Genomic DNA, 56,250 nt, shown 5'->3' on the forward strand with positions numbered 1-56,250 from the left:
AGTCCACTGCGGGCACCGGTTACACCTACGTGACCCGTAAGAACAAGCGCAACAATCCGGATCGCATCACCCTGAAGAAGTTCGATCCGATCGTCCGCAAGCACGTCGAATTCCGCGAGGAGCGATAATCTATGGCTAAGAAGTCTAAGATCGCCAAGAACGAGCAGCGCAAGGAAATCGTCGCCCGCTACGCGGAGCGTCGCGCTGAGCTCAAGGCAATCATCAAGAACCCGAACACCCCGGATGAGGAGCGCCTCGAGGCACAGTTCGAGCTGAACCGCCAGCCGCGCGATGCCTCCCGCTCCCGCATCCGTAACCGCGACTCGGCTGATGGCCGCCCGCGCGGTTACCTCCGCAAGTTCGGCCTGTCCCGTGTCCGTATGCGCGGCATGGCTCACCGTGGTGAGCTGCCGGGCGTTCGTAAGTCCAGCTGGTAAAGGGGTAACTGCACAATGGCTACGAAGCGCAATAACCAGAAGAAGTTCCGCATGGAACAGTCTCGCCGCCCGAAGAAGAACCCTTTGAAGGCTGAGGGCATCGAGACCGTTGACTACAAGGAAGTCAAGACCCTGCGTCTGTTCATCTCCGACCGCGGCAAGATCCGCTCTCGCCGCGTGACCGGTCTGACCCCGCAGCAGCAGCGTCAGGTTGCTACCGCCGTCAAGAACGCACGCGAAATGGCTCTCCTGCCGTTCACTTCCCGCTAAACACTAGCCGGGTTTCAACAGCGCACTTTTGCCGCTGGCCTTAGTGACACGGTAAAAGAGCAAACCTGTGCCGCTCTCCCAATTATCGGGAGGGCGGCATTGCTCGTTTTCTACCTCGCATCCCGGACCACACCCCCGCTTCTTTGAAGCGGTACTGCCCCCAGCACGCGGCCGGTGCTACATTGAATCATATTGTTTATCTATCTGGTGAAAGGTTGTTTAACGCATGGCTTTGCACGAGTCGCTGACAGACCTCAGTGAGCTTGCTGCCCACTGCCAGTCCCCCGCCACGGCGCGGGGGCTGTTGGCTGAATCCCAGGATCTCGTTCGCAATGCCTACGCGCACCGCACCAACGAGCTGGAGCTGGCCTCGTGGTTCTCCCGCGTGGTCACTGACATCGTCCGCTCCCACGGCCTGGGCAGCCCTGTGCGCTTAACCGGCGCGGCCGCCCGCGGCGACCTCCTGCCATCCATGCCCATCACCTGGCTGGGCAAGGACCCCGAGCTGGAGGCCCTGCTGGAGGACGTCAACCTGGACGGCCACTCGGTGGCTGAGGATCCGACCACCCGTGCCGACGCTGGTTTAGCCGTCAGCGCAGAAGACACCGCCGCGCTTTTGGAGGCTGCCTTGGCACTGCGCCCGCACACCCTCTCGCTGGTGGACGGTCTGCCTGATCCGCAGGCTGAGGCTGACGTCCACCGCACGCTGCTGGCCCCGATTGCCGCCATCGCCCGCTGGGCCTGCCCGGAGTCCCAGTCCACGGTGGACCGGCTGGCCATTGGCGTGGCCCGCGAGCTGCTCGCCGAGGACGAAGCCGAGGCCCTGCAACTGGCCTGGGCCACCGGGCTTGCCCTGGAGCTGGCGCAGTGGAACGAGGGCATGGCCGCGCAGGCCACCACACTGGGCTCCCTGCCGCCGCTCTACCGCTCCGCCTATGGTTCGGCCTGCCGCTCGGTGTCCGCGGTGTGCGGCGCGCTGGCTGCCCGTCACGCAGCGACCCCAGACACAAACGCCCCAGAGGCAAAGGCCCCAGAATCAAAGTCCCCAGAGGCAAAGAATTAGTCGCGCCGCATGCTAGGAAGTACGATGTTTAGGTTGACTACACTATCTCAGCAAGTACGAACTCTGACTCTTCGAACTCACACCCAAGGAGGCGCGCAGCAATGGCAGGAACCGTAGGAAGGCCCCGCAAGAACAGCCCGCGCCGTCGCGGCAGCACCGCCCGCGAGGAGATCCTCGACGCCTCCTCCGAGCTGTTTACCACCCAGGGTTTCGCGATGACCTCCACGCACCAAATCGCCGACGCCGTGGGCATCCGCCAAGCCTCGCTGTATTACCACTTCCCCTCGAAGACCGAGATCTTCTTAACACTGCTCAACTCCACCATCGAGCCTTCTCTTGAGCTGGCCGAGGAACTGGCGCAGTCCGACGCCACCCCCGAGCAGCGCCTGTGGTCCTTGGTGGCCGCGGAGTCGCGCCTTCTGCTGACCTCCGCCTGGAACGTCGGCCGGCTCTACCAGCTGCCGGTGGCTAACTCTCCGGAGTTCGGCGAGTACCACGAGCAGCGCGATAAGCTTCAGGCCCACTTCCGCAACGCCGGCGCGGAGATCGTGGGCAACTCCGATCCGCGCATCGAGCTGCCCTTCCACATCGCGCTCTCCGTCATCGAGATGCGCCCCAATGACGGCACCCCACCCTTCGATGCCTCCCAGCGCGTCCCGAGCCTGGCCGCCATGCTTGCCGACGCCGCCCTCGCCGTCCTCGGCACCACCCCGCCCGAGAACGCTGAGGAAAACACCCTGGAGCTGCTCAAGAACCGCAACGACTCCATCTCCGCTGCGGCCGCGGCTGCCGCGGACCGCAAGAAGAGCGACGCGAAGAAGGCCAAGGCCGCCACCAAGAAGTAGGGTCCAACAGCCTTAGAACAACACTGGATCCATCAGCACTGTGTACATCAGCACTGTGGGCTGGGCCAGGCCACCTTGGCCGCGGCCAACTCCTGTACGAGTGCCGTGAGCATAGCCTGGGCCTGCCCGTAGCTTCCATCGGCCGCGCTGGCATAGACGGCAAGCGCCACCTCGTGCCCGCCCAGCTGCACCACGCCCATCTGGCGCGCCTCATAGCGACCCGCGGCATCCGGGCCCCAGCCGCCCTTCTTCATCGCACCGTCGAGGCTTCCCAGGCCATAGGCCTGTGCAGGGTCCTGCTGACCCATGGCCTGCACCACCTGCTCGGATCCGCTCAAGCAGCGCAGATTCGAGGCAAAGCGCGCCTGATCCGGAACGGACCACTGTGTTTGCCCGTAAGCGCTAAAGCCCGGGCGGCTGATCTCGGCGGGGACGGTGAGGCTGAGGGAGGCATCGCCAAGCACGGCTTCGGTGGCAGTAGCCGCCGTCTGCCCGCCGCCGAGCGCAGACCACAGGGACTCCGCGGCGGCGTTATCGGAGTAGGTGATGGCCTGGGAGACCAGCGCGGCATCGGCCACGCCCGCGCGCTGGGCGGCGATGGCCACCGGGACCTTGGAGGTGGACCACGCGGTCAACGGCGCGTCCGAGCCCGCGGAATAGACCTGCCCGGCACCTGCCACCGCCACTCCGAGTGTGCCCGAATACTGGGCGCTGACTTTGTCCACTGCCGCCTCGAGCGCCCGCTGAGCCCCGTGAACTGCTCCAGGTGGGGGCACGGCTGCGTCATGAGATTCTTTGCCCGGGGCGCGCACTTCCCCGTCGATGGTGGGCAGCGGCCCCTCGGGGTTGGCCAGGGAGCTCGGCGTGGCCGGCGGGAAGTCTCCGGTCTGCGAGCCGCCTGCGGCATCGTCTGGATTCACATCGCCGATGGTACAAGCGCTGAGTGCAAGTGTTGCGCACGTGGCCACAGCGGCTACAAGGCGTGGGCGAAAAATGCGGTTGTGAGTCATGTCCACCTGCTAAACGATGTAGACAATCGCGTTATTGCCGCCGGTGCAGGTGACGTACTTGCCATTGTCACGGCAGCTCATGGTGTATGTTTGACCGGTCACCGTGCTGAAAACATCGAGGGTCGCGTCTAGTTCCTCGGTGTCCAGGTAGTGGCGCACGTAGGCATCGCGCACGGCGTTGGCGAAGGGTTCCGAGGTCACACTCGAGCCCATGTAGACGTTGTTGAAGTCCCCGCCCGGCTTGTTGGAGCGAGCAGACTCGTTGGCGGCCACCGCGTAGCCGGGCAGCGAGGGATACTCGGGGCGAGACTCCGCCTTGCTGGTGGTGGGCTCACGCTTTGTGGTCGTGTTCTCCGAATCAGAGGAGCCATCCCCTGTGTTGGCCGGAGCCTGCGTGCTCATCGGTGCGGAGGCGTCCTGGGAACCGGAGCTCTTGCCAAAGATGAAGTAAGCCCCCACGCCTCCGCCGATGAGTAGCAGAAGCACCACAACGATTGCCGCGATGATCGGTGCCATCGAGGTCTTCTGCGCGGGCGGCTGTGCGTACTGACCGGCGTACTGGGCCGCGGGCCCTTGGTTCTGATACATGGGCGTGGCACCGAACTGCTCCGGGCCCTCGAAGGGGTTGCGCTGCTGGCCGTTGTCGGGGCCTACCGGCCCGAAGCTGGTGGTCTCCGGGTGGGTGTTGGGCCGCTGCGGCTGCTGCGGGGACGGCTGCTGCCAGGAGTTTGGCCCGGTGGGCCCGCCAAAGCCATTGCCCGAACCGCCGCCTTGATTGTCACCAGCCACCACGGGCCTCCGTTTCCGTGTCACCGACCACGCCGCCTCTTTTCCGGCTGGTCCTGAAGAATCCGGATAATTATCGCACAGCACGCGCTGGCTAGAGGCTGTTTTTGACTTTTCCTCACTACATTAGCCGCGGATCCGGACCTATCTGCGCTCACTGTAGTGAGGAAAAGTAAAAAGCGCGCCTGCACTGCGCACCCCACAGCGCACACGCTATGTTGTGTCATAGTGCGCTTGAGCCCCGCCCGCGCTGTGCTCACCCGGTACCTCTCTTCCTGCACACCTGCTCAACCGTGACGTGAAAGGCCCGTTACCGCCATGACTTTTCCCAGTGGTCCCTCCAATCAGAACCCAGGCTTTGGCAACTCCGCGCCCACTCCCCCGCCCGGGATGCCGCCGATTGGGCAGCAGCCCTCCTATCAGGCGCCGACTCCCCCGAAGGGCTCGGGGCTGTTTAGCGGGGCCATCGCCGCGCAGATCGCCGGGGTGATCGTCGCGGTGGTGCTCGTTGGCTTCGGCAGCTTCTTCGTGCTCAACCGCGAGGAGCCCGCCGGCGCGGGCACCAGCACCTCGGAGTCCGCCTCCCCCAGCGAGGAGGCGCCCGGTGGCAGCAGCGACTAGTGGAAGAAGTGGCGGGTACCGGTCAGGTACATCGTCACGCCTGCCTTCTGCGCGGCAGCAATGACCTCTTCGTCGCGGATGGAACCACCGGGCTGAACCACGGCCTTGACGCCGGCGTCGAGAAGCACCTCCAGGCCATCGGCGAAGGGGAAGAAGGCGTCGGAGGCCGCGAAGGAGCCCTCAGTGCGGTTGGCGCCCTCGGCCAGCGTGTTAGCGCGCTCGACGGCCAGCTTGGCGGAATCAACGCGGTTGACCTGGCCCATGCCCACGCCCACGGTGGCGTTGTCCTTGGCCAGCAGGATGGCGTTGGACTTCACCGCACGCACGGAGCGCCATGCAAACTCCAGCTGCGCCAGATCCTCGGTGGAGAGGGCCTCACCGGCCACCAGCTGCCAGTTCTCCGGCTTGTCGCCCTCGGCCTGGTAGGTGTCCGGCTCCTGCTCCAGCATGCCGCCGGAGATGAACTTCTTCTCGGTAGTGGGTGCCTCGTACTCCGCAACCAGGATGCGCAGGTTCTTCTTGGCCTTGAGGATCTCCACGGCGCCCTCCTCGTAGGACGGAGCCACGATGACCTCGGTGAAGATGTCCTTGACCTGCTCGGCCATCTCAACGCTGACCTCGCGGTTAACGGCGATGACACCGCCGAAGGCGGACATCGGGTCGCAGGCGTGCGCAGCGCGGTGAGCGGCGGCGATGGATTCATCGGACACGGCGATGCCGCAGGGGTTAGCGTGCTTGATGATGGCCACGCAGGGGCGCTCGTGATCCCAGGCGGCGCGCCAGGCGGCGTCGGCGTCCTGGTAGTTGTTGTAAGACATTTCCTTGCCATTGAGCTGCGTGGCGTTGGCCAGGCCCGTGGTGCCGATGCGGGTCAGTGACGCGGACTGGTGGGAGTTCTCACCGTAGCGCAGGGGGCTCGTCGCGCCCTCGCCGCCGAGCTGCTCCACAAACCAGCTGGACACAGCGGCATCGTAGTCAGCGGTGTGCAGGAAGGCGTCGCGGGCCAGCTCGCGGCGCTGCTCGAGGGTGAAACCGCCGTTGCTCACGGCCTCGGCGACGTCACCGTAGCGGGCCGGATCCACCACCACGGCCACGGAGGGGTGGTTCTTAGCGGCGGCGCGCACCATGGAGGGGCCTCCGATGTCGATCTGCTCCACGCAGCCATCGAAGTCCGCGCCGGAGGCCACGGTCTCACGGAAGGGGTACAGGTTCACCACGACCAACTGGAAGGGCTCCACCTCGAGCTCCTTAAGCTGTGCCAGGTGATCCTCCTTGCGTGTGTCAGCAAGGATGCCGGCGTGCACCTTGGGATGCAGGGTCTTCACTCGGCCCTCCAGGCACTCCGGGAAGCCGGTGACCTGGTCAACCGGGGTAACGTTGATGCCTAGGGCTGCGATCTTGGACGCGGTGGAACCGGTCGAGACGATCTCTACGCCGGCGGCGTCGAGAGCACGTGCCAGATCCTCAAGACCAGTCTTGTCATAGACGCTGATGAGCGCACGCTTAATGGATTTACGGTCTTCACTCATGGTGCAGAGATTGCCTTCCTGAAACGGTGTTGAGAGCTATCGGTGATTAGAGCTGAATGCTCAGCGTCGAGCCTTCCACACGGGCGGCGCGCAGAACCTTGACGATGAGTTGACGTTCCACAACCTTGATGCGCTCGTGCAGGCTGGCTTCATCATCGCCGGGTTCAACGGCGACGGCCTCCTGAGCGATGATCGAGCCGGTATCCACGCCGGCATCAACGAAGTGGACGGTGGAGCCTGTGACCTTGACGCCGTAGTCCAGTGCGTCACGCACGCCGTGCGCTCCCTTGAAGGAGGGAAGCAGCGCCGGGTGGGTGTTGATGGTGCGCCCTTCGAAGCGGTCGAGGAAATCCGGGCCGAGAATCTTCATGAACCCGGCAGAAACAACAACGTCTGGTGCCGCAGCATCCACTGCAGCAACCAGACGAGTATTCCATTCGGTGCGGTCGGCACCCATGTCCACAACCTCTACGGGGATCGACGCCGCGCGCGCACGCTCAATGCCCTTGCAGGGCACGTCCGCGACAACCTTGACCACACGATAGTGATCATCCTGGGCATCAAGGATGGCCTGCAGCAGCGAGCCGGTTCCGGATACCAGAACAACAACGTCAAGAGGATTGGCGGTGGGCTTAAGCGGTGAAGTCACGCGCTATAGCCTAGTCCTTAACCCTCCCCCTTGGGCAATTGCTCCTCATCGTTCTCCCCCTCGCCGTCCGCGGCGGCCGCAGATTCGGGCTCAGCATTTGGGTCAGAGTCCGGCTCTTCTTCCGGCTCGGTCTTTGCTGCTGGCTTGGCGACGCCCTCCTCAGCCTCTGACTCCTCAGCATCAGGGTCCTCGGTTTCTTCGTCGACGGTCTCGCCATCGATAATCTCGGCATCAGTTTCAGCGTCTGCTTCTGCTTCGGTTTCGGCATCAGCGTCCGCTACTGCCTCAGCTTGTGCTTCCGCCTCTGCCTGCTTCTCTGCTGCTGCAGCGGCGTTCGCCTCCCGGCCCAGGCGCCACGCGCTCACGAGGTTGGCCACCCAGAAGCCGCCGCCGACCACCAGGCACCACAGCGCCAGCAGGCCGGTGGCTGTCCACAGCGTCGGCCCGGTGCTTCCGTAGAAGCCCAGCTCGCCGCCGGCGAAGAAGGACAGCACAGCCGTACCCACAGCGGCGCTGAGCGTGGCGGTGCCTAGAAAAGCCAGATCCACGCGCTGGCGTTGCTGATAGAAGGCCACGCCGGCGGCCACAGCGGGCAGGGCGAGCAGGACAACCGCCCACGGCGCCACCGAACCCGGCACGGCCGCGGCCAGCGGCAGCGGCGGCAGCGGAACACTGTGCGCGCTAAAGAGGCTGATGCTGCTGTCAGCGCCGATATGAAACTCGGAACCGCCCAGGATCGCGCCGGCGCCCACGGCGGCGTTGGGCAGGTAGAGGATGCTCAGCAAGAAAAGCACGGTCTTGCCCAGTCCATCGATGACGGGGTACTCGGCAAACATCTCAGACTGGCGGCCCAGGCCCACCACCCACATGATGAGCACCAGCACCGCACCCGCAGCAAGAACGCCGCCTAGGTAGAGCAGGCCGGTGCGGGAGGCGTCGACAAGCACGCGTGGCACACCAAAGCGTTTGGCCAGGGCCTTCCACAGGCGCGAGCCCATGCCCAGGATGAGCGCGCAGGCGTGCAGCAGCAGCATGCGCGGCAGGGCGGACCACAGCGGGGCCGGTGAGACGTCGTAGACCTTGCCGGCATCCCAGAGCATGAGCCAGGCAATGACGGTGAGCACCGTGGGCACACCCAGTACGCAGGCGAGGAGCACCAGTAGATCGTTAATGCTTACCTTATGTTTGACCGCGGCGCGCACGCGGGCGGCAACCAAAGCGCCCAAGAGCGCGGCGGGGAGCAGGGGAACGAATCCGATGGTGATGCCGCCGGCAGAAACCGGGGCGAGGTTAAAGACCATCCAGGCCTGGGCCACGATGGTGGGCAGCCAGGCCATCGGCGAGGAGGTCAGCAGCAGGGTTGCCAGGGCGATAACCAGCACACCGAGGATGACCACGGCGTGTGGGACGCCCACGGTGGAAAGCATGCGGCGTATGCGCCCGGCCATGGTGGTGGGGGCGGGTGCGCGGCGTGCCTTGGCCTGGGCACCAGCCCGATGCGCGATGCGCTGAGCCGACGCCGAGGTGGCCGAGCCATTGCGTCCACGCACGTGTGCGCGCTGGCGCGAAGCCGACCGCGATTGAGGACTGGTGTTTTTGTTCATCGCGTCCACTTTGCCACGGCAGCAGGCACTTCTTGGGGCGGCGCGGCCGATACTTTAATTTCTTCCCTCTCGTCACACGCGTTTCCCCACCTCTAGCCCCGCTGACGAGGCGCGACAAAATTTATTTATGCGAGCACAATCACGGTGCTCCTTAGTTATCGCACGACAAAGGCTATTCTGGTGCAGACGATGAAGCAGCCTGCGCCGCGAAGCGATAAAAAACAGTCAATGCGGGTTGCCCTGACTTTTTCGAGACGCTACTGTTACATTCCGTTGGTAACAGGAAGGTCACAATCGCGTAACTAAGCCCGAGAACACGTAACGCTGGCAGAAACGGCGCGATTGTTAAAGAACGGAAGAAGTACGAATGCGAAGCAAGACTCAGCGGAGCGCAGGTCGCCACCGCAAGATCACCTCCTCGCAGACCGCGAAGGGTCGTCTCGCGCTGATGACTGTTGCCGCTGGCGCAGTCTCCTCTGCCGGTGTGGGTGGCGCTGCTGCCGCCAACATTCAGACCGACAACGCCGGTGCCACCAAGACCCAGACTGTGAACTTCGCCCTGAAGGCCGATTCCGATCCGCTGAAGGATGCACAGACTGCCGTCGAGGACGCCGCTGCAGCAGCGCCGCAGATCCTCGCCGTCGCGGAGGACAAGCCGGTTATCGATCTCGCCGCGCAGCTGGACAAGGCCGTGCAGGCTGCCGACGCCCGCGCTGAGGAAGACCGCGCCAACCGCGCCCCCTCCGTCGCACTGCCGGCAGAGGGCACCCTCACCTCCCCCTTCGGCCCGCGCTGGGGCTCCTTCCACTCTGGCATTGACATCGCCAACTCCAATGGCACACCGATCAATGCCGTGATGGACGGCACCGTCATCGACTCCGGCCCGGCCTCCGGCTACGGCCAGTGGATCCGCATCAAGCACGATGACGGCTCCATGAGCGTCTACGGCCACATGGAGACCTTGGACGTCGCCGTGGGCGAGCGCGTGACCGCCGGCCAGAAGATCGCCGGCATGGGCAACATGGGCTTTTCCACCGGCACCCACCTTCACTTCGAGATTCACCCCTCCGGCCAGCGCGCTGTGGACCCGGTTCCGTGGCTGGCAGAGCGCGGTATCAACGTCTAAGCACTGACTTTTTCTTTCCTTCCTGCAGGGCGGTTCAGTTGAAAAGCTGGGCCGCCCTTTGTATTGCTCGCTTTGCGCCGCTCTGCTTGATTCGTTGCATGGCTTGATTCGCTGCATGGCTGATTCGTTGCATGGCCCGGCGCGCTGCGCGAGCGGACTTCCCCACCCCTCAACGGGCATGCATACCTTCAGGGGCTACATCGAACCTTCCCGTTTTCAGCGCGTATTCATCTAGCGCAGCACTCTTGACGCCACAATGCTTACCCAGTAACCTTAGCGCTAGTTACCCGGTATGCACCCGGCCTGCCTGGGCTAACGCCAACCCCTACGTTGTCCACTTCCACGTGCACACCCAGAGCCTTTGCGCCACGTTCTACCTCCAAGGAGGAGGTGACCATGCCAATCAAACATTCGGTGCTAGCCCTGCTCAGCGAGCAGCCCGCCACCGCCAGCCACATTCAGCAGCGCTTCGCTGAGGCCATGGGCGGGGTGTGGCCGCTCAACATCGGGCAGGTAGCCCAGACACTGAGCCGCCTCGAGCGCGACGAGCTCATCACCACCGCAGGCGAGGTCACCGGCCCCACCGGCCGGCGAGCCACCAGTTACGCCATCTCACCCGCGGGAGCCGAGGAGCTTCGCCGCTGGTGGACCTCCGCCACTGAGAAAGCCACCATCGAACGCGATGAGCTCGTTCTCAAGGTCACGCTCGCCGCCCAGCGCAGTGACGTCGACGTCATCGCAGTGCTCGACACCCAACGCTTTGCTACCCTGCGCCAATTGCGCGAGCTCAACCAGCAGGCTTCCCAACTACCGGAGACCCGCTGCGCACAGCGGCTTGCGGTGGAGCGCCAAATCTTTGAGCTGGAGTCACTCAGCCGCTGGCTCGACCGCGCAGAATCACTGTCCCAACCCACCTCATCCGAATCGGAGCCAACATCATGACCTCCCACATGCCTTTCCCCCTCGAGCTAGAGAAGGTCACCTGTGTCTTTGGCCGCGGCTCCCGGCGCGTCACGGCTCTGCACGAGGTCTGCCTGCAGCTCTCCCCCGGCGAGCTCGTCGCCGTCATGGGCCCGTCCGGCGCCGGCAAGTCCACCCTGCTCAACGTGGCCGGGTTGCTGCAGGCGCCTACCTCTGGGCGGGTACTTGTGCGGGGCGCGGATGCCTCGCAGCTCTCCCGCTCCAAGGCCGCCGAGATACGCCGCAAGCACCTGGGCTTTGTCTTTCAGGATTACAACTTGATTGCCGCTCTGACCGTGGGTGAGAACATCACCCTCCCCCTCGAGCTAGACGGCGTCTCCCCTGCCGAGTGTGCAGCCGCCGCCGATACCGCGCTGGAAGAGGTGGGCCTGACCGGCCTTGCGGATCGCTTCCCAGAGGAGATCTCCGGCGGTCAGGCGCAGCGCGTGGCGATTGCCCGCGCACTCATCGGACCGCGCTCGGTGCTGCTGGCGGATGAACCCACCGGCGCTCTCGACACCGCGACTGGCAACACCGTCATGAAGGTCCTGCGTTCACGCATCGATGCCGGCGCCTGCGGACTGCTTGTCACCCACGAACCCCGCTTTGCCGCCTGGGCTGACCGCGTGGTCATGCTCCGTGACGGCATTTTGAGCGGCGAAGGAGCCTAAACCATGTCCCACCTGACTGCACTGGCCGCCGCCACCCGCCCCACCCGGCGGGAGCTGCGTACTTCTCCGAAAAGCCTTTTCTTAATCCTGTTACTCATTGCCATTCCGGCTGCACTTATCGCCGGCGCGGGGCTGTGGTACCACGCCGATAATTACGCCCGGAGTCTGTCCGCCCCACTACGCACCATCACGGTGCAGCAGGAACACAGCACCGAAGGCGCCGCTCGAGACTTTGCTGACGTGCTCCCCGAGGGGCTTTCAGCCACCCCCATCCTCAACGCTACGGGCACGAGCCTCAGCCTGCCCGACGGCACGAGCCGGACGCTTAACTCCGCCACTCAATTCGACGCCCAGCACCCGCCCGCTGAGGCAGAAGAAATCCTGCGCAGCTTCGACCTACACCCTGGTGATGTCCTTCTACCCCGCAAGCTAGCCCGTGAGCTCAACCTGCGCACCGGCGATACGGTCACCGTACATTCGCGTTTTAGCGAGGCCAGCAAGGCCACAATTGCGGGAACAATCCCCGGAGACGTGGTTGTTGCTACCGCACCGGTGATCGCAAGCAGTGATTTTCTCCACGAGAATCCACGTCTGGCCACGTGGTCACTGGTGGGTAATACCGCCCTTGACCAGGCCACCATCGACGCAGCACAGCGCCAGGGAATCGAGATCTGGGATGGGCAGATTGCAGATTCCTCCCTCCCTTCCGACGGCGAAGCGTGGTCCTATGCTTTCGGATTGATCGCCGCCAGCCTTCTGGCTTATTCCGTGATCATCATCCTGGTACTCGCGGTACTTTCCCCCGTCTTTACTCTGGCCGCAGGCCGGCATAGCCGCCTCTATGCGCTCATGGCCAGCCAGGGCGCTCAGCCACGGCACATCATCGCCGCGGTTACCGCCTATGGATTCCTCCTAGGCCTCCTCGGCGCAACCGTGGGCGTGCTCAGCGGTGTGGCGCTGTCCTACCTCGTGTGGCACATCCTGTTCCCCGCAGTCCACCCAGTCATACCGTGGGCCTGGGCGGGATGGTGCTGGCTGGTCATTGTCGTTCTGTCCACCCTGCTCGCCTTCGGCCCTGCCGTGCTCGCTGCACGCCGCGCACTCTCTGCCTCCATGGCTGGTGCGGGCCAGGGGCACATCCTTCGTTGGCGAGCGTGGATGGCCATCGGCCCGCTTTTGCTCATCGTTGTCGCGTGTCTGAGCTTTACGGACGTGGGCTATTCAGCCGCTACCTATGGCGCGCCCTTCTGGCTACTAGCGTTGGCCGCGTCCACCCCAGCGCTCGTGGTGGGCGTCGCTCAGCTCGCAGCACGAGGCCCACTCCCAGTGCGCCTCGCCGGACGCCAGCTTGGCAGGCAGGGCACCAAGAGTGTTTCCCTTGCGTTGGCGTTGCTCATGGGTAGCTTCGCGCTGACCACCTGGTATTCCGTTCTCTCGACGGATAACGCCCGCTGGCGGGCAGAGGAGCTCGCAGTGGGCTCGGACAGCGCTGCGCTGCTGCGCCCCTATTTTGAGGACGAATGGGGCACAGATGTGCACTCGTGGGAGAACGAGGCTAGCCAGGCGGCACTCGGCATCGTAGCGGGCGCTGCCTACCCCCTCGACGCCTTCCCGGATGTCCGCTACTCCCCCGAAGTCCCCGAGAGCACGGAAAGCTATGAGCTCGAGACAGAATTCGATTTCCAGTGCACCCAACAAGGAGATGCGGCCGTCGAACGCGCAGAATTCATCGATATGCACGGGCGCAGCACGAAGGACTCGCCCGAGGCCCGCGCGGAATGCGCGCACGAAATGCTCACTTCCTTTTCCGCTCACCCCCTGCTTTCTGAAAGCCATATGGTGCAGGTCAGCGCCTCGGAGCTTGGGCCGTGGTCCTTCCCCACGGAGGAGGACCGTCAGGCCGCAGCGCGCACTCTGCGCGAGGGCGGCATCGTACTCGCCCACAACAGCCACCTCCACGGCAAGACCTCGGGCTCGGTCACGGCACACCGCTATGTGGGACCGAACGCCACTCCGAAAGGCTCGACCACGAAGACGCTGCCTATCACCGAGGCGATGTCTACGCTTGCCCGCGATACCATCCTCATCAGCCCCGAAGCAGCCCGTGAGCTAGGTATGAAGGCTGAGCACGTGGGCACCATCCTCGATTTTGCACACCGGCCCACTCGCGCTGAGCGAGCCCTGCTCGACGACGCCATCTCGCTACACTCCCAAGCTATGCTCAGCGCCATCTACGCCAGCTATGACGACGGGGACATGGATTTTCTTCCCGGCGTGGGCCTTGGCCTCGTCAGTCTTGCGCTGCTGAGTTTGCTCATGGCCTACCAGGCCCACACCACTCGCCGCGATGAACTCGTACTGTACTCCGTGGGCGCCAATCCATCCCTTCTTCGCTCCGCCGCAGCCTGGCAGACCTGGCTCGTGGGATTTTCCGCGCTTCTGGCTGGTGTGCTCGTTGGGCATGCAGCAGCGTTCCTCCTCACAGCTCCGCCGGTGGAACTCTTCCAGCCCGCGCGGCCCGGGCTGAGCAACCGAGATTATTTCTCCTTTGATTGGTGGCTCTTCGGCGCGGCACTCGTGGCGCCTATTCTTGCCGCGGGGATCTCCTGGCTGACTAGCCCGGCGCGCAAAGAGGACAACATCGCGGATCTTCGCCATGGTGAGAGCCGCGCGCTGGTGTAGTCCCACCCCCAGGGGGCACCCCCGCTGGCTAAAGCAGTACTTTACAGTCGTCACTCTGGTCACATTAGTAACATCTGCAACATGCAGGCGTGTTCGATGAATTTTCGAACAACACCCGCATCTACCTGCAATTTCAGGGATTGCGCCGCGGCACGGGTATGGATACCTTTATCTCGTTGCCACAAGCCGGCGCATATCCGTGGAATGTCCTTTCCCGGCGTGTCGCGTCCGCGCTAGTGGCCACAGAGGCTACGAAGCCCCCAACCATGCACCGTCATGAAAAGGACTCAATTGTTATGAAGCGCACCCCGAGCGCACGCAAGCGCATCGCGCTGGCCGCAGCAGCAGTCAGCGCCAGCCTTGTCGCCACCCTGGGAGCTCCTGCCTTTGCCGCCGAGCCCGCGGCGAGCGTCGACGTCTCCGACGGCTCCTCTGAGCCGACGGTGACCACCGGCTCCAACTCCGAACTCATTGATGCCTTCTTTGGCCTGGCCACCTCCGCGGCGGGCGTTCTCAACGGCGCGGCCGCCCCGGAGTTCAAGAACAACAATGGCGCGATGACCATCGTTCTAGATCCTTCGACCATCCCGGGTCTGGCTGATGCCTTCAAGCCCCAGGGTGATCACTCCGGGCTCACTCCGGTGCGCAGCACCGACGCGGAGGGCAACACCGTGGTCTTTCCGACCTCCGGCACGTTTACCTCCGGTTTCGGCCCGCGTTGGGGTTCCTTCCACAACGGAATCGACGTCGCTAATCCCATCGGCACCCCGATCTACTCCGTCATGGACGGCGAGGTCATCGAGGCCGGCCCGGCCCAGGGCTTCGGCCACTGGATCCGCGTACAGCACGTCGACGGCTCCGTGGCAGTCTACGGCCACATGCCTGGTGATCAGCTCATGGTCAACGTGGGCGACAAGGTCCGTGCCGGGGAGCAGATTTCTGTTATCGGCAACGAGGGCTACTCCACCGGCCCACACCTGCACTTTGAGATCCACCCTGGCGGCGGCAACGCCGTGGACCCGGTTCAGTGGTTCGCAGAGCGCGGAATTAGCATCTAGAGCTTTTCCATCGGCACTCCGCCGATGAGCATGAGCCGGACCTTGCCCGCAGAACCGAAGTCAACGGTGACGGTGGCTCGCGCCCCGGAGCCGGAGGCTTCAATGACCTTGCCCAGCCCGTACTTGGCGTGGTTGACATGGTCCCCCACAACTAAATCAAGCTGCTTGTTCTTAGGCATCGACGTCGAGGAAGCAGGCTTTCGCGTGCGCTGTGAAGGGGAAGACGTAGCGCGCGGGGAGGTCCTGCCCCACCCCGACCAATCAGAGCCATACGAGCGGCCGTACTGGTAAGAATCACCACCGCCCCATGCGCCGGAGAGCTGACTGTCCGGTTCTTCGCGGCGCCAGTCGATGAGGTCCTCAGGGACCTCGGCGAGGAAGCGACTGGCGGGATTCGTCAAGGGATTTCCCCAGGACGAGCGAAGAATCGCGCGAGTCAGGTACAGGCGCTGGCGCGCACGCGTGATGCCGACGTAGGCCAGGCGGCGTTCCTCACTGAGCTCCTTCGGGTCACCGAGCGAGCGCATGTGCGGGAACTGGCCGTCCTCCCAGCCGGTCAAGAACACCACGGGAAACTCCAGGCCCTTGGCCGTGTGCAGAGTCATGAGCGTCACCACGCCGGATTCCTGGTCCGGAATCTGATCGGCGTCAGCCACCAGGGATACCTTTTCCAAGAATGCCTGCAACGAGCCGGGCAGGGCTTCGCCCTCTGCCAGCTGCGGCATCTCTTCTGCATCGGCACCGCTGAAGGCCATTTGGTTTGCGGCATCGGAGCTGAACTCGCGGGCCACAGAAACCAACTCGTTGAGGTTGTCCAAGCGCGCGCCATCCTGCGGATCGTTGGAGTTTTCCAGCTCGGCGCGGTAGCCGGTGGCGTCGAGAAGCGAGTTAAGCAGCTCCCCCAGATCTGGCTGGCCGGTGACCTCGTTGATCATGCCCGGCAGCTGAGCCTGAATGCCGTCCATCATCTCGTTGAACTTGCTCACCGCGTTCACAGCGCGCGTGCCCAGGCCCGCCACGTTGCCGGCGGCGGCATCGCGCAGCGCCTTGCCAAAGCTAATGCCCATCGTCTCCGCATGCAGCGCGATCTGCCCCTGCGCCTTATCGCCGATGGCACGCTTGGGCACGTTGATGATGCGCCGCAGGCTCACGGTATCGTCCGGATTGTCCACGATGCGCAGGTAGGCCACCATATCCCGGATCTCACGGCGCTCGTAGAAGCGAGTTCCGCCGACCACCTTGTAGGGAATGCCCGAGCGCACGAAGATATCCTCCAGCGCGCGCGAGGCGTTGTTGGTGCGGTACATCACCGCGATATCGGAGTAGCTGTAGCCCTTATCCGCCAGCGCATCGATCTCCGAGGCGATGAAACGCGCCTCGTCGTGCTCGTTATCGGCCACGTAGCCCACGATCTTCTCGCCCTCGCCGTGGGCGGTCCACAGGTTCTTCTCCCGGCGGCCCTCGTTCTTCGCAATCACCGCGTTGGCCGCGTTGAGGATGGTTTGCGTGGAGCGGTAGTTCTGCTCCAGAAGGATGGTGTGGGCCTGCGGGTAATCGCGCTCGAACTCCTGGATGTTGCGGATCGTCGCACCGCGGAAGGCGTAGATGGACTGGTCCGAGTCACCCACCACACACAGCTCCGGGGCATCCGGCGCCAGCTCTCCCCTGCCCACTAGTGCGGAGACCAGGGCGTACTGGGCGTGGTTGGTGTCCTGATACTCGTCAATCAGCACGTGCTTGAAACGGCGCCGGTAGAACTCCACCACCTGCGGGTACTCGCGGAAAATACGCACGACCTCACCGATCAAGTCATCGAAGTCCACCGCGTTTGCCGCGCGCAGGCGGCGCTGGTATTCCGCGTAGACCTTCGCCACGGTGAGCTCGAAGGGGTTCTTGGTCTTCTCCGCCTCCGCCAGGGCTACGTCCGGGGAGACCAGCTCATTCTTGTGGTTCGAAATCTGGTTGGCCAGCACGCGAGCGCTGAACTTCTTAAGGTCCAGCTGCATCTCCTTGGCAATCATGGTGAGCAGGCGGCGCGCGTCATCGCCGTCATAGATGGAGAAATTGGTGTTAAGCCCCGGCACGAGCTGCGCGTTGTTGCGCAAGATGCGCACGCAGATGGAGTGGAAGGTGGAGACCCACATGCGCTCGGCCACTGGCCCCACCAGCTGGCCCACGCGTTCCTTCATCTCCGCCGCGGCCTTGTTGGTGAAGGTAATTGCCAGAATCTCCCAGGGCGCCACACCGCGCTCGCGCATGAGGAAGGCGATGCGCCGCGTCAGCACAGCCGTCTTGCCCGAACCCGCGCCAGCCACAATGAGCAGCGGGGAGCCAGTGTGGGTCACGGCCTCCAGCTGCTGGGGGTTGAGCCCCTCCGTGAGCGGATCCTCCTGCGGCGGGGTGGCGGGGTCCTGCACAAACTGAGTGCCCTGCACCGCACCGTCCTGCGCAGGCGAGGCAGAAGCAGCACCCCGCGGCGCGCCGAAGCCGCCGAAGAGATCGGGCTGCGCAGACTGAGGCTGCGAATTATTCGGCTGAGAGGAACCAGGGCGAGGAGAAAAAGGTGACGCGTTATTCATAGTGCCTTCCAACCTACTAGGCGCTCCGGACATTCCTGATTCGCAGCTTGCCCGTTGCTTGCCCGTTGCTTGCTCGTTGCTTGATCGTTGCTCACTCACTGCCGGTGAACAGCTGACTTGGGCGCGGGAAGAATTCCCTTTTGGGCCGGTCGGTGGCACAATCATCCCTTATGGACGCTGACAATATTTCCCGCGCAGACCAGCCGGGCGGCGAGCAGACGGCCGGCGAGCACCATGATCCCAACGTGGTGGATAACGGACTGCGCATCCGCATGCCCTCCGGCACCGATGATCCCCTCTCGGATGCGGAGATTCAGCGTTATCGCGAGGAGATCAACCGGCTGGACCGCGTCATCCTCGACGCCATCAAGCGCCGCACCACTATCTCGCGCACCATTGGCAAGACCCGCATGCAGTCCGGTGGCACCCGCCTGGTGCACACCCGCGAGATCGCCATCCTCAACGAGTTCCGCGACGAGCTCGGGGACGAAGGCCCCACCATCGCGCAGGCACTGCTGCGCTTGGGCCGCGGCCGCCTAGGCTAGCGCCAACGCCCACGGCGTGCGGCAGCGATGTCGACTACGGTAGAAAAAGTACAACCGTGTCTGCACTCTGCCAGAAAGGCCTTCGTAATGGACATCACCGCACAGCCACAGTGGAACCAGCTCACGCAGCTTTTTGAGGAGAAGAAGAACCTCAACCTGCGTGAGCTTTTTGGCTCCGATTCCGCGCGTGCCGCGAACTACACGTTCGACGCCGCCGGGCTTCACGTGGACCTGTCGAAGAACCTGATCGACGCCGACGTGCTCGCCGCCCTCGTCGAGCTTGCGCGCGCTGCCGACGTCGAAGGCCGCCGCGACGCCATGTTCGCCGGCGAGCACCTCAACAACACCGAAGATCGCGCTGTCCTGCACACCGCCCTGCGCCTGCCGGCGGATAAGGATCTCTGCGTCGACGGCCAGGACGTCGCCGCCGACGTGCACGAGGTGCTCGGCCGCATGCGCGACTTCGCCACCGCACTGCGCTCCGGCAAGTGGCTGGGCCACACCGGCCACACCATCAAAAAGGTGGTCAACATCGGCATCGGCGGCTCCGATCTCGGCCCGGCCATGGCCGCCAAGGCGCTGCGCAGCTACGAGGTGGCCGGCATCTCCGCGGAGTTCGTCTCCAACGTCGATCCCGCCGATATGGCTGCCACCCTCGATGGCCTCGACGCCGGCTCCACCCTGTTCATCGTGGCCTCCAAGACCTTCACCACCCAGGAGACTCTCACCAACGCCCACGCCGCCCGCCGCTGGCTGCTGGAGCAGTTCGACGGTGATGAGTCGGCCGTCGCCAAGCACTTCGTCGCGGTGTCCACCAACGCGGAGAAGGTCGCCGAGTTCGGTATCGACCCGGAGAACATGTTCGGTTTCTGGAACTGGGTGGGCGGGCGCTACTCGGTGTCCTCCGCCATCGGGCTGTCACTGATGTGCACCATCGGCCCGCTGGACTTCATGCGCTTCCTCGAGGGCTTCCACGCCATGGACGAGCACTTCCGCACCACCCCGCTGGAGCAGAACGTGCCGGTGCTCATGGGCCTGCTGGGTGTGTGGTACTCCAACTTCTTTGGTGCGCAGACCCACGCGGTGCTGCCCTACTCTGAAGATCTGGGGCGCTTCCCGGCCTACCTGCAGCAGCTGACCATGGAGTCCAATGGCAAGTCCGTGCGCCGCGACGGCACCGCGGTGACCACCGGCACCGGCGAGATCTACTGGGGCGAGCCGGGCACCAACGGCCAGCACGCCTTCTTCCAGCTCATGCACCAGGGCACCCGCCTCATCCCGGCGGACTTCATCGGCTTTGCCCGGCCGAAGGAGGACTTCCCCACTGCTGATGGCACCGGCTCGATGCACGATCTGCTCATGGGCAATTTCTTCGCGCAGACCAAGGTGCTGGCCTTTGGCAAGACCGCCGAGGAGATCGCCGCCGAGGGCGTGGATCCGGCCGTGGTTCCGCACAAGGTCATGCCGGGCAACCGCCCCACCACCACCATTCTGGCCGAGGAGCTCACCCCGCAGACCCTGGGCGCGCTCATCGCGCTCTACGAGCACATCGTGTTCACCCAGGGCATCATCTGGGATATCAATTCCTTCGATCAGTGGGGCGTGGAGCTAGGAAAGCAACAGGCCAATGACCTCGCCCCGGCGGTGTCCGGCCAGCAGGAGGCCGACTCCGGCGACGCGTCTACCGACGCCCTCATTGGTTGGTACCGCGCCAACCGCTAGTTAACCGCTAGCCTGCTGACGCCAGCCAACTCTAGAGACGGACCATCGGCTCCCAGCCAACGGGAACCTGGTCCGTCTTGGTGATCTTGCGGCCGAAGGGGAAGCAGGTAATCGGAATCATCTTGATGTTGGCCCAGGCCAGCGGAAGGCCAATGATGGTCACGGCCTGTGCCGCCGCCGTGGTGATGTGGCCGACAGCCAGCCACATGCCCGCCACGATGAACCAGATGACGTTGCCCACCACGGACATGCTGCCCGTGCCCTTCGTAGGCTGGATGACGGAGCGCCCGAAGGGCCACAGCGCAAAGCGCGCCATGCGGAAGGAGGCCACGCCCGCCGGGATGGTGACCACAAAAATGCAGGCGATGAGTCCGAAGAGGAAGTAGCTGGCGGCCAGTGCCAGGCCACCGGTGATTAACCACAGGATGTTGAGCAGAGTCTTCATGCTGGCTACGCTACCCCGGGATGCAGCCGGTGGCTAGGGCTATGAGGGGCTACGCTGGGGCTATGCGGCGGGTTCCGGCTGGCAGTGCGGGCACCACCAGATGATTCTTTCCAGTTCTCCTTCGTCGCCGCCGGCGTCCACACCGCCTAGGACGGACTTGAGAATCGGCGTGCCGCAGCGCCGGCAGCGCGCGTTGTTGCGGCCAAAGACGTAGGTGGTCTCCCCGGCCCTGCGCACGCCGGTGGTCACGCGCACCGGGGCATCGCGGTTGGCCCACATGATCCGCCTGGCAATGTCCACCACCTGGGCCACGTCCACGCGCCCGACCTGCTCGGCTGGGTGGATGCCCGCGAGAAAGCAAACCTCCGCGCGGTATTCGTTGCCAATTCCGGCCAGATTGCGCTGATCCAACAGCGCCGCGCCGATACTGCGCTGCGGGCGGGACACGATGCGCGCGATGGCTTCCTCGCGCCCGCCCTCGTTCCATTCGGGCGCCAGGATGTCGGGGCCGAGGTGGCCCACGCGCTGCTCGTAGTCGCGCGCCGGATAGACCTCGACGAAGCCCAGCCAGTGGCCGACCACCTCGATGTCACCGGGGGTGCCGGCAAGCTGCAGCACGATGCGCGCGCTGTGGCCCGGCTTGCGCCAGCGCTGGCCCGCCCGGTGGATGGCCCACTGACCCTCCATTTTCAGGTGAGTGTGGACGATGAGCTCCTCATAGCCCGGGCGCTCGAAGGCCATGAAGAGGTGCTTGCCGTAGGGCCAAACCTGGCTACACGTGCGCCCTTCCAGGTGCACCGTGGCGTAGCGGGGCACTCTTATCGACGCCGCCGTGACCTCCCGGCCCACCATGAACTGCAGGCGCTGGGAGAGCTGGAGTACGGAATCACCTTCGGGCATAGTGTGCCATCTTAGACCCCGAGCTGCGCTCCTAGCGCTAGAGCTTCTAGAGCTTTTGGGCCAGGTCTTAAGCGAGGGCGCGGGAGTCCTTATCCCACGGTGTGCGCACGTGATGGCGGGAGATCTCAGAGACGTCGCGCACGCCAAGCAGCTGCAGGCAGTTCTTCAGCTCGGCGCTGAGCAGCTCGATGACGCGCTCGACGCCCTCCTGCCCGCCGGCCATGAGGCCGTAGAGGTAGGCGCGGCCGATGAGCACGAAGTCCGCGCCCAGCGCCAGGGCGATGGCGATATCGAAGCCGGACATCACGCCCGAATCGTAGATGATCTCCACGTCGGGCCCGACCTCCGCGCGCACCTCCTCGAGGGCCTGCAGGGTGTTGACCACGCGGTCGAGCTGGCGCCCGCCGTGGGAGGAGACCACGATGCCATCGGCGCCCAAGTCTACGACCTTGCGGGCGTCAGCCGGGTTGACGATGCCCTTGACAAAGAGCTGGCCCTTCCAGTGCTCGCGGATCCACGCCAGGTCATCGAAGTTGAGCGCCGGGTCAAACATGGTGTTGACCAGGTCCCCCAGGGTGCCGGTGGTGGAGGTCAGGGAGGCGAAGGTAACGGGATCGGTGGTAAGGAAGTTGAACCACCACTCCGGGCGCCAGGCGGCGTCAAAGACGGTGCCGGCGGTCAGGCGCGGCGGGATGCGCATGCCGTTGCGGGTATCGCGCAGGCGCTGGCCGGCCACCGGGGTGTCCACGGTAACCAGCAGGGCGTCGTAGCCGGAGGCCGCTGCGCGCTCCATGAGCTGGCGGCACGCCTCGTGGTCCTTCCACAGGTAGAGCTGGAACCAGCGGCGCCCCGGCCCGGAGGACTCAGCGACCTCCTCGATGGAGCGGGTACCCATGGTGGACAGCGCGAAGGGGATGCCAGCCTTGGTGGCCGCGGCGGCGCCGGCGTCCTCGCCCTCGGCGTGCATGAAGCGGGTAAAGCCGGTGGGTGCCAAGCCGAAGGGCAAGGCGGAAGGCTCGCCGGCGATGTTGGTGGCCAGCTCGCAGCGCTCGGCGCCGGCCAGCACGTTGGGCATGAGGCGCACGTCGGCGAAGACGGAGCGGGACTCGCGGTAGGTGATCTCGTCGCGGGCGGCGCCATCGACGTAGTCGAAAGCGGCCTTGGGCGTGCGACGCTTGGCGATGCGCCGCAGATCCCACACGTCGGCGGCCTCCGCGAGGCGGGCAGCGCGGCGGTCCAGTGTGGGCATTTCGAAGCGCATGAGGTTCTTCAGCTCGTTGACGTCGGGTAGTTGGCGCTTGAGGCGCATGGGAACAATCCTTTCGGTGTGAGAAATTTACAAGAAGCGAGAAGTGTGAAATCAGCAGTTAGAATCAGTGCTTAATGCTTAGCGTTCAGTGCCTGGTGAGCTGGCGGGCGGCAACCACCGAGACCACGGAGATGATGCAACTGACGCTGATGGCCACGGCGCCCCAGGTGGGGTTACCCCCGGCGGCGTCGATAAGCCAAGCCAAGCCCAGCGGGGTAAAGCCCGCCACCAGGGCACCATTGAGCTCGCGGGCCAGGGCGATGCCGGAGAAGCGCTCCCGCGGGGCAAAGAGGCTGGCCAGGAAGGCCCCCTGGGCGCCGGAAGTCATCGCGATGATGATGCCGTAGCCCAGCGCGATCATCGTGCCGGCGTAGGTGTGGTTGCCGGAGGCCAGGGCGTCAAAGAGCGGGAAGGCAAAGACCGCCCCCAGCGCCGAGCCGAGCGCCAGCACCCGGCCAGCACCCCACCGGTCACCGGCCAGGCCGCCGAAGGGGGTGCCGATGACACCGGCGAGCGTGCCCACGGTGACCGTGGCCAGCGCGGTGGAGCGCTCCAGGCCCGAGGCGGTGAGCAGGGTGATGGCGAAGACGGCCATGGCGTAGTTGAGCGCGTTGTGGCCGGTCACGGAGCCGAAGCCGAGGAGCACCTCGCGGGCGTTGTGGCGCAGCAGGCTAAGCACCGGGATCTTGGGTTGCTCCTCCTCCACGCGCTGGGTGGCGGCCACGTACTCCGGGGTCTCCTCCAGCTTGTGGCGGATGAACAGGGCGATGCCAAAGAGCACGGCCGAGGCCAGGAAGGGCAGGCGCCAGGCCCAGCCCAGCAGGGCCTCCTCCCCCAGCGAGGAGACCGCGAGGAATGCCCCGGTGGCCAGCGCCATGCCGGCCGGCGGGGTAGCCAGCACCAGCGAGGTGAGAAACGTGCGCATGCGCGGCGGCGCAAACTCCGCCACCATGGTCATGGCACCGGCGAGCTCCGCGCCCGCGCCCATGCCCTGCACCAGGCGGAAGAGCACGAGGAGGATGGGGGCGATGACCCCTGCGGTGGCGAAGGTGGGCAGCAGGCCGATGCCCACGGTGGCGATTCCCATGAGCAGGATGGAGAGCATCATCGCTGGGCGACGCCCCCTCCTATCCCCCACGTGCCCAATGATCACCCCACCCAGGGGGCGGGCCACAAAGCCCACGGCGAAGGTGGCAAAGGCGGCCAGCTGCCCGCCGAGCGAGGAACCTTGGAAGAACAAGGGGGCGATGACCAGGCCCGCAGCCGCCCCGTAGAGCGCGTAATCATACCACTCGATGACGGTGCCGGACATCGCAGCAATAAGCGCGCGGCGCCCGCCGGCGCCCAGGCGCCGTGTGCTTCCTTCGGCGCCGGGACCGCCCGCCCCAGCGGCCCCCGCAACCGCGGTGGTCATAGCAGTGTCCTCACCACCGGTAGCAGGTTGTGCCGATAACATTGTGTTCTCCCTGTGATTCCAGTCGCAGTAAAATCCGTGAAATATATTTCTAGTACCCTATCGAAAAAAGCACAAGAGCATGACCACAAAAGACAAGCTTTCTAAGGCCCAGCGCATCGCCGAACAGCTGCGCCAGCACATCCTCACCGGCGCTATCCGCCCCACCGAGGTCATCCTCGAAGGGGAAGTCGCCGAGGAATTCGGCTGCTCCAAAACACCCGCGCGCGAAGCGCTTCAGCAGCTATGCCGCGAGGGGCTTATCACCGTCATGCCCAAGAAGGGCTATCACGTGCGCCCCATGACCGCGCAGGATCTCTCCTTCATCATGGACATGCGCATGCTGCTCGAACCCCACGCCGCCGCGGAGGCTGCGCGCCTGGCCACCGAGCGCGACATCGCCGCCATGCAAGCCTGGCTGGATGAGCAGCGCGCCGATCCCCCGGTGTATCCCTCGCTGGGCAAGACCAACTCCGCCAAGGAGTTTCACGCCGCCATCCTCGACTGCTGCGCCAACACCCGCCTCCGGCAGGCGATTACGGATCTGCATGCGGAGATGGTGCGCGCCCACCACGTCATCCCCGAGCTGCGCACCCTCGTGGAGCAACCAGAGGAACTGGCCGAGCACGAAGCCATCCTCACCGCCATCCGCAGCCACGACCAGCAGGCTGCCGCAGCGGCCATGCGCACTCACCTGCGCACCATCTATGACTCCATGGCCGGGGTGTTTAACGCCAGTTCAATCCTCTGGCAAGACTCCAGCACCTAGTGCGCACCCGTTTAGCGCCGCGGCCGCCGCGGCCGAAACCCTCCAGGGGCAGCCCGCGGTGGTGTGAAGTGCGCCGAGTCCGTCGTTCCTGGAGAGTCCGGGGCGTCGTCGAAGCTGAGCTCTTCCAAAGCCTGGCTCACGGTACGGCCGCGCTGCGGTCTGCGGCTAGCTGGTGACGCCGCATCGGTGGTGGATGTCCCGGCGCGGGCGCTGTTCTCGGTTCCGGAGATGCGCACGCCGCGCGGGGTGATGCCGGCACCGGCGGCGCGCAGCTGGGCGCTGAGCTCACTGTCGAAGATGGGGCGGCCATTGGCCTTTTCAATAACCAGGGGCGTCATCCGCCCACTGGCCACCAGCTCACGCAGCGCCGCCACAACGGACGCTATGACCTCGCCACAATCAATGCCCTGCGGAAGCTGCTCCACAAAGGTGGTCAAGGTCTTTCCACCGCGCGTCAAGTGCGCGATCACCAGCCCGTCCATGAGCACCACCAGCGCGCCGGCGCCGCGGGTGGGGCGAGCGGCATCGGGGGCGTCTGCAGGCGGCCATGCTAAGGCCGCGCCATAGGGGTTGGCGGGATCGGCGGCGGCCAGCACGTAGGTCTGGACGTCCGCGATGCTCGCCGCCCCGGACGGCCAGCCGGTGACGTCCGGGCTATCGGCCAGCCCGCGCAGGCGGTCGATGACAGCCGGGGTGGAAAACTGCGCCGCCCCCAGGCCCTCAATGACGTAGCCGCGCATGGCCTTGCCGGACTCCTCAAAGCCGGAAAGCACCTTATAGGCCAGCGCGAACCCGCCCAGGGTGTCCTCCGCGGTCACGCTTCCGCGGGTGACCACGCCGTAGCGATCCAGCCAGGCCTCACCGTGTGCGATGGAGCGGCTGGTGGCGTCGGTAGACAGCGCGCCGCTGGGAGCACTGCTGGCGGCGACGGACTCCGCCCAGCGCCCGGCCACGTCCGGGGCACTCTGCGCGCCGCCGCGTCTGCCCTGGGCCTGCGCAAAGGAGGTACGCCCCATGCGCAAGCGCGAGCGGGTGGGCCGGCGCTTGGCGCGGTGGCTGGCGGCTGCCCTGCTGCCGCCGGCGGCCAGGCGCGCGCGTATCGGGGCGAAGGAATCGGGGCTGACCAGCCCGGCTTCTACCAGGCCCCACAGCGCTTCCCGGATCTCCTCGGCGGTACCGGGAAGGCCCGGGGCCAGCTCACTGAGCAGGAAACTGCCGCCGGAGCGCAGCGCGGCCAGCAGGTGGCTTTGCAGCATGCTCAAGCCGGCCTCATCGGAGTCTATCTGTGGGGCGAGCTGCGCCGCGTAGTCCGTAGGCAGCAGCATGATCCACGGGTCGTTGGAAGCCGCCTTACCCGCGCCTAAGATGAGGACCTCGCCGTTGGCGGTAAGCTCATCGAGCATGGTCGGCGAGTAATTGCCCACCCGCGAGGGGAAGATGAGGCTCTCCCAGGCCGAGGCCGGAAGCCGCACACCGGCCAGCTGCTCGATGACCGAGTACACCCCATCCACCCCGGCCAGCGCGGGCCGCGCACCCACGGGGGCCACGCTGTGCCACTCGGGCAGAAAGCGCGCGAAGGCAGCGCCCGAGACCGGCTCCGTGGCTGCGCGGGCTGCGGCCAGCGAGCGCGAGCGGATGGTGCGCAACACCTCGGCGGCGCAGTACTCGCTCTCCTCGACACCCTGGCGGTAGCGCCCCTCAACTATCCCGTCAAGCGAGTGCAGCATAGCGTGGGCCACGGAGGCAGAAAGCCCAAAGGCGTCGATGAGATCGCGGGCGACGAAGGGCCCGCGGGTGCGCGCCCAGCGGCTGACCAGTTGCGGCAGGGCATCCGTGATGGTGGCCTGCTGGGCCGGAACCCCTGGGGGAACGGGCACACCGAGGCCGTCGCGCAGCAGCGGCGCGTCCAGCGCCTGCGCTAAGTGCTCGCGGCCGTTGATGCGCACCCGCATGATGCGCCCGCCCAGGCTGCCCAGCTGGTCAAGGGCCACGGTGGCGTGGTCAGCGAACTCCTCGACGGGAATCGGGCCGAGCACGCGCAGCAGATCCGCCACCTCCTCCGGAGTGCGCGCCCGGCGCTGCTCGGTGGTGCGCTGCAGCTGGGCGTGGACCTCGGCGATGATATCGGCATCGAGGAGCTCGCGCAGCTCCACCGTGCCCAAGAGCTTAGCCAGCAGCGCCGGGTCCAGGCTCAGTGCCGCGGCGCGCTTTTCCGCCAGCGGGGAATCGCCCTCGTACATGAAGGCGCCGGTGTAGTTGAACAGCAGCGTCGAGGCAAAGGGCGAGGGCTGCTGGGTCGTGACCTCCGCGATGCGGATGCGCCGGTGCGCGAGCTCGCGCATAGTCTGCGTCAGGGCGGGCAGATCGTAGACATCCTGCACGCACTCGCGCACCGTCTCCAGGATGATGGGAAAGGACGGGTACTTGCGGGCGACGTCGAGAAGCTGCTCCGCGCGCTGGCGCTGCTGCCACAAGGGCGCGCGCTTGCCCGGGTTGCGCCGCGGAAGGAGCAAGGCACGCGCCGCGCACTCGCGGAAGCGCGAGGCAAACAGAGCGGAGTTGCCCACCTGCTCGGTGACGATGTCGGTGATCTCCTCGGCGTCGAAAAGAAAGAGCGCGGCATCCGGCTCCTGCTCGCCCTCCGGCATACGCAAGACGATGCCATCATCCCCGGCCACCGCCTGCGGGTCCATGCCGGTGCGCTCCGCCACGCGCTGGCCCACCGCCAATGCCCACGCGGCGTTGACTGGGCGGCCAAACGGGCTGTGCAGCACAATGCGCCAATCCCCCAGCTCATCCCGGAAACGCTCCAGCAGCAGGGTCTTCTCATCCGGCACCAGCCCGGTGGCCTCGTACTGCTCCCGCAGGTAGGCCACGATGTTGGCGCGGGCGAAGTCGTCGGCGTCGGCGATGATGCTGGGATCCGCGTACACCTCCCGGCGATACGCTCCCAAGGCCTGCCCCAGCTCATAGGGGCGGCCGGCCTGATCGCCGTTCCAGAAGGGCAGGCGCCCGGTGTGCCCCGGCGCCGGGGTGACCAGTACCTGGTCGCGGGTGATCTCCTCCACCCGCCAGCTCGTGGCCCCCAGGGTGAAGATGTCCCCCACCCGGGACTCGTAGACCATCTCCTCGTCGAGCTCGCCCACCCGGCGCAGCCCGGTGCCCTCCGCGCCGGCGACGAGGAAGACGCCAAACATGCCGCGGTCCGGGATGGTGCCACCGTTGGTCACCGCCACCCGCTGCGCACCGGGGCGCGCGCTGAGCTGGCCGGAGACCCGGTCATAGACCACCCGCGGCTTGAGCTCCGCAAAGTCCGTGGAGGGATACACGCCGCTGACTAGGTCCAGCACGGAGTCAAATACCTCGCGGGCCAAATCCCTATACGGCCAGGCGCGGCGCACGGTGGCGAACCACTGCTCGGCGTCCAGCGTGCCGCCGGGCTGGCTGATCTCGGCCGCAGCCACCGCGGCCACCGTCTGCTGGGCCAGGACGTCGAGGGGGTTGCGCGGGGCGTGCATCTCCTCGATAAGCCCCTGCTTCATCCGCGCCACCGTCAGCGTGGACTGCACCAGGTCCGCGCGATGCTTGGGGTAGAAGGAACCCTGGGAAACCGCGCCCACCGAGTGCCCGGCTCGGCCCACGCGCTGCAAGCCAGAAGCCACTGAGGGCGGGGACTCCACCTGCACCACGAGGTCCACGGCCCCCATGTCGATGCCCAATTCCAAGGAGCTGGTGGCCACCACCGCGCGCAGGCTGCCCTCCTTGAGCATGGTCTCCGTGAGCGCGCGTTCATCCTTGGACACCGAGCCGTGGTGCGCGCGGGCGATGACCGAGGGCGCCGTGCCGGCGACGTCCACCTGCTTCATCAGCTGCGCGGGATCGCGGCGCGTGGCCGGGGACAGCGACTCCGGAGCGTGCTCCTGGGCGTAGAGCTCGTTGAGCCGGCTGGTCACCCGCTCCGCGGTGCGGCGGGAGTTGACAAAGACCAGCGTGGATCGGTGCTGCATCACCTCCGCGTAGAGCTCCTTTTCGATGAAGGGCCAGATGGACTTGGCCGTGGGCAGCGCGGACTCGGTAGCGGTGGCGGCAGTGTCTTGGGCATTGTCCTGGGTGATGCCCAGTTGATCATCAACGGTCAGCTCCCCGATGGGTGAGCCCTGCTCCGGGGTGGGCAGATCCGCCATGTCCTCCACCGGCACGTGGACGTCGAGCTGCCAGCGCTTCTCCCCCGGCGGGGCGATGATATCCACCGGTCGGTCCCCGCCCAGGAAGCTCGCCACCGCGGACAGCGGGCGCACGGTGGCAGACAGCCCAATGCGTTGGAACTCGCCGGCCACCTGCGCCAGGCGCTCCAGGGTCAACGCCAAGTGCACCCCGCGCTTGGTGCCGGCCAGCGCGTGGATCTCGTCGATGATCACGGTGTCCACGGTGCGCAGGATCCCGGCTGCCTTGGAGGTGAGCATGAGGTAGGCCGATTCCGGGGTGGTGATCAAAATGTCCGGCGGGCGGCGCACCTGCCGGGAGCGCTCCGCCGCGGGTGTATCGCCCGAGCGCACGCCAACGGTGATATCCGGCTCATCCAACCCCAGGCGCTGCGCGGTGCGCGCGATGCCGGTCAGCGGGGCGCGCAGGTTATTCTCCACGTCCACGCCCAGGGCTTTGAGCGGCGAGATATAGAGGACCCGCACCCCGCCGTGCGTGCCCTCGTTGCGGGAATCCCGCGCGATGGGCAGTGCGGTTTGGCCCGCGCGCTCCACGAGGTTATTGAGCGCCCAGAGAAAAGCAGCCAGGGTCTTACCGGAACCGGTGGGAGCCACCACCAAGGCGTTCCCGCCGGCGGAGATGGCCTCCCAGGCCTGCTCCTGAACCGGGGTGGGCGCTGCGAAAACGTCGGAGAACCACCCCGAAACCTGGGGCCGGAACTTCTCCAGAACGTTTTTGGACATGCCCTACCTTATCGCGCGCGGTAATCTGGACAGCATGACCGTTGAGATTTCAGATGCCCGTCTCACCAATTCTCTTGCCGAAGGCTGCGGCAAGATCCTTAAAGGCGTACGCAATGGCGGCCTTCTGCGCGGCTTGGCGCTGGGCGATGCCGGCGATGAAGCCGCCCAGGAATGGATCACCCGCGTGCTGGCCCAGCACCGCCCGCAGGACGGCGTGCTCTCCGAGGAAGCCTCGGATGATCTGAGCCGCCTGAACAAGGAGCGCGTGTGGATCGTCGATCCACTAGACGGCACCAAGGAGTTCGCCACCGGCCGCCAGGACTGGGCCATCCACGTCGCACTCGTGGTCAACGGCGAGGTCCAACACGCGGCCGTGGGCATGCCGGATCTGGGCGTGACCTTCAAGTCCTCTGAGGCCCGCGCGGTGGCCGGCCCGCTGTCAAAGAAGATTGTGGTCTCCCGCAACCGCCCGCCGCAGGTGGCCAACTACGTGGGTGAGAAGCTCGGCAGCGAGGTCATCGGCCTCGGCTCCGCCGGCGCGAAGGCCATGCACGTGCTGCTGGGCAATTACGATGCCTACATCCACTCTGGCGGCCAGTACGAGTGGGACCAGGCCGCCCCGGTGGGCGTCTCCCAGGCAGCGGGCCTGCACTGCTCGCGCCTGGATGGCTCACCCATCACCTTCAACCACGAAGACACCTTCATCCCGGACCTGCTGATCTGCCGTCCGGAGATCGCCGATGAGATCCTCGAGCACGTTGCCGTGTACGCCGAGGAGAACGGCGGATATTAGCAGCTAGGAGGGCTTGATTCCGGGCGGCGCTGGGAAGCTCTACACTGGGAAACCATGAAAGACACCCCCATCGCCACCCCGTATGAAGACCTCCTGCGCCGCGTCCTGGAGGAGGGTGCCCCTAAAGGTGACCGCACTGGCACCGGGACGCGCTCCATCTTCGGCGCGCAGCTGCGCTATAACCTGGCGGAATCCTTCCCCCTTCTGACCACCAAGAAGGTGTACTTCCACGGTGTCATCGGCGAGCTCTTGTGGTTCCTCAAGGGCGAGTCCAACGTGAAGTGGCTCCAAGACAACAACGTGCGCATCTGGAATGAGTGGGCCGATGAGCACGGCGAGCTCGGCCCGGTCTACGGCGTACAGTGGCGCTCCTGGCCCACCCCGGATGGCCAGCACGTCGATCAAATCCAGCAGGCGCTGGACACCCTGCAGAACAATCCGGATTCCCGCCGCAACCTGGTCTCGGCCTGGAACGTGGCGGAGCTGGACAAGATGGCTCTCATGCCCTGCCACCTGCTCTTCCAGCTCTACGTAGCGGAGGGCAAGCTCTCCCTGCAGGTCTACCAGCGCTCCGCCGACATGTTCCTGGGAGTGCCCTTCAACCTGGCCTCCTACGCGGCGCTGACCCACATGTTTGCACAGCAGGCAGGTCTGGAGGTGGGCGATCTCATCTGGACCGGCGGGGATTGCCACATCTACAACGATCACATCGACCAGGTCACCGAGCAGCTCTCCCGCACCCCGCGCCCGTATCCACAGCTCAAGCTCACCAAGGCCCCGAGCCTCTTCGATTACTCCTTCGATGACTTTGAGCTGGTCGGCTACGATCCCCACCCCACCATCAAGGCGCAGGTGTCCGTCTAATGCTCGGCGCAATCTGGGCTCAGTCCCTCGACGGCATTATCGGCGACGGCACCGTCATGCCCTGGCACGTTCCCGAGGATCTCAAGCACTTCAAGGAGGTCACCATGGGCGCGCCGGTCATCATGGGCCGCCGCACCTGGGAGTCCCTCAACCCCAGATTCCGCCCGTTGCCTGGCCGGGAAAACATCGTGCTCTCCCGTCAGGAACCCGGCGAGTGGTCCGCGGGTGCTACCCTCACCGACGATCTTCCCGGTCTGCTCTCCTCGGACGCCCTGCTTGGCGACGCCTGGCTCATCGGCGGCGGCCAACTCTACAGCGCCGCCATCGATGAAGTAGATACACTCGAAATCACCCTCATGGGTGTGCAGGTGGGCGACGCCTACGGTGAGAACGCCGTCTTCGCCCCCGAGGTCCCCGACTCCTTCAGCCTGGCCTCCAGCACGGACTGGCTGACCTCGGAGTCAGGGCACCTGACAATCCCTGGCCGCCCGCCCAGCGAGCTGCCCATGAAATACCGTTTCCTCAGTTACGAAAGAAAGGCTGCTGCATAATGACCGTTCAGACTCCTGAAACCACCGAGCACGTCACCATCTTCTACGCCGAGTGGTGCCCGTTCTGCGCTCGCCTGCGCCGCGGCCTGGACCGTACCGAGACCCCTTACGCCGCCGTCGACGTCGAAGCCGAGGGCACCGAAGACATCAACGAGTGGATCAAGTCCGTCAATGACGGCAACCGCATCGTACCCACCGTCCTCTACTCCGACGGCACCTACGAGACCAACCCGCCGGCTTCCGCGGTGCGCCGCAAGCTCGAAGAGCTGAATGCCTAGCCCCAGACTCCGCTGAGCCCCAGCTCCCCCGGCCTTAGTCCTCCTCCTCGCCGAAGAGCGCGAGCATGTCCGCCGGGGACAGCGTTCCGCTCACGCCGGAAAATTCCTGGGCATAGACGGTGTTGAGGTAGGCCTCCAGCGCTTCCTTGAGCTTCTGCGCGTCGTACTTGTTGAGCAGGAGCAGGCGCTTGGAGGAGCCACCCGGCACTTTCTTTTCTATGGCCAGAGTCTGCACCCCGTCCTTGGTGACCAGCTCGGTGAAAACTTCTCGGCGCTGCACATCAGTGAAGGTCGCACGCGGACCCACGGGCTTATGCTTTTCCATGCCTAAGAATCTAACCGATTTGCAGCCGCGCCGCGCGGGACTGCTAATCTATTCTGGTGCCCTGTGCACCCCCTGCCCCAGTAGCTCAGGGGATAGAGCACGGCTCTCCTAAAGCCGGTGTCGTAGGTTCGAATCCTATCTGGGGCGCATCCGCCCGCCGCCGTACGCACGCAATCAGCGCTCGCGCACGGCGGCGGGCGTTCGCTTTGCCATCCCCAACCCCGTCAACTCCTAAAAGGCTGAACCTGGAAGGCTGAACCTCGACGTCGCCAAGCTCTGCACCGGCAACGGAGGAAGACGCCACCTTGGGGTTCAGCCTTCCAGGTTCAGACTTTTGGTTTCAGGGAAGCGATGCAGGGAGGTTCCAACACGGGGCACGCCCGGCACCACCTCGCCAGCGCGCTGTTGACCCCCAAGTGAATGCCCCGGGCTAGCTCAGGACTGTTAGCTCAGGACTAATTCAGACCCGGAATCTTGATCTCCGGGAGCGTGGGCAGCGCCGGCAGCTGCGGCAGCTCCAGATTCAGCCCGAAGATTTTGTTGATGTACGGCAGCAGGGCCGCGCCGCCGCCGATGAGGGCCAGGAGACCAGCAAGAACGCCGGCGATGATGCCGCCGGTCTTGGCAGCGTTGTTGCCCGCAGAGCTGGAGTCGGAGCTGGAACCAGAACCGGAATCGGAGCTGGAACCGTCGGAGGAGCCCTGCCCGGACTCGCCGGCGTCGTGGGCACGCGCGGTGAGCCACTGGCTCTTGTCCAGCACGCCGTTGCTCAGGCGGGTCTCGCCAATCCAGCCGTACCAGGGATCCTGCGGCTTCTTGTCATCCATGCCGGCACCCATAACCCAGCGCAGGTCGCGCGGCAGCAGGCCCTCGGCACCGGAGGCGTTGCGCAGGATTGGCGCGCCGTTGATGAACATTTCCACGGTGTCGGTATCCGGGTTGTTGACCACGGCGATGTGCATCCACTCGTCGGTGGGCACCTCATGGGACCACACGGTGGAGCCGTTGCCTTCCTTGGGCTCTGCCCACCAGCGCAGCTCACGCAGGTTGGAGATGCCAAACATCACCGTGGGGTCGGTATCGGTGGAGCCCTCAACGAGGTCCTTGATGCTGGAGTCGCGGGAAATCGCGCTGCCCCAGCCATGCTTCGAGCCGTTGAAGTCCTTGGGGATCTTCACAAAGCTCTCAAAGGTGTAGCCCTGCGTGGTGTCCACGTTGTTGATGGCTGCGCCCGGCACGGACTTGAACTCCGCCATGGAGAGCTTGCCAGCGGGATCCGCCCAGTACAGGGAGCCCTCGTCCGAGGAGAGCGGGTGGTGATCCTTGGAGTAGGTGATGCGATCGCCCACGGTGGAGGCCCCGCCTTCGCGGATGAGGTCGCCTTCGCCGTGGACGTCGGGGACGATGGCGCCTTGCTTGGCCACGTCGCCGTCGTTAAGCCGCACGCCATCCTTGTCGGTGGCCATGCCCGGGCGCCAGTGGAAGACGGTGGTGGGGTTCTTGACAAAGTCGTTGCTGTCCAGCGGCAGCTGATCCTCGGGGATCTCGTAGGGGGTGTAGCCGGTGGAGACGATGTCTCGGGCTTCCTGGGCAAGGTCGCCTTCGTTCTCATCGCCGATGCTCCATTCCGGGGCGAAGCCCGCGAAGCGCTCCTTGAAGTTTAGCGGGACGTGGTAGCTGTCCCCCTCGCCGTCGAGGATGAGCTTGTCAAACTGCGTGAGCTCCGTGGCCGGCTTCTGCGCCACCCACGGGGAGAGGGCCGCCATCTCCAATTCGTTGCCGGAGAGATCAAATTCCAGCACACCGAGCAGGCCGTTTCCGCCCTGGTAGGCCATCTGGTAGTCCTGCAGGATGGCCACAACGTCGTGGCCGTAGGCGTTCTTGTCCACGCGGTAGCCCGCGCCGTGGTGGTGGCCGCCCATGGTCAGGAAGATCTGGTCGTTGCGCTTGATGAAGGTATCCCACAGGCGCTGGCCGTAGTCCGTGGAATAGAAGACATTGCCGGTGCCGTCGATGTTGAGCACCTCGTGGGTGGTGAGGATGACCGGCAGGTCCGGGTGGGCGTCAATAACGCCCTGCGCCCAGTCCAGGACGTCGTCGTTGGCGCGCCAGGCCAGGGCGAGCACCAGGTACTTCTGCCCCTCGGCCTCGAAGATATGGTATTCGGAATCGGAGTCGGTTCCGGTGAAGCGCTCCTGGAAGGTCTCGTTGGCCGCCTTGGCTCGCTCCGCGCCGAAGTACTGGTTGAAGGGCTGGTAGCCGGCGTCCCCGGTCATGTCGTGGTTGCCCGGCAGGATGGAGTAGTTGAGGTCGGAATCGTCCAGCGCCTTCATGGCCTCGTCCGCTACGTCCCATTCGGCTTCGACGTTGGATTGATCGACGACGTCGCCAAGGTGCGTCACGAAGTCCATGTTGAGCTCCTCGTGATTCTTGGCCAGCCAGGAGGTCTGTGCCATGTAGGGCTCGCTGCCGTAGCGCTTCTGGGCCAGGTTGCCGGTGTCGGGCGTGGAGTAGCGGGAGTAGAACTGGGTATCCGGCAGCACGCCGATGCTAAAGCGCGAGCCGAGGCCCGCGGTGTCCTGCGCTTGCGCGGCGGGGATGGTGACGAGCGAGGTGGTCAGTGCGGCGGCAACGAGGGTGCCGAGAATGCGACGAGAGGACATAACCTTCCATTCAAGAGAACTAATTTTTGAACAACGGGAAGGCTACGCGGGCTGGGTTTCCGCAAACTTACGTCTGGATGAACAGCTGCGGACAAATGCGTTGGTTAGAATCGCCGAGTATGACTGAATCTTCTGCATCCCCCAGCACCTACGGTGTCGACGTCACGCGCATCGCCCCCACCCACTACCGCGCCACCAACGCGCAGGGCGCCACGCTCGACTTCGGCCGCGGCGAGGGCCTGCTCACCCCGGTTGAGCTGCTGCTCGCGGCCGTGGCCGGCTGCTCCTCCGTGGACATCGACGTGGTCACCTCGCGGCGCAGCGAGCCCGAGACCTTCGACGTGCACGTCGAAGGCACGCGGGTGGATGAGGAGGGCGCTTCAAGGCTTAGCGACGTCTCCGTGAGCTTCAACGTCTCCTTCCCCGCCACCGCCGAGGGCCGGCAGGCCCAGTCCATGGTGGACCGGCTCATCCGCATCTCTCAAGAGAAGGACTGCACCGTCTCCCGCACGGTAGAGCTGCCCACCACCGTCAGCTTCATCAACGAGAACGCCGAACAGGCCGCGCGCTAAGCAAAAGGATTATCCTGCGGGCGCGGCACCTCGGGCCCAGCGAAGGGGTTGCGCAGCGGTGCCCCGAAGGGGTTGCCCTCCACAGCGGGTGCCTGCTGGCCAAAGTAGGCCTCACGCTTGCGGGCGGAATGCGGCCCGATGGGATTATCTTCCTCCTTCAGGAAACGCATCTGCGGCAGGGCGTTGGCGTCGCGCATGCGCATGGGCCGACCCATCTCGGGGGAGTTGAGCATGGCGTGGCAATCATTGCGCATCGGCTCGAGCTCGTCCATGTCCTCGGGGCTCAATGAGAACTTGAGCTGCTCGCCGGTGTGCGGCTCGATCATCCGCAGCTTGAGGGCGCTGAAGGCCATCATGCCCAGCGGAATCTGCGGATTGCGGAAGTCCGCCTTATCCACGGTGACCACGGCGCCGTCGTCGAAGGTGAGGATAAGCCCCTGCGGGGTGATAAACGCCCAGGCTTTTTCCTTCAAGTTAACGTCCACGCGGTAGAAGCCGATGATGGGCTCGTCGGGCTCAAGCAGGGAGTAGACCAGCGGCCGGATGCCGCCTACTCCCCCGCACTCGGCGTAACCGTGGTCCCAGATCAGTTTATCCTCGTGCTCGACCAACCAGCAGCAGAAGTCATCCACAAACTCCGAGTAGAGCAGGCCGTACTGCGGCGCCAGCGGCTTGGACATGCACATGTAGCCGCTGCGGAACTCGAAGACCAAGGGGTAGACGGCCGGCAGCGACTCGATGAAGGCCTGATCGTGCGCGGCGCGCGGATCGAGGTGGGAGAGGTAGAGCTCCACCGGAAAGAGGTGGTCCAGGGTGTAGGTATCCCCCTCGCGGCGCCCGCCGAGCAGCCACTCATAGTTCTCGATGGAGTTCTCCAGTACCGCGCAGATGTACCTGGTGAGGTCCTCCGCCGGGTGGAGCTGCGCGTTGAGCCTGCACACCGTGGACTCAGTGTCGAAGCGAGAGTGAAGGTTAAATTCCTGCATGCCGGCTCCTCACTATGTTTCTGCGCACAATGACTTGAGTTTAGCGAAGTCACCGGCGCTCACCTGTCGATATCCTTCGCATTCACTGGTACGGTACAAATATTAATTAATGTGACTGTTGGGGTTAAGGCGTTGAGGCCAGGCCCCGCATCCGCACGAACAGAGGAGCCCACTCGTGTCCCCCACCCTCAGCCGCCGCGGCCTGCTCAAGGCCAGCGTCATCGCCGTCGCCGCCGGCACCGTTGCCTCCCAGGCCCCGTCCGCCTTCGCGCTTGGCCCGGTGCTCGGTACCATCATCGACTTCTCCGCCGGTGTCCCTTCCGCCCAGTCCATCAAGGCCGCCGGCCACATGGGCGCTATCCGTTACGTCTCCCAGCGCCGCCCCGGCGCGGAATCCTGGATGACCGGCAAGCCTGTGACCCTCAACGAGACCCGCGCCAACGCGGCCCTCGGCCTAGCCACCGCCTCCATCTATCAGTTCGGCCGCGCCAACACCGCGGACTGGCTCAACGGTGCGGCCGGTGCGGCCGTGCACGCCCCGCAGGCCATCGCCATCCACAAGGCTGCGGGCGGTCCGACCAACCGCCCCATCTACATCGCCATCGATGACAACCCCACCCGCGCGCAGTACACCAACCAGATCCGCTCCTACCTGCAGGCTTTCTCCCGCGCACTCTCGGCCGCCGGCTACCAGACCGGTGTGTACGGCAACTACAACGTCATCGACTGGTGCACCCAGGATGGCATCGGCTCCTTCTTCTGGATGCACGACTGGGGCTCCGGCGGGCGCATCCACCCGCGCACGACCATCCACCAGGTGGGCGGCCGCCAGGCCAACGTGGGTGGCGTAACCTGCGATATCAACAACGTCTACGCCCGCGACTGGGGCCAGTGGATGCCCGGGCGCACCCCCGCCCCGAGCGCACCGGCGCCCAGGCCGGGCAACCCCGCCATTCCGGATCTCAGCGGTCTGAGCTCCCAGGTGCAGCAGGCCTTCCCGGGCGTGCCGCTGCCGCAGGTCGACGCCAACGGCATCAGCGTCGGCGGCTCCTCCGTCTCCAATGACCAGGTCAAGGCCGCGGTGGACCTGCTTAACGAGGTCCGCGGGCTCATCCGCTAGCCCTTCCTCGCGGATGGTGCACTCGAGGTAGGCGCTGCAGGCCGAGACGTCTCCAGCGGCTCGCCGCGCAGCGCCTTCTCATGCCGAACGGTGCCGCGGCGCAGGTTCTTCTCCGTGATCTCCTTCTTCACGTAGGCGCTGAGCTCATCGGCGCTACCCTCGATGGAGGCGGCCACCACGAAGTCCTTGCCAAAGGAGACCGAGGAGTGCCGGTCCTTGCCGTCGGACCAGCCCCATTTGCTCCCCACGACGTCGTCAAGCTTCGCCGTGCCGTAGTCCTGCGCGTAGCCGTCCGCGGAGATGGCGTCGGGGTGCGCCATGGCCACCAGCACCGGGTGGGTCTCATCCTTCTGCCGGAGCTTGACCACGAAGCTCACCACGTCATAGGTCGAGGTCTTGGACTTCCCCCAGGTCTTGCCCGCCTTCGTGGCCTCCAGCCCGTACTCGCGGGCGATGGCGTCGATGGAGCTCGGGTACTTCTCAAAGAGCTTTTCCGCGGTGACGTCGGAGGAGCTGGCAATCATGTCGAGGGCATCATATTTATCTTCGAAGCTGCCGTGCTCGATGACGTAAGTGGCGATGTAGAGCTTGATAAGGCTGAGCGCATAGCCGGCGTCGTGCTCGCTGACCGTGCCCAGGTGCATGCCGTCATGGAGCCGGTAGTAGGTCATGGCCTGGCCCTTCTTAGCCTTGAGGATCTGCCCCACGGAATCCTCCACGCCCGAATCCTCGGCGAGCCCGCCCCGCACAGCGTTAATAGTGTTGGTCGCGCTGGCGGCGCTGGTGGCGGATACCGCGCCCGGCAACGCCTCTTTCCCATCGGTGGCGCAGGCGCTTAACGCCCCGAGGGCCAGGGACGACGAAAGAAAAGCGGCGCCGATCCTCATCGGCACCGCCTTCCGGGGTGAATCTTGGGCGAACACGGGATAGATATTACTCACCAGCGTGCGCTGAGTTATAACCCAAGTTCTAGCTCCGCTCCCCTGCCGGGAGGAAGCTTTTTAGTGAGCGACCGGAGCCTCCACGCCCACGCCAGTCAGGGAACGGACCTCCATCTCGGCGGCCAGCTCGTCGAGGTTATCCGGCGGAGTCATGATGGAGACCAGCCAGCCCACGAAGAAGGACAGCGGGATGGTGACCAGGCCCGGCGAGGACAGCGGGAAGATGGCCCAGTCTGCGTTGGGGAACATCGAGGTCTCGGTTCCGGAGACTGCCGGGGAGAGGAAAATCAGCACCAGGCAGGAGATGACACCGGTGTACATCGAGGCCACGGCACCAGCGGTGTTGAAACGGCGCCAGTACAGGGAGTACAGGATGGTCGGCAGGTTGGCGGAGGCCGCCACGGCGAAGGCCAGGGAGACCAGGAAGGCCACGTTCTGGGTCATCGCCAGGATGCCAAGGACGATGGCAACAATACCCAAGATGACCACGGTGATCTGGGAGACGCGCACCTGCTCGGCCTCGGTGGACTGACCTTTGCGGATGACGGAGTGGTAAATGTCGTGCGCGATGGAGGCAGAGGCGGTAATAGCCAGGCCGGCCACCACGGCCAGCACGGTAGCAAAGGCCACTGCGGAGATAACCGCCATGAAGATGGAGCCGCCCAGCTCGAGGGCGAGCAGCGGTGCCGCGGAGTTCGCGCCACCCGGAGCGGCAAGGATGCGGTCCGGGCCCACCAGTGCAGCAGCGCCATAGCCCAGGATAAGGGTCATGAGGTAGAAGGCACCGATGATGACGATGGCCCAGGTCACGGAGCGGCGGGCCTCGGTAGCGGTAGGCACGGTGTAGAAGCGCATGAGCACGTGCGGCAGGCCGCCCACGCCCAGCACCAGGGAAATGCCCAGGGAGATGAAGTCCAGCTTGGTGGTCAGATTCTTGCCGTATTTCAGGCCCGGCTCCATAATCTGGTTGGCCTCGTAGCCCTTCTCCGTGATGTAGGCAGAGTTGGCGTGCATGTCCACGGCGTTCTGGAACAGGGTGCTGAACCCGCCCTTGACCAGGACGAAGGTCAGAATGCACATGATGACCACGCCGGTGACCAGAAGGACAGCTTTGATCATCTGCACGTAGGTGGTGCCCTTCATGCCGCCGACTAGGACGTAGACGATCATGAGCACGCCGACGATGCCCACCACCACGGCCTGCCACTTGAAGTCGTGGATGTTGAGCAGCACGGCCACCAAGGAGCCGGCACCGGCCATCTGGGCGATGAGGTAGAACAGGGACACAAACAGCGTGGAGATCGCCGCAGCCACGCGCACCGGGCGCTGCTTGAGGCGGAAGGACAACACGTCCGCCATGGTGAAGCGGCCGACATTGCGCATCGGCTCCGCCACCAGCATGAGCGCTACCAGCCAGGCCACGAAGAAGCCCACGGAGTACAGGAAGCCGTCGTAGCCACTGAGCGCAACCGCGCCCACGATGCCCAGGAAAGAGGCAGCGGAGAGGTAGTCGCCGGAAATAGCCAGGCCGTTCTGGCGGCCGGAGAAGGAGCCACCGCCGGTGTAGAAGTCAGAGGCTTCCTTGGTGGACTTGCCGGCGCGCAGGACCACCCACATGGTGATGACCAGGAACGCGCCGAAGACGGCGATATTGAGGATGGGGTTGCCGGCGGAATCGTCGGCGGCGGCCGCAGCCGCGAGGGTGAGAGTCTGCATGTCTTAGCCTTCCAGTTCTTTGCGGATTGCAGCGGCCTGCGGCTCGATGTTCTTGTTGGCGTACTTCACGTACACCCAGGTGATGATGAAGGTGGTAAGGAACTGCGCCAGCCCAAAGACCAGCGCTACGTTCCAGCCGCCGCCCAGCTCAATACCCATGAAGCCGGGGGCGAAAACCGCCGCCACGACGTAGACCACGTACCAGACAAAGAAGGCCACGGTCATGGGGAATGTAAAGTTGCGATACGCGCCGCGTAGCTTGCGGAACTGCTCGCTATCGCGCATCTCGACAAACTCGCGTGCGGTGGGTTCGCGGCGAGTGCTTACCGAGGTCTCGGCGTGTGTCATGTCGCTCTCCTTGTGAACTCTTTTCAGATACGCACGCTGTCAAAACTCACAGAGTGTTCTGCATCATGTTGCGCCTTGGCAAGTAAGTTACACAACAAGCTGTGCAACGTTGTAAATGCTGCCAAGAAAATTCGGCCAAGTACTAGGGTTTCACCCCCTTTCCCCGCGGCACGCTGGGATGTTAAAGATTCGCACACTACCCCCACATAAGCTAAAACTGTGCAATGTGAATCTTGTGAAGTGGCCCAATAACAGGAATTAACACAAAATAACCCCGCTGCGGCGGCGAAACTACCCCAGGTGGGGGCGTCACCACGCTGCAGCGGGGCTCACTACGGCCTGTCAGCCAGGTGGGAGTTCTACTGCTCCCCTGGGAAATCGCGCGGATCGTTGAACATGCGGCCAAAGCCCTCCTGGCCCTCCAGGCCATCAATGGCGGCAATATCCTCCGGCGTCAGCTCCAGGGAAGCCGCGGCGAAGTTCTCCTCCAAGCGCTCGCGGTGGCTGGACTTGGGAATCACGGAGATGTTCTTGGACATCAGGTAGGCCAGAACCACCTGGCCCGGGGTGGCCTCGTGCCGCTGGGCGACGCCCATAATCACCGGATTATCCAGCACCACGCCGCGCGCCAGCGGGGACCAGGCCTCGGTGACGATTTCCTGGCTGGCGTGGAACTCGCGCAGTTCCGGCTGGGTAAAGCCGGGGTGCAGCTCGACCTGGTTGAGCACGGGGACGATACCCGTCTTGGCGATGAGCTCCTGCAGGGTCTCCTCGTAGAAGTTCGCCACGCCGATGGACGCGATCTGGCCCATACCCTGCATCCTGGCGATTTCCTCGAAGGTCTCCACGTAGAGCCCGCCCTGCGGCCACGGCCAGTGGATGAGGTAGAGATCGAGGTAGTCCAGCTGGAGCTTCTCCAGCGACTCGCGGAAGGCCGCGCCGACCTTGTCTGCGCCGTGGTGATCGTGCCAGACCTTGCTGGTCACGAAGAGCTCGTCACGGGAGACGTCACCAGCCTTCATGGCGTCATTGAGCGCCTGGCCCAATGCTTCCTCGTTGCCGTAGAGCGTTGCGGTGTCGAAGTGGCGGTAGCCAATCTCGATGGCCTCGCGCACCACGCGAATGCAGTCATCCCCCTTCAGCTTGTAGGTACCAAGCCCCAGCAGGGGCATGTCGCGGTCATCATTGAACGTGGTTTCTGGGACACTCATGCTCTCCATTGTGCCCTAGACTGCGCTTCCTGTGGGGAGAAAACTGCGGGAGAGGGGGTTACCCCCTCGGCGGCGCGTTACGCGCGCAGCAGATCGATAACGAAGGTCAGGGTGCGGCCTGCCAGCGGGTGCGCACCACCGGCCGGGCCGTAGGCCTTCTCCGGCGGGATGATGAGCTTGCGGCGGCCACCGACCTTCATGCCCGGGATGCCTTCCTGCCAGCCGGCGATGAGGCCGGTCAGCGGGAACTCGATGGACTGCCCGCGACCCCACGAAGAGTCAAACTCCTGGTTGGTCTCGTAGTCGACACCGACGTAGTGGACTTCCACGAAGCCGCCAGGCTGGGCCTCTGCGCCATCGCCCACCACAATGTCCTCGACGACGAGGTCAACGGGGGCCGGCTCAGTTGCGGGCTCGATAACGGGCTTATCCATCGGGATTATCCTCCTTGGGAAAGACTATTAGTGAATGGTTCACGCAAGAAAGGCCGAACCACATCGGCACCAGTATAAGGGGTGCCGTGGGGTTCGGCCCTATTTACGCTGTTCAAGCGGCGCCTTTAGCGCTCCTCACGCGGGGTGACCTTGCGCAGGGTCTCACCGGTGTAGATCTGACGCGGGCGGTTGATCTTGGTGTTGAACTCGAGCTGCTCGCGGTACTGAGCAATCCAGCCCGGCAGGCGGCCGATGGCGAAGAGGACGGTGAAGAAGTCCGTCGGGAAGCCCATGGCGCGGTAGATGAGGCCGGTGTAGAAGTCGACGTTCGGGTACAGCTTGCGGGAGACGAAGTACTCGTCCTCGAGGGCGATCTTCTCCAGATCCAGAGCCAGGTCCAGCATCGGGTCGCCACCGAGGTGGTCGATGATCTCGTAGGCGGTCTCCTTGACGATGGCCGCGCGTGGATCGTAGTTCTTGTACACGCGGTGGCCGAAGCCCATGAGGCGAACGCCCTTTTCCTTGTTCTTCACGCGGTTCATGAAGTCGGTGGCGTCACCGCCGTTGTTCTTCTGGATGTCATCGAGCATCTCCAGAACGGCCTGGTTAGCGCCGCCGTGCAGCGGGCCAGACAGGGCGTTGATGCCGCCGGCGATGGCGACGAACATGTTGGCCTGCGCGGAGCCGATCATGCGCACGGTAGAGGTGGAGCAGTTCTGCTCGTGGTCAGCGTGCAGGATGAGCAGCTTGTCCAGCGCCTTGGCCACGACCGGGTCGACCTCGTACTCCTCGGTCGGGTAACCGAACATCATGCGCAGGAAGTTCTCGCGCGCGTTGAGGCGGTTATCCGGGTACATGTAGGGCTTGCCCTGGGAGGCGCGGTAAGCGTAAGCGGCTAGCATCGGCACCTTGGCCAGCAGGCGGACGGTTGCCTTGTCCAGCTGCTCCTCATCGAGCGGGTTGAGCTGGTCCTGGTAGTAGGAGGAGAGAATGTTCACCGAGGAGGCCAGAACGGCCATCGGGTGAGCGTTACGCGGGAAGATGGAGAACTGCGCCTTGAAGTCCTCATCCAGCAGCGTGTGGTGACGGATCTGCATATTAAACTCATCGAGCTCTGCCTGGTTGGGCAGCTTGCCCTTGATGAGGAGATAGGACACCTCGTTGAAGGTTGCGTTCTCGGCGAGATCCGCGATGTCGTAGCCGCGGTGGCGCAGGATGCCCTCTTCACCGTTAATGAAGGTGATCTTGGACTCGGTGGAACCGGTGGCTGCGTAGCCCGGGTCGAAGGTCACAAGGCCAGTCTCATTGCGAAGCTTGCCAATGTCGAAACCGGAGTCGCCCTCCGTGGACTGCTTGATGTCCATCTCGTACTCCCCGCCGGGGTACTGGAGAACTACCTTGTTTTCTGGAGAAGCCACTGTTCGTCCTTTCTCAACGCATGGAGCCGGCACAAAGCCGGCACGATTAAACTAATCTCTTCACACTTTATCAAAACTTGTGATACTGCCAACATTGAGAATTTTTCCAAATATCTAACGGGCAACCGAATTTGGGCTACACTACCCCGCATGAGCAACTCGGAAATCGTCTTACCAGCAGAATTTCTCCCATCCGACGGCCGCTTCGGTTGCGGCCCCTCTAAGGTCCGCCCCGCCCAAATTGAGGCAATCTCCGCCGCCGCCACGAGCGTGATGGGCACCTCCCACCGCCAGCCCGCCGTCAAGAATGTGGTGGGGTCCATCCGCGAGGGGCTCAGCGAGTTCTTCTCCCTGCCGGAGGGCTACGAGATCGTTCTCTCCCTCGGCGGCGCCACCGCTTTTTGGGATTCTGCCACCTTCGGGCTCATCGAGCGCCAGTCCGCGCACCTGAGCTTCGGCGAGTTCTCTTCGAAGTTTGCCAAGGCAAGTTCTCAGGCCCCGTGGCTGGAGGCTCCCCTGGTGACCGAGGCCCCCGTGGGCACCTCCCCCAACCCGCTCGAGGCGGACTTCGGCTCCGCGGACGTCGTGGCCTGGGCCCACAACGAGACCTCCACCGGCGCCATGGTGCCGGTGGTACGCCCCAACCCGGACAACCGCGAGCAACTTGTCGTGGTGGACGCCACCTCCGGCGCCGGCGGCCTGCCGGTGGAGATGGCCAACGCGGACGTCTACTACTTCTCCCCGCAGAAATGCTTTGCTTCCGACGGCGGCCTGTGGCTGGCGGCCATGTCCCCGGCGGCCCTGGAGCGCATCGAGCGCATCAACGCCTCCGAGCGCTTCATCCCGGCCTTCCTCAACCTGCAGACCGCCGTGGATAACTCCCGCAAGAACCAGACCTACAACACCCCTGCGGTGGCCACACTGCTCATGCTGGATAACCAGGTGCAGTGGATGAATGCCAACGGCGGCCTCGATGGCATGGTGGAGCGCACCCGCGCCAACTCCGACGTCCTCTACTCCTGGGCCGAGTCCCGCCCGGAGGCCACCCCCTTCGTGGCCGATCCGGCCTCGCGTTCCCTCGTGGTGGGCACCATCGACTTCGACGAGTCTGTCGACGCCGCCGCGCTGGCCACGACCCTGCGCGCCAACGGCATTCTCGACGTCGAGCCCTACCGCAAGCTGGGCCGCAACCAGCTGCGCGTGGGCATGTTCCCGGCTATTGAGACTGGTGACGTCGACAAGCTCACCGGCGCCATCGACTACGTGCTAGATCAGCGCTAGCACTGCCTCGAAAGGCTCCAACGCTTGACAGCGCCTCCTAGAACTGGATCAGCGTGCGCAGCTCGCGCGGGCTCCTAGGCCCCGCCTGCGCAGCGCGGTAAAAGACCGCAGGTACCTCGGCCAAGGCGATGGGGCCTGCGGTTATCTGATCCCAGGGGATCCGCGAGCTGCCCAGGCTGCGCACCTAGCGCTCGAGGTGGCGCGGCTCGTAGTTGTGCACGCCGGTCACAGTGCGCCAGCCGCGCACGATCCACTCTGGGTCCAGGTCAACCGCGGGCGAGGTTGCCACCGAGCCCACCAGTACCGCGCGCGCACCGATATCCAGTCGCTGCATGCAGGTCCCCACCCCGGCCTGGGTGCCGGAGAGCTCCAGGCAGACGTCGAAGCTCTCCTGTTCCAGGGACTCCTCCCCCGGCACCGCCGTGGCGCCCAGTGCGGTGGCGAGCTCGCGGCGCTCGGCGTTGGGCTCCATGGCCACCACCTGCGCCCCGGCGCGAATGGCCTCGTCCACGGCCACCAGCCCCAGCATGCCCACGCCCACCACGAGCACGCGCGCGCCCTGCAGGTTCTCTATGCCACCGGCGGCTTCCGACGCCGCGGCGACGGTCGCGCCGGCACAGGAGGCGATGGACGCGGGGGCATCGCCAAGCTCATCAGGCACCGCAATCACCGGCTGGTTCTCCCGCAGCACCACGTGCGTGGCGTAGGTGCCGGAGAGCGGCCAGATGGAGTCGAAGGCCTCGTGGCCAGTCTTGAGCACGCTGAGGCACTTGGCCGTCATGCCCGTCCGGCAACGGCGGCACCGGCCACAGGGCGCGGTGACGGAGAAGGTCACCCGCTGGCCCACGCGCAGGGCGGGATTGCGGGTTTCCTCCACCATGCCTACGCCCTCATGGCCCAGGATGGAGGGGCAGGGCTGCTGGCGCCGGCCCAGGACGGTGTGGAAATCCGAGCCGCACATGGTGGCCGCCCGCAGACGGATGAGGCTCTCGCCGGAGGCGAGCTGCGGGGCGGCGATCTCGCGCTGCTCGAAGTTCAGGCCCCCGGTCCACACCTGGGCGCGGATCTGCGTTGCGTTTTGGCTCATGCTTCCCGCCCCAGCCCTAGTCCTGCAGGCACTCGGCCAGCTCGGGCAGCCCGGTGATCTCGGCGGCAGAATCCAGCACGTGATCGGCGCCCAGCTCGCCGAACTTCTCGCGGCTGAGGTGTCCGGTGAGCACGCCCACGCTCGTGACCTGCGCGCGCTGCGCGGAGACCACGTCGGCCTCGGTGTCACCGCAGCTGAGCACCTGGGCGGGGTCCGTCACCCCAGCCTGCTCCATGACGCGCTGGATGAGGAAGGGCTCGGGGCGTCCGGCCTCGACTTCGTCGCCGGCCGCGGAGAAGTCAATAACGGAGTCGTCCCATCCCATCGCCCCCAGAATGAGGTCCACGATCTCGCGGGAGAAGCCCGTGGTCAGCCCCACCTTGATGCCGGCGGCGCGCAGGGCGGCGAAGGCCTCCTCGACGCCGTCGATGGGCTGCGGCGGGTTCTGACGGTAGGTGGAGTCGAGCTCCTCGCGGAACCACTGCCAGGCCTTCTCGTGGATCTCCGGAGTGGGCTCGATGCCGCCCTCGCTGAGCAGCTTGCCGATGGCCCAGCGCTTCTCGGTGCCCATGTACTTCTGGAAGGTCTCGTCGCTGAACTGGGCGCCCTCGCGCTCCGCGGCCTCGCGCAGGACGCGGTAGACCTCGTCGCGCTCGTTGACGGTGGTTCCTGCCATGTCGAAGATGGCCAATGCAATAGACACGGGATGTGTCTCCTTTCTTGTTTCTTGTGTTTCTGTTTTCTTTCACTGTGTGTGAGCTCCTGCTAGCGCACGGCCTTGCGCAGCCACATGGACAGCGCCTCGAAGGCCAGCACCACCAGCACCATGAGGATGAGGATGTAGGTCACCACATCGAACTGGTTCACGCGCGAGGCGTTGAGCAGCTGGAAGCCGATGCCGCCTGCGCCCACCACGCCCAGCAGGGTGGCGGAGCGAATGTTGGTGTCGAGGAGGTAGAGCGTGTGCGCCACAAACGCCGGGGCCGCCTGGCGCACGGTGGCTGCGAAGAAGATCTGCGGCTCGGTGGCACCCGTGGTGCGCACTGCTTCTTGGATGTCCACGTTGGTCTCCTCCAGCGAGTCCGCCACCAGCTTGGAGAGCAGGCCCACCGCGCCGAGTGCCAGGGCCAGCGTGCCGGCCACCGCACCGAGGCCGGATATGATGACGAAGACGATGGCCAGGATGAGCTCCGGGATACCGCGGATGATGACGATGAGCACGCGGAAGGTGGTGTGCACCGCCTTGTTGGCCACCACGTTGCGGGCAGCGAGGATGCCAATCGGCAGCGCCAGGATGGCGCCCAGGAAGGTCGCGGCGAAGGCGATGCGCAGGGTGTCGAGCAGGAGGACGAGGATGTCGGCGCCGATGCCGCCGTCGGAAGGCGGCAGGAAGAGCGCGGCAGTCTCCGGGAGATCGCGCAGGCCCTCCACAAAGGCAGCCCAGGAGAGATCCACGCGGGCGAAGGCCGCCCAGGTCAGGATGATAAGTAGCGCAAGTGCGGCGAAGCGGCGCACGCGCTCCATGGTCCACGGCGGGTTGATGCCCACCTGCTGCTCGGTTTCCGTCTGGAAGAGCTTGTCCACCCAGATGGAGGTGCGCGCCTTTTGGCCGGACTTGCGCAGCAGCACGGCACGCAGCACGCCAGAGATGAGCTCGACCACGATGCACAACGCCAGCACCACGAAGGCCAGGGCCATGCCTTTCTGGTAGTTCATCACGCGCAGGCTGTCTGAGATGGCCATGCCGATGCCGCCCACGCCGACGTAGCCCAGCAGCACCGAGGTGCGCAGGTTGATGTCGAAGCGGTGCAGCGCGGTGGCGATGATTTGCGGCATGAGCGCTTGCGGCACGGCGGTGAGGATCTGTTGGCCACGCGTGGCGCCGGCGGACTCGATGGATTCGCGGGGGCGATCATCAAGCTCCTCGATGGCATCCGAGTAGAGCTTGGCCACCATGCCCACCGAGTGCAGGCCCATGGCCAGGATGCCGCCAATAGCGCCCAGGCCGAACATGCGCATGAAGATGATCGCCAGCACCAAGTCCGGTACCGCGCGGGCGAGGACGATGAGCGCGCGCGAGGTCATGTGGGCGCCCCGATTCGGGGAGGTGGGCTTGGCCGCCCACAGCGCCAGCGGCAGCGAGAGAATAACGGAAAGCAGCGTGGCGAGGAAGACGATGGCCAGGGTCTCGATGACCAGGCCGGCCAGCTCCGCGAAGGGCGGGAACTCCAGCGGAAACATGCGGGCGATGAAGGCTGCGGCGTTGTCCCCGGACTCCACCAGGGTCTCCACGCTGATGCCGATGGACTGCACGGACCAGGCTCCGCACACCGTCAGGGCGATGAGCACGAGTGCCGCCGCCGTGCCCTGGATGTTGCGCGGGCCCACCTGTGCGGTTCCCAGGGAGCCGGAGCCGCCCTGGGAGCGAGTACGGAAGGTGGTGGTCATTTAAGCCTCCGTCAATCCGGCCGCAACAGAGCGCGTGGCCTGGCCCCCAGTTGTGTCCCCGGTTTGCTCGGCGGAGGAAACCGACTGGTAGATCTGCGCCGCGGATTCCGCGGTGAGGTTTGCGGTGTCGCGATCGAAGCGCACCTTGCCCGCCTGCAGGCCCACGATGCGGTCCGCGAAGTCGATGGCCAGCTGCACCTGGTGCAGCGAGGAGATCACCGTGAGATTGTCCTCGCGGCAGATCTGCTGCAACAGCTCAATGACGGCGTGGGAGGAAACGGGGTCGAGGGCGGCGACGGGTTCGTCGGCGAGCAGAATCTTGGGGTGCTGCATGAGTGCGCGCGCGATGGCCACGCGCTGCTGCTGCCCGCCGGAGAGCGTATCCGCGCGCTGGTGGGCGCGCTCCGCCAGCCCGACGTGCTCGAGAACCTCCAGGGCCTCCATCTTCACTGACTTGGGGTACATCATCAGGGAGATGCGCGGGCCGCGCAGCGAGCCGAGCGCGCCGGTGCAGACGTTCTCCAGCACGGACATCGGCCCCACCAGGTTGAAGGATTGGAAGATGACTCCGATATCGCGGCGCAGGTGGCGCAGCTCCTTCTTGCTCAGCGCGGCGACATCCTCCCCCAGCACCCGGACGTTGCCCTGGGTGGGGGTGTGCAGGCCGTTGATGTGGCGGAGAAGGGTGGACTTGCCGGAGCCGGACAGGCCCAACAGGACCGTGATTTCGCCGGTGCGGAAGCCAAGCTTGACATTATCCAGGCCCAGCACGCCACCGCCGAAGTCCTTGGTGACGTCTTGGATTTGCACCGCGTACTGGGCGTCAATTTCTTTCTGCAGTTCCGGTGTGATCATGGTGTGTTTCTCTCTGTTCTCGAGTGTTCCTCGGGCGTAGGTGTGAGCGCTGGGGCCTAGGAAACAGCCTTGCAGGCCTCGGCGTTGGTGACCTTGCAGGTCTCGCGGATGGCGTCGAAGTCGGAGTCCTTGACCGGCAGGTAGCCCCACTCAATCTCCTCTGGCAGGGTGCACTCCTCCTCGGAGGTGCAGATTCCGGCCTCCACCAGGGCCGGCTTGTTGGCCTTCTCGCGGATGGCGGTGGAGATCTTCTCGGCGGTCTCCTCATCCACGGTGGAGGTGTTGATGGCGATGGGGTCCTCGGTGATGGGGTCGGACTCCCACACGGACTTCAGGGTGCCTGCCTCAATCTGGCCGGACTTCTCCAGGGTCTTGAGCATGGCGTCGTGGGCGAAGGCGATGTCACAGCCGCCGTCCTTGAGGGTGAGCAGGGAGGCATCGTGGCCGCCGGCCATGACCGGGGTAACGTCCTTTTCTGGATCCATGCCCTCGTCCATGAGGCCCTTGGTGGGGATGAGGTAGCCGGAGGTAGAGCCCGGGTCAACGAAGCAGACGTTCTTACCCTTGGCGTCAGCCAGCGAGGCAATGTCGGAGTCCTTGGTTACGTAGGCCAGGGAGGTGTAGGCCGGCGCCTTCTCCTTGTCGTTGGTCGGGGAAGCGATGGCCTCGATAGGCACGCCGGAATCCTTGGCAATGACATAGGAGAAGGGCCCGTAGGAGGCCACGTCGATCTTGCCGGCGCGCTGGCCCTCGATGACCGCGGCGTAGTCGGAGGCGTTCTGGAACTCGACCTTGACACCGGCCTCCTGCTCGATGAGCTTGGCAATGTTTTCGTAGTCAGACTGCAGGGACTGGGAGGACTCGGCCGGCACGGCGGCGAAGGTGAGGGTATCGCCCGCCTCCTCGTCGGAGCTGGAGCCACAGGCGCTAAGCAGCGGGACGGACACCAGGGCGGTGGCCAGGAGGGCGGAAGCCGTGAGGCGGGTACGGGAAGAGGTGCTAGAAGCGGTGCGGATGCGGGACAGCATGTGGGTTCTCCTGAGGTGTGAGAGGGCGTTGACGCCCGTGAGTCTGAATGACATAGTCAGCGGCACTGTCAGTGACACAGTTATTGTCCGGTGCGATTCCGGACTTGTCTATTCGAGTGGGAAGAATTAATGGACAAGTAACCTGGCGTTAACTGGACCAGCCCGCGGAGGTGCCCCCGTTGAGGATCAGATCGGCCACGCCGAAGGACATGGTCATGCCAATACCCGAGGTCACCACGGCAACCGTGGTGCGCTCGTCGGGGCGCTCGAGCACCAGATTGGTGGAGCGGGAGTCGGCATAGCGGCCCTGCCAGCGCTGCAGCACGCGGGGCTTCTCGATGCCAAAGTAGGCGCTACCGCGGGCGATGAGCAGCTCGGCGATGTCCTGATCCACGAAGGGCTCCGGGGAGTAGTCATAGGCGTGGCTATCCCCCAGGAAGAGTCCGCCCTCGATGCCGGTGGCCATGAGGTTGGCCACGCAGTCCACGAGCTGCGACTCGCGCTCCTGAAGCTCAGCGCGCAGGGAGTCCACGCCGGGCATGGCGGCGAAGCCGTCGTAGCGCGCCAGCGAGGTTCCGGTGAGCATGGCCACCTCGGCGGGCACGCGGCTCGGGCGCTCGATAAGCGCCATGGCCAGCGTGCACACGCGCACCCCGTGCTCGTCGGCCAGCTCCGGAAAGAGCTGAGTAAGCCAGTAGTTCGGGCACACCACGACATGCTCGGCCTGGAAGTCACCGCGGTTGGTCTCCACCACGCCATCGGCCACGGCCTTGACCTCGTGACCCCAATTGAAGGTCACACCCTGCTGCGCCAACCACGCGGCCAGCTGCGGGGCGGCCTCGCGCGGATTGACACGGGCATCGAGCGGCAGGTGCGCGCCACCCGCGCAGTCCAGATCCGGGTTGCCCAGCGCTTCTGCCGCCTCGGCAGGCTGCAGCAGGCGCACCTGATCTGTGCCGCGATGCTCAGCAAACTCGCGCAGTACCTGCATCTCGACCTCGCTCACGGCGGGAATGTAGGTGCCTACGGGGCGCACCCACAGGCCCGCTTTCTCGGCGGCGCGCAGCCAGCCCGCGCGGGAGGCCAGGACGGTATCCCAGATGGAATCGGCCTGCCCGGTAAAGCAGGCGTGGCCGAAGTTTTGGATGGATGAGCCAACCGGGCGCTGGGCGCGGTCAACCACTCGGACGCTGAGGCCTTTCTCGTGCGCTTCGAAGGCGGTGGCCAGGCCAAGGATGCCGCCGCCCACAACAAGCAAATCTGTTTTCACGCCCACTAGAGTCACACGTGTCCACCAACTTGTCCATGCCTGACTAGACAAGTCAGCCGATTGTTCATCTTCTTTTAAACAAAGTCACCCGCACTTGTGCATTACTATGCTTCTACAGAGAAGAAACGCAGAACACCCCCGCCCCGCGCTCGGCACCGCGCGCAGAGCACGCCCAGCACCCCAGCGGAAAGGTAGCACGCCGTGGCACGCAAGCAACAACACCAGGTCATCGCAGCGCAGCTGCGCCAGCAGATCCGCAACGGCACGTTGCCACCCGGCGCCGCCATCCCCTCCGAGGCCACGTTGTGCGAGGAATTCCACTGCGCCCGCGGTACCATCCGCCAGGCCATCGCCACCCTACGCAACGAGGGACTTGTCTCCTCCGGGCAAGGCCGGCGCACCAGAGTTCTAGACACCGTGCCCACCCAATCCTTCGACGGCGTCATCTCCTTTTCCCAGTGGTGCAAGAACTCCGGCATCGAGCCGGGCCAGCGCACCCAATGGGTCACCCGCTGCGCCGCCGGTGCCGAGCTGGCCGCCCACCTGGAGATTGACGAGGAGGATCACGTGGTCTCCGTCTACCGCCTGCGACTCATGGACGGCGAGCCGGCGATGGTCGAGCGCCTCAACTACCCGCTGAGCGTGGGCAAGCACATCCTGACCTTCGATACCGATTCCGGCTCCATCTACCAGGAGCTACTGCGCTGCGAGGTGGACATCGCCTACGCCACCCGCACCATCGACGCCATCCCCGCCAATAAGGAGGACGCCGCACTCCTCGGCGTGGCGGAGGGTACCCCGCTGCTGCGCGTGCGCCGCCGCGCCTTCAGCCTGGACGGCACCCCGGTGGAGGCCTCCGATGACCGCTACCTGCCGCGCATGGCCAACTTCACGCTCACCACCATCCGCGGCAACCCCTCCCCCATCTCCATGGTCTCCGCCGCAGAGTCCGCCACCCCACAGCCCGCGAGCTGATGCCCCAACATGCCCCGCTGCCTTGGCTGATAAGAACGCATTTCACGTTATAGTTGAATGAATCACAAATCCGTTCCCGTCGATAGGCAAAGGAGCGCCTAATGCGCGAGCTTTTCCTCGCAACAAGCGACTCAACCGATACTTCCCTCGTCCTCACCACCGAGGACGGGGAGGAATTCTTCCTTGCCGTGACCGAGGAGCTGCGCACCATCCTGCGCCCGGCCGAGGCCACCGAAACCACAGAGAGCACCTCCACATCCGGGACTGAGTCTGAGTCTGAGTCCTCCTCGTCCTTCTCCGCGCCGAGTGAGGGTCCGGGTTCCGCCGAGGCAGCCTCGAGAACCCTGTCGCACCCCATGGCGCGCCCTTCCCTGCACGGCAAGGCCCAGCAGGAGGAGCGCACCGCCATTCGCCTGCACCCCAGCGAGATCCAGAGCCGCATCCGCGCGGGCGCCACCGCCGCGGAGATCGCCGAGGAGCTCGAGGTTCCCGAGTCCCGCATCGAGCCCTTTGCCCACCCCGTGCTCCTAGAGCGCGCCAACGTGGCTGATATGGCCAAGCAGGCACACCCGGTGCGCGAAGACGGCCCCGCCAAGCTCACCCTGTGGGAGATCCTGGCCACCGCCTTTGCCGCACGCGGCCACTCGCTGTCGGAGTCCACGTGGGATGCCTACCGCCACCAAGGCGAGCCCTGGATTGTGCGCGTGACCTGGCGCGCGGGACTCTCGGAGAACGAGGCCGAGTGGACCTTCAAGCAGTCCATGTCCTCGCCCGCCACGGTGGAGGCCCGCAATTCCGTGGCCGCCGATCTCACCGACCCGGACTTTGTCCAGCCGGTGCGCTCCCTGACCTCCGTGGGACGCGGCGAGCGCTATGACAAGGCCATCGCCGGCGAGCACTCCAACCTTCCCACCGGCGTCACCGACATCACGGATTACACCGCTCCCACCGTCCTGCCCTCCCGCGCCGGTGCGGAGACCGCAGCGGAGTCTGGGGACGATGCGCAGCTTGGCGACGTTCCCTTGGACTCCCAGGGCTCCACTCAGCCCAGTGCCACCGCAGAGGAGGACGCGGGTGCCTCCGGTGACTCCGCGTCAGGTTCCGCCCGCGCCGAGGGCCGCGCCGAGGGCTCTGTCGGCTCGGAGCACAGCACGACGGGCACTGAGGCTCGCGAGGCGGGCGAGGACTTCCTGCAGAACCCCGAGCCCAAGCCCGCCAAGCGCCGCCGCCGCGCCGTCACCCCGCACTGGGAGGATGTGCTCCTGGGCGTGCGCGCCAACACCAAGCGCCCGCGCGACTAAGAGGGCGACGCCATCGTGGACACCAAGCGCTCTATCCTCACCCTCTGGTACGTCACCGCTGACGATCCCGCCGCCGTCCTGCGCGCCGAGCCGAAGGCGGACCGTGGCTTCGGGCGAAAGTTCCTCGCCCAGCTCAACCCCAGCCTGCCGGTGACGCTTATCGGCCAGTTCCCCCTCAACCGCTCCGCGCCCACCGGGGAAAGCGAGTACTACATCGGCGGCTACCCGGGAGTCACGGTGGTGCAGACCGTAGTGGATGACACCCAGCTGGTTCTCTCCCAGCTTTCACCCGCCCTGCTCAACGCCGTGCCCGCCACCGAGCTTTATGCCTTCAGCATCGACGAGGACTCCGGCTACGCCGGCTTCGCGCACTGGACCGAGGGCGCGCTGCGCCGCAGCCTGTGCGGCACCCGCTTCAACCTCCTCGAGGATCAGGGCCTGCCCGAGCCCTTCGAGGCCCCCTTCTGGGCAGGCGAGATGGACGAGCCCATCGGCGGGATCTCCCTGCCCTTCGAGCCACGCGGGATCACCGAGGCGGCCCAGGCCTACTGGCTGGGCGTCGACGTCAGCGCGGAGGGCCCGGACCTCGACGTCGTCGGCTACGCCACCGACGGGCGCCCCGAGCCCAAGGTGGATGCCTCCCCTGCCTCCACGCGCAGCATCTCGGAGCTGGCCGGGACCTCGGTGTCCAAGCTGGGGCTCAACGATTACGACGACTACGAAAACTACGATCAAGAGCCCGAGTCCACCGGGGAGGAGATCCTGCGCACCGCGCGCAGGCTCGGCGGGCTCATCGCCCACTACGTGGCGGAGACCTCGAAGTCGGTGGTGGAATCCACCAAGTCCCTGCGGGAGCGCTGGCGCTCGTAGAAGGCGATGGCCGCAGAAGTGGCCACGTTGAGCGAGTCGGTGCCCGGCGCCATGGGGATGCGCGCGCGGACGTCGGTGGCCTTCATGGCGTGCTCCGTGAGCCCCGGGCCCTCCGCGCCCACCAGCAGGGCTACCTTCTCGGCGCCGGCGAGGGCGTCGGCAATGTGCACGGCCTCCGGATTCGGGGTGAGCGAGACCAGGCGGAAGCCCTGCTCGCGCAGCGCCTCCAGACCGCGCTGCCAGGTGGTAAAGCCGCCCTCGAACCGCGCCCAGGGCAGCCTGAGCACGTGACCCATGGACACGCGCACCGAGCGCCGGTAGAGCGGATCCGCCGCCCCGGAGCCGAGCAGCACGCCGTCGACGTCCATGCCCGCGGCGTTGCGGAAGATGGACCCGATGTTCTCGTGATCCCCCACGCCCTCCATGACCACCAGGGTGCTTGCCCCCTCGAGGACCTCCTCGACCGTCCACGCCGCGGCGCGGTCGGCGGCGGCCACCAGCCCGCGGTGCATGTCGAAGCCGGTGACCTTGCCCAGGGTCTCGCGGGTGACCTCGTAGACGGGGATATCGCCCACCTCGTGCTCGGCCAGGAAGGAATTCAGCTTGCCGACAAAACCGACGATGCAGCGCACCGGGTAGCGGGAGGCCAACAGGCGCTCCACGCACAGGGGGCCTTCGGCAAAGACGAAACCCTCGCCCGATTTATCCGCGTGCTTGAGGTCGCGGATATCGTCGAGGCGAGGGTCGTCGGGAGAATCTAGGACGTAGCGCATGCTACACACTGTAGCGGTGGCAGCGCCCTATCCCAGCATCGCGCTGATGGGCTCCATGCCGAAGTAGACCACGAAGAGCGCGGCCACCAGCCACATGATCCAGTGCACCTGCTTGGCCTTGCCGGCGAAGGCGGAGAGCAGGGCGTAGGAGATGAAGCCCACG

Annotated in this window: 52 protein-coding genes and 1 tRNA gene (1 of these 53 only partly in view); 25 read left to right on the top strand and 28 right to left on the bottom strand. The window is 65.3% G+C overall.

The features are described 5' to 3' along the window. From rpmG to Q4E25_RS08565, 5 genes are all read left to right on the top strand, one after another. Positions 1-128 (top strand): 50S ribosomal protein L33 (gene rpmG, locus Q4E25_RS08545; RefSeq protein ID WP_303156421.1); only part of this gene is annotated, 128 nt, incomplete at its 5' end. A gap of 3 nt (positions 129-131) precedes the next feature. Continuing rightward, entirely contained in the window at positions 132-437 is a 306-nt protein-coding gene (gene rpsN, locus Q4E25_RS08550; RefSeq protein WP_303156361.1) for a 30S ribosomal protein S14, read from the top strand. 15 nt (positions 438-452) lie between these two features. After that, positions 453-707, top strand: coding sequence for a 30S ribosomal protein S18 (rpsR, locus tag Q4E25_RS08555; RefSeq protein WP_303156362.1), 255 nt, complete (start codon positions 453-455; stop codon positions 705-707). A 226-nt stretch (positions 708-933) separates the two neighbouring features. Beyond that, positions 934-1,770: a hypothetical protein gene (locus tag Q4E25_RS08560; protein ID WP_303156363.1), complete on the top strand. Its 837-nt coding sequence runs from the start codon at positions 934-936 to the stop codon at positions 1,768-1,770. Between the two features lie 101 nt (positions 1,771-1,871). Further along, positions 1,872-2,615, top strand: coding sequence for a TetR/AcrR family transcriptional regulator (locus Q4E25_RS08565; RefSeq protein WP_303156364.1), 744 nt, complete (start codon positions 1,872-1,874; stop codon positions 2,613-2,615). Positions 2,616-2,662: 47 nt separating this feature from the next. On the opposite strand, the gene Q4E25_RS08570 is transcribed toward Q4E25_RS08565, so the two are convergent. Both Q4E25_RS08570 and Q4E25_RS08575 read right to left on the bottom strand, forming a co-directional pair. Continuing rightward, the gene (locus tag Q4E25_RS08570) at positions 2,663-3,535 is read right to left on the bottom strand and encodes a hypothetical protein (protein WP_303156365.1); all 873 of its coding nucleotides are present in this window, start codon (positions 3,533-3,535) and stop codon (positions 2,663-2,665) included. 99 nt (positions 3,536-3,634) lie between these two features. Next, a complete protein-coding gene (locus Q4E25_RS08575) occupies positions 3,635-4,414 on the bottom strand; it encodes a hypothetical protein (RefSeq protein WP_303156366.1) in 780 nt (259 codons plus the stop codon). Positions 4,415-4,729: 315 nt separating this feature from the next. Here Q4E25_RS08575 and Q4E25_RS08580 point away from each other — a divergent pair, with 315 nt between their 5' ends. Next, a complete protein-coding gene (locus Q4E25_RS08580; protein ID WP_303156367.1) occupies positions 4,730-5,032 on the top strand; it encodes a hypothetical protein in 303 nt (100 codons plus the stop codon). On the opposite strand, the gene purH is transcribed toward Q4E25_RS08580, so the two are convergent. The 3 genes from purH to Q4E25_RS08595 are packed head-to-tail and all read right to left on the bottom strand — an operon-like array spanning position 5,029 to position 8,760. Beyond that, positions 5,029-6,561, bottom strand: a complete 1,533-nt coding sequence (purH, locus tag Q4E25_RS08585; RefSeq protein WP_303156368.1) for a bifunctional phosphoribosylaminoimidazolecarboxamide formyltransferase/IMP cyclohydrolase — start codon at positions 6,559-6,561, stop codon at positions 5,029-5,031. The two genes, Q4E25_RS08580 and purH, sit on opposite strands and share 4 nt — an antisense overlap. Before the next feature lie 46 nt (positions 6,562-6,607). Then, positions 6,608-7,210, bottom strand: coding sequence for a phosphoribosylglycinamide formyltransferase (purN, locus tag Q4E25_RS08590; protein WP_303156369.1), 603 nt, complete (start codon positions 7,208-7,210; stop codon positions 6,608-6,610). 17 nt (positions 7,211-7,227) lie between these two features. Further along, positions 7,228-8,760 (bottom strand): DUF6350 family protein, encoded by a 1,533-nt coding sequence (locus Q4E25_RS08595; protein ID WP_303156370.1) that lies wholly within the window; start codon positions 8,758-8,760, stop codon positions 7,228-7,230. 421 nt (positions 8,761-9,181) lie between these two features. On the opposite strand from Q4E25_RS08595, the gene Q4E25_RS08600 reads away from it, so the two are divergent. The 5 genes from Q4E25_RS08600 to Q4E25_RS08620 all read left to right on the top strand — a co-directional run bounded on the left by Q4E25_RS08600 (position 9,182) and on the right by Q4E25_RS08620 (position 15,311). Next, a complete protein-coding gene (locus tag Q4E25_RS08600) occupies positions 9,182-9,940 on the top strand; it encodes a M23 family metallopeptidase (protein ID WP_303156371.1) in 759 nt (252 codons plus the stop codon). A gap of 396 nt (positions 9,941-10,336) precedes the next feature. After that, positions 10,337-10,882: a PadR family transcriptional regulator gene (locus tag Q4E25_RS08605; RefSeq protein WP_303156372.1), complete on the top strand. Its 546-nt coding sequence runs from the start codon at positions 10,337-10,339 to the stop codon at positions 10,880-10,882. After that, positions 10,879-11,571, top strand: a complete 693-nt coding sequence (locus Q4E25_RS08610; RefSeq protein ID WP_303156373.1) for an ABC transporter ATP-binding protein — start codon at positions 10,879-10,881, stop codon at positions 11,569-11,571. Before Q4E25_RS08605 ends, Q4E25_RS08610 begins: the two co-directional genes overlap by 4 nt. 3 nt (positions 11,572-11,574) lie before the next feature. Beyond that, positions 11,575-14,253, top strand: coding sequence for an FtsX-like permease family protein (locus Q4E25_RS08615; RefSeq protein ID WP_303156374.1), 2,679 nt, complete (start codon positions 11,575-11,577; stop codon positions 14,251-14,253). A 296-nt stretch (positions 14,254-14,549) separates the two neighbouring features. Beyond that, entirely contained in the window at positions 14,550-15,311 is a 762-nt protein-coding gene (locus Q4E25_RS08620) for a M23 family metallopeptidase (protein WP_303156375.1), read from the top strand. Here Q4E25_RS08620 and pcrA read toward each other — a convergent pair. Continuing rightward, positions 15,308-17,890, bottom strand: coding sequence for a DNA helicase PcrA (gene pcrA / locus Q4E25_RS08625; protein WP_303156376.1), 2,583 nt, complete (start codon positions 17,888-17,890; stop codon positions 15,308-15,310). The genes Q4E25_RS08620 and pcrA overlap by 4 nt on opposite strands. Before the next feature lie 170 nt (positions 17,891-18,060). Here pcrA and Q4E25_RS08630 point away from each other — a divergent pair, with 170 nt between their 5' ends. After that, complete coding sequence (locus Q4E25_RS08630) at positions 18,061-18,435, top strand: chorismate mutase (protein WP_303156377.1); 375 nt, start codon at positions 18,061-18,063, stop codon at positions 18,433-18,435. Positions 18,436-18,522: 87 nt separating this feature from the next. After that, positions 18,523-20,157, top strand: a complete 1,635-nt coding sequence (gene pgi / locus Q4E25_RS08635; protein WP_303156378.1) for a glucose-6-phosphate isomerase — start codon at positions 18,523-18,525, stop codon at positions 20,155-20,157. Positions 20,158-20,188: 31 nt separating this feature from the next. Here pgi and Q4E25_RS08640 read toward each other — a convergent pair whose 3' ends face one another. The 4 genes from Q4E25_RS08640 to Q4E25_RS08655 all read right to left on the bottom strand — a co-directional run bounded on the left by Q4E25_RS08640 (position 20,189) and on the right by Q4E25_RS08655 (position 24,225). Then, the gene (locus Q4E25_RS08640) at positions 20,189-20,602 is read right to left on the bottom strand and encodes a YccF domain-containing protein (protein WP_303156379.1); all 414 of its coding nucleotides are present in this window, start codon (positions 20,600-20,602) and stop codon (positions 20,189-20,191) included. A 60-nt stretch (positions 20,603-20,662) separates the two neighbouring features. Further along, complete coding sequence (locus Q4E25_RS08645; RefSeq protein ID WP_303156380.1) at positions 20,663-21,502, bottom strand: DNA-formamidopyrimidine glycosylase family protein; 840 nt, start codon at positions 21,500-21,502, stop codon at positions 20,663-20,665. A 67-nt stretch (positions 21,503-21,569) separates the two neighbouring features. Next, positions 21,570-22,811: an alpha-hydroxy acid oxidase gene (locus Q4E25_RS08650; RefSeq protein ID WP_303156381.1), complete on the bottom strand. Its 1,242-nt coding sequence runs from the start codon at positions 22,809-22,811 to the stop codon at positions 21,570-21,572. 85 nt (positions 22,812-22,896) lie between these two features. Next, a complete protein-coding gene (locus Q4E25_RS08655; RefSeq protein ID WP_303156382.1) occupies positions 22,897-24,225 on the bottom strand; it encodes an MFS transporter in 1,329 nt (442 codons plus the stop codon). Between the two features lie 121 nt (positions 24,226-24,346). On the opposite strand from Q4E25_RS08655, the gene Q4E25_RS08660 reads away from it, so the two are divergent. After that, on the top strand, positions 24,347-25,033 hold the full coding sequence (locus tag Q4E25_RS08660; protein WP_303156383.1) for a GntR family transcriptional regulator: 687 nt from the start codon (positions 24,347-24,349) through the stop codon (positions 25,031-25,033). Between the two features lie 11 nt (positions 25,034-25,044). Here Q4E25_RS08660 and Q4E25_RS08665 read toward each other — a convergent pair whose 3' ends face one another. Next, positions 25,045-29,979: an ATP-dependent helicase gene (locus tag Q4E25_RS08665; RefSeq protein ID WP_303156384.1), complete on the bottom strand. Its 4,935-nt coding sequence runs from the start codon at positions 29,977-29,979 to the stop codon at positions 25,045-25,047. 34 nt (positions 29,980-30,013) lie between these two features. On the opposite strand from Q4E25_RS08665, the gene Q4E25_RS08670 reads away from it, so the two are divergent. The 4 genes from Q4E25_RS08670 to Q4E25_RS08685 are packed head-to-tail and all read left to right on the top strand — an operon-like array spanning position 30,014 to position 32,465. After that, positions 30,014-30,772 carry a 3'(2'),5'-bisphosphate nucleotidase CysQ gene (locus tag Q4E25_RS08670; protein ID WP_303156385.1) on the top strand — a complete coding sequence of 253 codons (759 nt, stop codon included), beginning with the start codon at positions 30,014-30,016 and terminating at the stop codon, positions 30,770-30,772. Between the two features lie 54 nt (positions 30,773-30,826). Then, complete coding sequence (locus Q4E25_RS08675; protein ID WP_303156386.1) at positions 30,827-31,636, top strand: thymidylate synthase; 810 nt, start codon at positions 30,827-30,829, stop codon at positions 31,634-31,636. Continuing rightward, positions 31,636-32,187, top strand: coding sequence for a dihydrofolate reductase (locus Q4E25_RS08680; protein WP_303156387.1), 552 nt, complete (start codon positions 31,636-31,638; stop codon positions 32,185-32,187). Before Q4E25_RS08675 ends, Q4E25_RS08680 begins: the two co-directional genes overlap by 1 nt. After that, positions 32,187-32,465 (top strand): mycoredoxin, encoded by a 279-nt coding sequence (locus Q4E25_RS08685; RefSeq protein WP_303156388.1) that lies wholly within the window; start codon positions 32,187-32,189, stop codon positions 32,463-32,465. Before Q4E25_RS08680 ends, Q4E25_RS08685 begins: the two co-directional genes overlap by 1 nt. Positions 32,466-32,499: 34 nt before the next feature. On the opposite strand, the gene Q4E25_RS08690 is transcribed toward Q4E25_RS08685, so the two are convergent. Next, on the bottom strand, positions 32,500-32,790 hold the full coding sequence (locus tag Q4E25_RS08690; protein WP_303156389.1) for a hypothetical protein: 291 nt from the start codon (positions 32,788-32,790) through the stop codon (positions 32,500-32,502). A 74-nt stretch (positions 32,791-32,864) separates the two neighbouring features. On the opposite strand from Q4E25_RS08690, the gene Q4E25_RS08695 reads away from it, so the two are divergent. Then, a tRNA-Arg gene (locus tag Q4E25_RS08695) sits at positions 32,865-32,937 on the top strand. A gap of 308 nt (positions 32,938-33,245) precedes the next feature. On the opposite strand, the gene Q4E25_RS08700 is transcribed toward Q4E25_RS08695, so the two are convergent. After that, positions 33,246-35,453, bottom strand: coding sequence for a LamG-like jellyroll fold domain-containing protein (locus tag Q4E25_RS08700; protein ID WP_303156390.1), 2,208 nt, complete (start codon positions 35,451-35,453; stop codon positions 33,246-33,248). 119 nt (positions 35,454-35,572) lie between these two features. On the opposite strand from Q4E25_RS08700, the gene Q4E25_RS08705 reads away from it, so the two are divergent. Then, positions 35,573-36,025 carry an OsmC family protein gene (locus Q4E25_RS08705; protein WP_303156391.1) on the top strand — a complete coding sequence of 151 codons (453 nt, stop codon included), beginning with the start codon at positions 35,573-35,575 and terminating at the stop codon, positions 36,023-36,025. Here the strand turns inward: Q4E25_RS08705 and Q4E25_RS08710 are convergent. After that, entirely contained in the window at positions 36,022-37,011 is a 990-nt protein-coding gene (locus Q4E25_RS08710) for a hypothetical protein (RefSeq protein ID WP_303156392.1), read from the bottom strand. The two genes, Q4E25_RS08705 and Q4E25_RS08710, sit on opposite strands and share 4 nt — an antisense overlap. Before the next feature lie 175 nt (positions 37,012-37,186). On the opposite strand from Q4E25_RS08710, the gene Q4E25_RS08715 reads away from it, so the two are divergent. Next, the gene (locus Q4E25_RS08715; RefSeq protein WP_303156393.1) at positions 37,187-38,131 is read left to right on the top strand and encodes a DUF1906 domain-containing protein; all 945 of its coding nucleotides are present in this window, start codon (positions 37,187-37,189) and stop codon (positions 38,129-38,131) included. Here the strand turns inward: Q4E25_RS08715 and Q4E25_RS08720 are convergent. From Q4E25_RS08720 to Q4E25_RS08745, 6 genes are all read right to left on the bottom strand, one after another. Then, a complete protein-coding gene (locus Q4E25_RS08720) occupies positions 38,128-39,018 on the bottom strand; it encodes a hypothetical protein (protein WP_303156394.1) in 891 nt (296 codons plus the stop codon). The two genes, Q4E25_RS08715 and Q4E25_RS08720, sit on opposite strands and share 4 nt — an antisense overlap. A 114-nt stretch (positions 39,019-39,132) precedes the next feature. Beyond that, positions 39,133-40,788: a cation acetate symporter gene (locus Q4E25_RS08725; RefSeq protein ID WP_303156395.1), complete on the bottom strand. Its 1,656-nt coding sequence runs from the start codon at positions 40,786-40,788 to the stop codon at positions 39,133-39,135. Positions 40,789-40,791: 3 nt separating this feature from the next. Next, entirely contained in the window at positions 40,792-41,136 is a 345-nt protein-coding gene (locus Q4E25_RS08730; protein ID WP_303156396.1) for a DUF485 domain-containing protein, read from the bottom strand. A gap of 359 nt (positions 41,137-41,495) precedes the next feature. After that, complete coding sequence (locus tag Q4E25_RS08735; RefSeq protein ID WP_303156397.1) at positions 41,496-42,356, bottom strand: aldo/keto reductase; 861 nt, start codon at positions 42,354-42,356, stop codon at positions 41,496-41,498. Positions 42,357-42,424: 68 nt separating this feature from the next. Further along, positions 42,425-42,781 carry an FKBP-type peptidyl-prolyl cis-trans isomerase gene (locus Q4E25_RS08740; protein WP_303156398.1) on the bottom strand — a complete coding sequence of 119 codons (357 nt, stop codon included), beginning with the start codon at positions 42,779-42,781 and terminating at the stop codon, positions 42,425-42,427. Positions 42,782-42,906: 125 nt separating this feature from the next. Beyond that, positions 42,907-44,199, bottom strand: a complete 1,293-nt coding sequence (locus Q4E25_RS08745; protein WP_303156399.1) for a citrate synthase — start codon at positions 44,197-44,199, stop codon at positions 42,907-42,909. A gap of 150 nt (positions 44,200-44,349) precedes the next feature. Here Q4E25_RS08745 and serC point away from each other — a divergent pair, with 150 nt between their 5' ends. Continuing rightward, complete coding sequence (gene serC, locus Q4E25_RS08750) at positions 44,350-45,480, top strand: phosphoserine transaminase (RefSeq protein ID WP_303156400.1); 1,131 nt, start codon at positions 44,350-44,352, stop codon at positions 45,478-45,480. Positions 45,481-45,664: 184 nt separating this feature from the next. Here serC and Q4E25_RS08755 read toward each other — a convergent pair whose 3' ends face one another. From Q4E25_RS08755 to Q4E25_RS08780, 6 genes are all read right to left on the bottom strand, one after another. Beyond that, positions 45,665-46,567: an alcohol dehydrogenase catalytic domain-containing protein gene (locus tag Q4E25_RS08755; protein WP_368502621.1), complete on the bottom strand. Its 903-nt coding sequence runs from the start codon at positions 46,565-46,567 to the stop codon at positions 45,665-45,667. Positions 46,568-46,583: 16 nt separating this feature from the next. Then, the gene (locus Q4E25_RS08760; RefSeq protein WP_303156401.1) at positions 46,584-47,270 is read right to left on the bottom strand and encodes an HAD-IA family hydrolase; all 687 of its coding nucleotides are present in this window, start codon (positions 47,268-47,270) and stop codon (positions 46,584-46,586) included. Positions 47,271-47,332: 62 nt separating this feature from the next. Beyond that, positions 47,333-49,015, bottom strand: coding sequence for a phosphonate ABC transporter, permease protein PhnE (gene phnE / locus Q4E25_RS08765; RefSeq protein ID WP_303156402.1), 1,683 nt, complete (start codon positions 49,013-49,015; stop codon positions 47,333-47,335). Further along, entirely contained in the window at positions 49,016-49,870 is an 855-nt protein-coding gene (gene phnC, locus Q4E25_RS08770; protein WP_303156403.1) for a phosphonate ABC transporter ATP-binding protein, read from the bottom strand. 56 nt (positions 49,871-49,926) lie between these two features. Further along, on the bottom strand, positions 49,927-50,898 hold the full coding sequence (locus Q4E25_RS08775) for a phosphate/phosphite/phosphonate ABC transporter substrate-binding protein (protein ID WP_303156404.1): 972 nt from the start codon (positions 50,896-50,898) through the stop codon (positions 49,927-49,929). Between the two features lie 148 nt (positions 50,899-51,046). Then, entirely contained in the window at positions 51,047-52,168 is a 1,122-nt protein-coding gene (locus tag Q4E25_RS08780; protein WP_303156405.1) for a TIGR03364 family FAD-dependent oxidoreductase, read from the bottom strand. Between the two features lie 201 nt (positions 52,169-52,369). Here Q4E25_RS08780 and Q4E25_RS08785 point away from each other — a divergent pair, with 201 nt between their 5' ends. The 3 genes from Q4E25_RS08785 (at position 52,370) to Q4E25_RS08795 (ending at position 55,314) form a co-directional block, all read left to right on the top strand. Then, entirely contained in the window at positions 52,370-53,143 is a 774-nt protein-coding gene (locus Q4E25_RS08785) for a GntR family transcriptional regulator (RefSeq protein ID WP_303156406.1), read from the top strand. Positions 53,144-53,244: 101 nt separating this feature from the next. After that, the gene (sepH, locus tag Q4E25_RS08790; protein WP_303156407.1) at positions 53,245-54,444 is read left to right on the top strand and encodes a septation protein SepH; all 1,200 of its coding nucleotides are present in this window, start codon (positions 53,245-53,247) and stop codon (positions 54,442-54,444) included. A 15-nt stretch (positions 54,445-54,459) separates the two neighbouring features. Further along, on the top strand, positions 54,460-55,314 hold the full coding sequence (locus Q4E25_RS08795; protein ID WP_303156408.1) for a hypothetical protein: 855 nt from the start codon (positions 54,460-54,462) through the stop codon (positions 55,312-55,314). Here Q4E25_RS08795 and Q4E25_RS08800 read toward each other — a convergent pair. Both Q4E25_RS08800 and Q4E25_RS08805 read right to left on the bottom strand, forming a co-directional pair. After that, the gene (locus Q4E25_RS08800) at positions 55,245-56,087 is read right to left on the bottom strand and encodes an RNA methyltransferase (protein ID WP_303156409.1); all 843 of its coding nucleotides are present in this window, start codon (positions 56,085-56,087) and stop codon (positions 55,245-55,247) included. The two genes, Q4E25_RS08795 and Q4E25_RS08800, sit on opposite strands and share 70 nt — an antisense overlap. Positions 56,088-56,114: 27 nt before the next feature. Further along, positions 56,115-56,250: the final stretch of an NCS2 family permease gene (locus tag Q4E25_RS08805; RefSeq protein WP_303156410.1), read on the bottom strand. 1,268 nt of this gene lie beyond the right edge of the window; the window shows 136 of its 1,404 coding nt (coding positions 1,269-1,404); the start codon falls outside the window, past its right edge; it ends in the stop codon at positions 56,115-56,117.

It is taken from the genome of Corynebacterium sp. (genome assembly GCF_030532325.1).
GTDB lineage: Bacteria > Actinomycetota > Actinomycetes > Mycobacteriales > Mycobacteriaceae > Corynebacterium.

Excerpts from the sequence above, each read along its gene's own strand:
- rpsN (WP_303156361.1), top strand. The coding sequence starts at position 132 with ATGGCTAAGAAGTCTAAGATCGCCAAGAACGAGCAGCGCAAGGAAATC.
- sepH (WP_303156407.1), top strand. The coding sequence starts at position 53,245 with ATGCGCGAGCTTTTCCTCGCAACAAGCGACTCAACCGATACTTCCCTC.
- Q4E25_RS08580 (WP_303156367.1), top strand. The coding sequence starts at position 4,730 with ATGACTTTTCCCAGTGGTCCCTCCAATCAGAACCCAGGCTTTGGCAAC.
- purH (WP_303156368.1), bottom strand. The coding sequence starts at position 6,561 with ATGAGTGAAGACCGTAAATCCATTAAGCGTGCGCTCATCAGCGTCTAT.
- Q4E25_RS08650 (WP_303156381.1), bottom strand. The coding sequence starts at position 22,811 with ATGCGCCTCAAGCGCCAACTACCCGACGTCAACGAGCTGAAGAACCTC.
- Q4E25_RS08565 (WP_303156364.1), top strand. The coding sequence starts at position 1,872 with ATGGCAGGAACCGTAGGAAGGCCCCGCAAGAACAGCCCGCGCCGTCGC.
- rpsR (WP_303156362.1), top strand. The coding sequence starts at position 453 with ATGGCTACGAAGCGCAATAACCAGAAGAAGTTCCGCATGGAACAGTCT.
- Q4E25_RS08620 (WP_303156375.1), top strand. The coding sequence starts at position 14,550 with ATGAAGCGCACCCCGAGCGCACGCAAGCGCATCGCGCTGGCCGCAGCA.
- Q4E25_RS08685 (WP_303156388.1), top strand. The coding sequence starts at position 32,187 with ATGACCGTTCAGACTCCTGAAACCACCGAGCACGTCACCATCTTCTAC.
- Q4E25_RS08755 (WP_368502621.1), bottom strand. The coding sequence starts at position 46,567 with ATGAGCCAAAACGCAACGCAGATCCGCGCCCAGGTGTGGACCGGGGGC.
- Q4E25_RS08725 (WP_303156395.1), bottom strand. The coding sequence starts at position 40,788 with ATGCAGACTCTCACCCTCGCGGCTGCGGCCGCCGCCGACGATTCCGCC.
- Q4E25_RS08615 (WP_303156374.1), top strand. The coding sequence starts at position 11,575 with ATGTCCCACCTGACTGCACTGGCCGCCGCCACCCGCCCCACCCGGCGG.
- Q4E25_RS08610 (WP_303156373.1), top strand. The coding sequence starts at position 10,879 with ATGACCTCCCACATGCCTTTCCCCCTCGAGCTAGAGAAGGTCACCTGT.
- Q4E25_RS08800 (WP_303156409.1), bottom strand. The coding sequence starts at position 56,087 with ATGCGCTACGTCCTAGATTCTCCCGACGACCCTCGCCTCGACGATATC.
- phnE (WP_303156402.1), bottom strand. The coding sequence starts at position 49,015 with ATGACCACCACCTTCCGTACTCGCTCCCAGGGCGGCTCCGGCTCCCTG.
- Q4E25_RS08705 (WP_303156391.1), top strand. The coding sequence starts at position 35,573 with ATGACTGAATCTTCTGCATCCCCCAGCACCTACGGTGTCGACGTCACG.
- Q4E25_RS08720 (WP_303156394.1), bottom strand. The coding sequence starts at position 39,018 with ATGAGGATCGGCGCCGCTTTTCTTTCGTCGTCCCTGGCCCTCGGGGCG.
- Q4E25_RS08645 (WP_303156380.1), bottom strand. The coding sequence starts at position 21,502 with ATGCCCGAAGGTGATTCCGTACTCCAGCTCTCCCAGCGCCTGCAGTTC.
- phnC (WP_303156403.1), bottom strand. The coding sequence starts at position 49,870 with ATGATCACACCGGAACTGCAGAAAGAAATTGACGCCCAGTACGCGGTG.
- Q4E25_RS08710 (WP_303156392.1), bottom strand. The coding sequence starts at position 37,011 with ATGCAGGAATTTAACCTTCACTCTCGCTTCGACACTGAGTCCACGGTG.
- Q4E25_RS08730 (WP_303156396.1), bottom strand. The coding sequence starts at position 41,136 with ATGACACACGCCGAGACCTCGGTAAGCACTCGCCGCGAACCCACCGCA.
- Q4E25_RS08660 (WP_303156383.1), top strand. The coding sequence starts at position 24,347 with ATGACCACAAAAGACAAGCTTTCTAAGGCCCAGCGCATCGCCGAACAG.
- Q4E25_RS08735 (WP_303156397.1), bottom strand. The coding sequence starts at position 42,356 with ATGGAGAGCATGAGTGTCCCAGAAACCACGTTCAATGATGACCGCGAC.
- Q4E25_RS08670 (WP_303156385.1), top strand. The coding sequence starts at position 30,014 with ATGACCGTTGAGATTTCAGATGCCCGTCTCACCAATTCTCTTGCCGAA.
- Q4E25_RS08675 (WP_303156386.1), top strand. The coding sequence starts at position 30,827 with ATGAAAGACACCCCCATCGCCACCCCGTATGAAGACCTCCTGCGCCGC.
- serC (WP_303156400.1), top strand. The coding sequence starts at position 44,350 with ATGAGCAACTCGGAAATCGTCTTACCAGCAGAATTTCTCCCATCCGAC.
- pcrA (WP_303156376.1), bottom strand. The coding sequence starts at position 17,890 with ATGAATAACGCGTCACCTTTTTCTCCTCGCCCTGGTTCCTCTCAGCCG.
- Q4E25_RS08630 (WP_303156377.1), top strand. The coding sequence starts at position 18,061 with ATGGACGCTGACAATATTTCCCGCGCAGACCAGCCGGGCGGCGAGCAG.
- Q4E25_RS08600 (WP_303156371.1), top strand. The coding sequence starts at position 9,182 with ATGCGAAGCAAGACTCAGCGGAGCGCAGGTCGCCACCGCAAGATCACC.
- Q4E25_RS08690 (WP_303156389.1), bottom strand. The coding sequence starts at position 32,790 with ATGGAAAAGCATAAGCCCGTGGGTCCGCGTGCGACCTTCACTGATGTG.
- Q4E25_RS08640 (WP_303156379.1), bottom strand. The coding sequence starts at position 20,602 with ATGAAGACTCTGCTCAACATCCTGTGGTTAATCACCGGTGGCCTGGCA.
- Q4E25_RS08740 (WP_303156398.1), bottom strand. The coding sequence starts at position 42,781 with ATGGATAAGCCCGTTATCGAGCCCGCAACTGAGCCGGCCCCCGTTGAC.
- Q4E25_RS08775 (WP_303156404.1), bottom strand. The coding sequence starts at position 50,898 with ATGCTGTCCCGCATCCGCACCGCTTCTAGCACCTCTTCCCGTACCCGC.
- Q4E25_RS08605 (WP_303156372.1), top strand. The coding sequence starts at position 10,337 with ATGCCAATCAAACATTCGGTGCTAGCCCTGCTCAGCGAGCAGCCCGCC.
- Q4E25_RS08655 (WP_303156382.1), bottom strand. The coding sequence starts at position 24,225 with ATGACCACCGCGGTTGCGGGGGCCGCTGGGGCGGGCGGTCCCGGCGCC.
- Q4E25_RS08665 (WP_303156384.1), bottom strand. The coding sequence starts at position 29,979 with ATGTCCAAAAACGTTCTGGAGAAGTTCCGGCCCCAGGTTTCGGGGTGG.
- pgi (WP_303156378.1), top strand. The coding sequence starts at position 18,523 with ATGGACATCACCGCACAGCCACAGTGGAACCAGCTCACGCAGCTTTTT.
- Q4E25_RS08560 (WP_303156363.1), top strand. The coding sequence starts at position 934 with ATGGCTTTGCACGAGTCGCTGACAGACCTCAGTGAGCTTGCTGCCCAC.
- Q4E25_RS08700 (WP_303156390.1), bottom strand. The coding sequence starts at position 35,453 with ATGTCCTCTCGTCGCATTCTCGGCACCCTCGTTGCCGCCGCACTGACC.
- Q4E25_RS08680 (WP_303156387.1), top strand. The coding sequence starts at position 31,636 with ATGCTCGGCGCAATCTGGGCTCAGTCCCTCGACGGCATTATCGGCGAC.